Raw genomic sequence first — 57,671 nt, 5'->3', positions numbered from 1 at the left:
GACACCCATCCCCTGCGTCTCCGGCAGCAGGTCGATGTGCAGGTGGGCCGGGTACTGCGCCAGGAGGTCCGGGGCCAGTCCGCCGCGGTCGGTCGCGGATCGGACGATGCCGCGTTCGTCCTCCGAGGCCGCACCGGAGGCCGCAGCCGCCGCGTACTTGCCCTCGACAGTCGGCCACCAGCGCTCGATGAACCAGCGGTCGAAGGCGGTCGTGTCCGCGGTGCCCAGGATGTACCCGATCGGACCCGAGCCGGCGTCGACGAGCAGCGCCAACTCGGGCTCGTGCTCGACATAAGGCAAGGCGTAGATGTCGGGCAGGAGGTCGTCCGTGCTGAACTGTCCGGTCGCGTCCGCCCCCGAGTCGCCCGTTCGGATGCAGATCGCCGCCACGGCGGCGCGGTCGGACGGTCGGTACGCGCGGATGTCGGTCACCGCGCCAGCCTAACCGGCGTACCCCGATCCCTGAGCCCCATCCTCGCCGGTCCCTGAAGCCCACCCTCCCGGTCCCTGAGCCCCGCCCTCCCCGGTCCCTGAGCCTGTCGAAGGGCGGCGTTCCTTCGTCTGCCCTTCCACCACCCTCCGGTCCCTGAGCCTGTCGAAGGGCGGTGTCCACCCGTGTGCCCTTCGACAAGCTCAGGGACCGATCGAGGTGCGGCCCAGGGTCCGATCGAGGGGCGACCAAGGGACCGACCGAGGGGGTGACCAAGGGGCCGACCAAGGGGGTGACCAAGGGGCCGACCAAGGGGCGACCAAGGGTTCGACCGAGGGGCGACCCATGAGCCGGAGTATGGGTCGGCGCTCGGTTCGAACAGGGTGCCTAGGCTGAGTCCCGTGACATGGCGACCAGGGAGCATCGACGCGGCCGTCGAGCAGTGGCGGCTCGTGCCCGACGGCGAGCTCATCGTGACGCCGTCGAGCCGGCTACTTCCCGTGACGCACCACGGACGACCGGCGATGCTCAAGGTGCCGCTCGTCCACGAGGAGGCGCTCGGCGGTCAGCTGCTCGCGGCGTGGGACGGCGGCGGGTGTGCAGCGGTGTTCGCGGGCGATGACCACGCGATCGTCCTGGAACGCGCGACGAGCGGCCGTGATCTCTCCTCGCTGACCCGAGCAGGTGACGACCTCGGAGCCGTCGCGCTCCTGTGCTCCGTGCTCGACACCCTGCACACGGCCATCCCCGCCCCGGCGCCGACCGATGCCGACGGTGTCATCGCCGAACTCCCCACGCTCCGCCGGTGGTTCCACGAGCTGCTCGCCGCCGACGCCTCAGCCCTCGGCACCCTCCTCGGCGATGCGGCGAGCGCCGCGTTCCTCGAGCGTGGGCGGGAGCTCGCCGATCGACTGCTCGACACCACGACGCCTGCGGACGTCGTCGTGCTCCACGGCGACCTCCACCACATGAACGTGCTCGAGTTCGCACCCGGCGACTGGCGGGCGATCGACCCCAAGGGCATCGTCGGCCACCGCGCCTTCGACGCCACCGCGATGTTCAGCAACCCCGATCCCGCGACGGCGCGGAACCCGCGGCTGTTCGCCGAGCGCGTCGAGCTGGTGCGTCGATCGCTCGGCCTGCCGCGAACCGTCCTCCTCGAGTGGGTGGTCGCGCGCTCCGCGCTGTCCGCCGTGTGGTCACTGCAGGACGGGCTGCTCGACGACGCCCGCGCCACCGTCGAGCTCGGCCGCCTCGCCGAGGACGGCCTCCGGTAGGTTCGCGCCCTTCGACAAGCTCAGGGACCGGGAAACCGCTCAAGGGACCGGGAGCCGCTCAGGGACCGGGAAACCGCTCCGGGAACGGGGAACCGCTCAGGGGAACGGGACACCGCTCAGGGAACGGGAAACCGCTCAGGGAACGGGAAACCGCTCAGGGGACGGGACACCGCTTGAAGACCGGAGCAGCAGCTCAGCGGCGGCGACGCGTCCCGAAGATGCCCTCGACGACGCCGGTGAGGATCGACCGCGTCGCCTTCGACCCGAGGATCTCTTCGAGCGGACTCTTCGACGACGTCGACGATGACCTCGTCGACGTCCGGCGGGTCGTGCCGGCGGTCTTCCGGAGCAACCGTTCGTACTCGGCGTCGGCCTTCTTCTGCGCCGCGGCCTGCGCCTTGTCGGCCGCGGCCTGCTGCTTCGCGAGTTCCGCCGCGATGCGCTGCCGTTCGAGTTCGGCCTCGGCGGCGAGCGCGGCCTGGTTGGCCTCCTCGAGCTTCGCCGTCAGGATCTCCCTCGCCGACTCGCGGTCGACGGGCGTCCCGTACCGCGCGAGCAACGGTGAGGCCGCGATCGCCGCGTCGATCGCGGTGTCGGCACTGGGCGACATGAGTCCCTGCGGCGCCCGCAGTCTCGTCCACGCGACCGGCGACGGTGCCCCTTTCTCGTTCATCACGGTGACGACCGCCTCACCGGTGCCGAGCGAGGTGAGGACCTCGCCGAGCTCGTAGCCGGAGGTCGGGTAGGTCGACACGGTCGCTTTGAGTGCCTTCGCGTCGTCTGGGGTGAAGGCGCGGAGGGCGTGCTGTACGCGCGACCCGAGCTGCGCGAGCACCTCGCCCGGGACGTCCTTCGGTGTCTGCGTGACGAAGAAGATGCCGACACCCTTCGACCGGATGAGCCGGACCGTCTGCGTGATCTGCGCGAGGAAGTCCTTCGACGCGTCGCGGAACAGCAGGTGCGCCTCGTCGAAGAAGAACACGAGCTTCGGCTTCTCGGGGTCGCCCACCTCGGGGAGGGTGTTGAAGAGGTCGGCGAGCAACCACATGAGGAACGTCGAGTAGAGGGCCGGCTGGTTCTGGACGCCCGGCACCTCGAGCAGGCTGACGATGCCCTTGCCGCTCGGGTCGAGGCGGATGAAGTCGGCGGTGTCGATCTCGGGTTCGCCGAAGAAGACGTCGGCGCCCTGGTCGGCGAAGGTGATGAGCTCGCGCAGGATCACCCCGACGGTGGCGCCCGACAGCCCGCCGAGCTCCTGCAGCTCGCCCTTGCCGTCGTCGCTCGCGAGGTAGGTGAGGACCGCGCGCAGGTCGCTGAGGTCGAGGAGCGGCAGGCCCGCCTGGTCGGCGTAGTGGAAGACGAGACCGAGGCTGGACTCCTGCGTGGCGTTGAGGCCGAGGACCTTGCTCAGCAGCAATGGGCCGAAGGCGGCGATGGTGGCGCGGATCGGGACGCCCTTGCCGACGCCGCCGAGCGCGAAGTACTCCGTCGGGGTGGCGGCCGGCGTCCAGTCCTGGCCGATGCCGCGGGCGCGATCGAGGAGCTTCTCGTTCGACTCCCCCGGGGTCGCGATGCCCGAGAGGTCACCCTTGATGTCCGCGGCGAACACGGGGACGCCGGCGGCCGAGAGCTGCTCGACGAGGCCCTGGAGGGTGCGGGTCTTCCCGGTTCCGGTGGCGCCGGCGACGAGCCCGTGCCGGTTCATGACACTGAGCGGGATGCGGACCTGCACCCCGGGCAACGGTTCCCCGTTGACCAGTGCGCCCATCTCGAGCGCCGGGCCGTGCACGACGTAGCCGTCGCGGATCTTCAGCACGTCGTCGAGGCCGAGCGGGCCCGGGCCGATGGTGTCGGCACTGAGGTCATCGGTGCTGGTGGCGCCGTCGCCGCTGCTGCTGCTGGGGGCGATGCTGCTGCTGTCCGCACCGACCGCGTCGTCGGTCGGGACATCGGCCGGCACATCAGCTGGGGCCTCGGCGGCCGGCGCGTCACTCGCGGAACCGGACGCCGCCGACTCGACCGGTGACGCCGACGCCGTGGCACCGCCCGACGCCGTGATCCCGGCCCCGGCGAGCGCCGCTGCCGCTTCGGCCGCCTTCACCTTCGCTGCGGCGAGCGCCGCCTGCGCCTGGGCGGCTTCGAGCTCGGCCTGGGCTTGGGCGGCGGCAGCCTGGAGTGCGGCGATCTGCGGGTCGGATGCTGCATCACTGGGCGTCATGTGCCGAGCCTAGCGACGCGTTCCTTACCGGTCGAGGGGTCGCGCGAGGGCTGGACGGCTGCTCCGATCACCACTGTTCGCGGGTGCGCTCCTGGTCGACGACGGCGCGCAGGTCGGACAGTCGGCGCATCCCGGCCAGCGGTTGCGCCATACGGGTGTTGTGCCGGATGCGCGGTTCCACGCGGTCGAGGAAGGCCCAGTACCCGGCGGTGAAGGGGCAGGCGTCCTCGCCCAACCGCACCTTGGGATTGAAGACGCACCCACCGCAGTAGTCGGACATCTTGTCGATGTACGCGCCACCCGAGGCGTAGGGCTTCGTCGCGACGATGCCGCCGTCCGCGTGCTGCGACATGCCGATGACGTTCGCGGGCATCACCCAGGGGGTGCCGTCGACGAACATGTCGATGAACCAGTCGTTGAGCGCGACGGGGTCGTACCCGTGCTGCAGGGCCCAGTTGCCGAGCACCATGAGCCGTTGGATGTGATGTGCCCAACCGTGGCGACGCATCCCGTCGATCGTCTCGCGGAGGCAGTTGGACTGGATGGCGGCGGAATCGAGTTCGCGGAACTGTCGAGGGAGCGGCTCGTGTGCTCCGAGGGCGTTGTGACTCGTCCGGTAGGGCTCGCCGAGGTGCCAGTAGAGATGCCAGACGTAGTCGCGCCAGCCGATGATCTGACGGGTGAAGCCCTCGACGCTCGACAGCGGTGCGCGCCCGGCGTGGAACTCGGCGACCACGGTCTCGACGGCGTCGCGCGGGTCGAGCAGGCCGAGGTTGAGCGGCGCGCTCAGCAGGGAGTGCGCCATCGTCCAGTCGCCGCCGAGCATGGCGTCCTCGAACGGGCCGAAGTCGCCGAGCCTGGTCTCGATGAAGTCCGCCAGCGCCGCCTCCGCCTCGGCCGCGGTCGCCGCGAAGCGCCGGGGCCCGTCGTCGCCGACCAGCTGGACCAGTCCGTCGCGCTGCCAGCGGTCGAGGTCCTCCCGGACCTCCGCGTCGATGTCGTCCTCCTCGGGCCACAGCGGCTCGGGCAGACCGAGCCGGGCGGCTCCCTTCGGCGGCGGGTTCCGGTTGTCGTGGTCGTAGTTCCACCGGCCGCCCTCCGGCTGGTCGCCGCGCATGAGGATCCCGGTCCGCTCCCGCACCGTGCGGTAGAAGTCCTCCAGGAGAAGCCGCTTGCCGTCCCGCGTCGACGCCCAGGCCGCGAAGTCCGGCTCCGAGGTCACGAAGCCGCGACTCGGGAGCACCCGGAGGCCACGTGCGCGGACGAAGCGCCGGGCCGTCCACGAGGGTGGGTCGATCACCTCGAGGTCGGCGCCGGCCTCGACGACCTCCTCGTAACGGTCGACCTGGTGGAACTCCGCCCGGTCGCCGAGTTCCGCCGCACGATGTCGGATGGCCGAGAGGAAGAGGTGCGCCTTCGCCCGGTGCATCGGTCGCTTCGTGAAGGTGGACTTCGATTCGATGAGCAGGATCGGTCCGCCGTCGTCGAACGCCGGGCCGAGCTGGCCGGTGAGGATCCATCGCCGGCGAGGGGCCGCGTCATCGGGGTGCTCGGCGGCGCTCCGGCCGGTGGTGTCCATCGCCTCAGCGTACGTGGGGCGACGGACACCACCGGGGGCTTGCTCAGCCTGCTCCGATGCTGCTCGGTTCTGTACTGCGGTGCCCCGCTCGGCTCACAACGCTCAGAGTGTCGCGGCGAACGGGTCCCAGTCCTCCGCGACGAGCGGCACCGGCGTGACCCGGCTCGCCACATCGACGGTCTGGCCGGACACCACGGACTCGTCGATCGAGACGAGCGTGTCGAGCACGTGGTAGCCGAGCGCGCCCGAAGCGAGCGGCGTGCCGCCGGAACGGATCGCCCGGGCGAGGTCGAGGACCCCGGTGCCGCGGCCGGCGAGGACGCCCTCGGTCGGCACGATCTCCCACTCCGGGTCCTGCTGCATCCGCTCGATGGGCGCCGCGCGAGTGATCCGCACCTCGCCCGTGAACATGTTCGGGTCGGGGATCACGAGCGTCCCCTCGGTGCCGGTGATCTCGACGACGCCCATCTTCGCGAGCGGTGACTCGAAGCTGAAGACGCTCTGGCTCACGCCGCCGTCCACGAAGCGGGCGATGGCGCTGACGTGCGTCGGCACCTCGACGGCGAACTCGGTGCCGACGCGGTCGCCCTGCTGGATCGTCCGCGTCGCACGCCCACGGGAGCCCGCAGCCGACACCGAGGCGACCGAACCGAACACCTGCACGAGCGTCGTCAGGTAGTACGGCCCCATGTCGAACAGCGGCCCGCCACCCTTCGCGAACAGGAACTCCGGGTTCGGGTGGAAGATGTCCGGCCCCGCGTACTGCATGACGGTCTGGGCGGTGAGCGGCTGACCGATGTCACCGCGGGCGATGGCGCGACGCGCGGACTGGACGCCCGGGCCGAGCACCGTGTCCGGCGCGATGCCGACGAGGAGTCCCGCGGCGTCGGCCTGCTCGAGGAGCGCGAGCCCGCTCGCACGGTCGACGCTGATCGGCTTCTCCGTCCACACGTGCTTGCCGGCGGCGAGCACCTGCGAGGCGACCTGCGCGTGGACGGCGGGGATCGTGAGGTTCACGACGAGCTCGACGTCCGGGTGTGCGAGGACGTCGTCGGCGGTCCCCCACTCGCCGACGCCCCACTTCTCGGCCTGGGCCTTCGCGCGGTCGACGTCGAGGTCGCCGAGGATCACGACGTGGACGTCGGGGAACGAGGTGAGGTGCTCGAGGTAGGTGTCGCTGATCATGCCGGTGCCGATGAACCCGACGCCGACCGGGCCGCTGCCCTGCGGAGCGCGTGCCGTCGTGCCCTGCGCTGCCGCGGGCGTCGTGCCGTGCACTGCCGCGGCCATCAGCGGACCGCCGCTTCGGTCGAGACGAGCTGTTCGGCGACGAGCGCGTCGACGCTCGCCTGGATGCCGTCGAAGATGTCGCCGGCGCCGTAGTGGTCGAACTCGATGATCGCGAACCGCGCCGAGGGCGCTGCGGCGAGGGACTCACGCAGCGGGACCTCGCCCTGCCCGAACGGTCGCTGGTCGAGACTCGTCGGCACGAAGGGGGCGGCGCCCGGTGCGAACGGGTCGGCGGGCAGCAGGCCGTCCTTGACGTGGAGCGCCTGGACGCGGTCGCCGAGGCGGCCGAGCAGCGCGGGGACGTCCTGGCCGGCGGTCGCCGCCCAGAACAGGTCGATCTCGAGGGCGACGTCGTCACGCAGCTGGTCGGCGAAGACCTCGAACGCGCTGCGTCCGCCGAACGATGCGACGAACTCCTGGGAGTGGTTGTGGTAGCCGACGCGGAGACCGTGGTCGGCGGCGCGCTCCGCTGCGGCGTTCAGGCGGGACGCCGTGTCGGCGACGGCGGCTTCGTCGAGCCAGCGGTCGGGGCTCACGAACGCGTCGATGACGATCTCGAGGCCGAGCGTCTTCGCTGCCGCGAACACCTCCTCCGGTGGGGCGACCGGCATGACCTGGTCGCCGAAGCGGATCTCGTCGGAGAGGAGGGTCGCGTGCCCGGTGCGGGCGGCGAGACCGTGGCGGTCGAAGGCCTCGCGGAGCTCGGGCGCGCGGGAGACGAAGTCGAAGGCTTCGACCTCGCGCAGGCCCATGCCGGCGAGCCAGGCGAGGGCGTCGTCGAGTCCCTGGTCGAGGTGCTCCTTGATGCTGTAGAGCTGCACGGAGAGCGCTGGTGCGGTCATGGTGTTGCCGTCCGTTCTGACGCCGTCCTTGGCGTCGCTGGGTGATGGAGTGGAGCTGGTGATCGGGGTGCGGGAGGCGTGACCAGGGTCACCCACGGGTCGCGATCGATCCGGTGATGGTCCCGTCGGCGTTCCGGGTCATGCGGTGTCGGACCGGCAGGATCGTCAGCGCGCCGAGCACGGCGATCACTCCGGCGCCCCAGAACAGGGCTGTGTAGTTGTTGCCGACCGCGCCGAGTCCGAGGAGGAACGCGCCCACCGCACCGGCGAGCGACTGCGGCAGGGCGTTCGCGATATTGAGGACACCGAGGTCCTTCGCCGCGTCGTCGGGGTTCGGCAGGACGTCCACGACGAGGGCGGTGTCGACCGCGACGTACACGCCGTACGCCGCCCCCATGATGGCCTCGACCACGTAGAACATGGGCACCGTCGTGGTGTGGGCGAGCAGGATGAGCCCGACCGCGAACACCACCGTGGAGCCGATGACGAACACCTTGCGGTTGAGCATCCGGTCCGACAGCCAACCGCCGAGCTTCGCGGTGATGACGAGCGCGATCGTGTAGATCAGCACACCCATGGTCAGGGTGTCGACCGCGCCCTGCTGCGACAGCCCGACCTCCTCCTGCAGGAAGAACAGGCGGAACGCGACGAAGAGGAACGACGCGAGCGTCAGGAGGAACCGTGAGAGCCAGACCCAGCCGAAGTCCGGGTGCTTGAGCGGGTTCACCCAGAAGGTGAAGAGCAGACCCTTCCATCCGCCGACGTCCGGACGGGTGGTGATCGCGCGGTCGGGCAGGACGAAGCAGTACAGCCACACGGTGATCAGCGCGAAGACGGCCGGAGCGACGAAGAGGAGCAGCATGTCGGTGACGAACCAACTGGCCACGAAGGCCGCCGCGAGGATGCCGACGTTCTGCATGACCCCGACGTTCGCGGAGACACTCCCGCGCTGTTCCGGCGGGACCTGGTCGGCGATCGTCGCGAGCAGCGGGCCGAGGATGGCGTTGCCGGTCAGCTGCGCGAGGCACCACCCGGCGATGAGGACCGGGACGTTCGGAGCGAGGGCGACGATCGTGAGCGAGGCGACGAAGCCGATGGCGCCGAGGAACATCCACGGCCGACGGCGACCGAACCGCGAGAGGGTGAGGTCGGACAGGCGGCCGATCACCGGGTTCGCGACGAGGGCGAACAGGGCGGCGATGGAGAGGACGTTGCCGTTGACGACCGCCGCCTGGTCACCCGGGACGAGCTGCTGCGTCTTGAGGGCCAGGCTCACGGTGACCGGGGCGAGCAGGGCCACGAACAGGCCGAACTGGGCGAGCGCCATGGTGGTGACGACCCGCTTCGACGCCCGTTCCGTCGGCCCCGACGGGCCGGTGACGAGGCTGACGTAGGGGCCGCTCGAGGCACGCTGGCCGGTGGGTTTGGGGCGGCGGGGCGGGTTGGACATCCGAGTTCCTCTCAACGCTGAGCTGCGGACCGGCTCTGGCCCGCGGGTGGTGCTGTCCTGGCAGGATCGGGAAACCGATCACTGCACGGCTTTGAGTATATGCGCGAAACCCGAGTGGTCAATAGGTTTTCACGAAACCCGTCGGTGTGGGCTGCTGCCAGCGCGGTGCGCTGACGCGAGCGCGGCCCAGCCGCGTGAGCGCGGGTCTCCAGAGGGTCGCGCTCACGCGCCCGGGGCGCGCCCACGCCGATTCCGCGGCGCTCGCGTCACCGCACCGCGCCGGGCCCCACAGACCCGCGCTCGGGTCAGCGCACCGCGCCGGCGTCGCCGACGAGGAGAGCCCAGGCGCGCTCGAGGTCACCGGCCATGTCGACGGAGGGGTCGAGCGTCCACTGCACCTGCAGACCGTCGGCGAGGGCGACCATGACACGCGCCACGTGATCGGGGTCGAGGCCCGCGGCGACCCGCCCGGAGGCCTGACGATCCCGGACGACGTCGGCGATGCTCCGGCGCACCGCTGTGACGTGATCGACGAAGAACCCGCGCACCGGGTGCTCCGCATCACCGGCGGCGGCCGCCATCGTCAGGTACAGCTCGACGAGCCCCGGGACGTCGCTGTTGTGGCGCATGACCGCGACCAGACCCTCGATCGCGTCCTGCGACCCGGCCGCGGCGAACTCCTCGTAGTCGACGGCGTCGCGCTCCCGCAGGATCGCCGCGAACAGGTGTTCCTTGGATTCGAAGTAGTGCATGAGCCCCGGCAGGCTGACGCCGACCTCACGCGCGACCTCACGGAGCGACGTGCCGCGGTACCCCTCGCGTGCGAACACCGCGAGCGCGACGCGCAGGATCTCTTCCCGGCGCGCAACGCCTTTCGCGTAGGAGCCCCGTGCCGTCATGTGCCGATTGTAGGGCCGCACGACGTCGGCGGTGGGTGGGATTCCCCCACCCACCGCCGACGCCGATACGTGCATCACTCAGGACGGGTCCGGCGCGCCGTCCCGCGATCGCCGCGAGCGCGGCAGACCCGCCGCGATCGTCCTGAATGATGAACGTCGAGATCCCTGACCCGCAGCCCGCTCCCGCAGCCCGACTCAGGCGCCGAGTGCGACCGCCGTCCACGACACGGGCGGGAGCGTGATCGTGAGGGTGCCGTCGGCGAGCGACGCACTGTCGTTCACGGTGAGACCGACGCGCTCGCGGTCGTCGATCGTGTTCTTCGCGTAGACGTCCTCGTCGTGGATGCCGTTCGCCTCGACGACCGAACCGACGCCGAGCGCCGAGACGTCGACGGTCACCGTGATCGCCTCGTCCTGGTGACGGTTCACGAGGAACACGGACGCGGTCCCGGCCTCGGCGTCGTACGTCGCGACCGAGTCGACGAGCGGTGCGTCGCCGTGGACCTTCGTGGTGTAGCTGCCGACCTCGATGCGCGGCGCGATCACGACACCCGATGCGAGCCGACTGGTGACCGAGAACGGGAAGAACGTCGTCTGCCGCCAGGCGCCACCGCCCGGCTCGGTCATGATCGGGGCGATGACGTTCACGAGCTGCGCGAGGCTCGCGGAACCGACGCGGTCGCTGTGCTTGAGGAGCGTCATCAGCAGGTTGCCGAACACGACCGCGTCGGCGACCGAGTAGACGTCCTCGATGAGGCGGGGCGCGTAGGCCCACTCCTCGATGGTGCCCTCGATCGCATTCCACTCGTCGAGGTACCAGACGTTCCACTCGTCGAACGAGAGCTGGATCTGCTTGTCGGAGTGACGCTTGTGCTGGACGTGGTCGGCGGCCGCGACGACCGTCCGGATGAAGTACTCCATATTGAGGGACGACGCGAGGAACGACCCGAGGTCGCCGTCGCGCTCCTGGTAGTACGCGTGGCAGGAGATGTAGTCCACCGAGTCGAAGCTGTGCTCGAGGACGGTGCGCTCCCAGTCCCCGAAGGTCGGCATCGAGGAACTCGACGAACCACAGACGACGAGTTCGAGCTTCGGGTCGACCATCTTCATCGCCGACGCGGTCCGGGCGGCCAGCTTGCCGTAGTCGTCGGCCGACATGGCGCCGACCTGCCACGGCCCGTCCATCTCGTTGCCGAGACACCACATGCTGATGCCGTAGGGCTCGGGAGCGCCGTTCGCGATCCGCTGGTCGGACAGCGCCGTTCCGCTCGGGTGGTTCGTGTACTCGAGGAGGTCGAGCGCTTCGAGCACCCCGCGCGTGCCGAGGTTGACCGCCATCATCATCTCGCTGCCGGTGAGCTTGCACCACTTCGCGAACTCATCGACGCCGACCTGGTTGGTCTCGAGCGAGTGCCAGGCCAGGTCGCGGCGCACGGGGCGGTTCTCGCGCGGCCCGACGCCGTCCTCCCAGCGGTAGCCGGAGACGAAGTTGCCGCCCGGGTAGCGGATGGTGCTCGTGCCGAGCTCCGTGACGAGGTCGACGACGTCGCCGCGGAAGCCGTCGGCGTCGGCGGTGGGGTGGCCGGGCTCGTAGATGCCGTCGTAGACGCAGCGGCCCAGGTGCTCCACGAACGAGCCGAAGATCCGGCGGTTGACGGGTGCGACCGTGACGTTCGGGTCGATGGCGATGCGTGCGGTGGTCATGACGGGAGGTGTCCTTCGTTCGGGCCGGAGTCGGCCGTGGCGTGCAGTGCTGGTCGTGCGTGCGTTGCGTGGGCGGTCGTGGTGTCGATGATGTCGTGGAGCTCCCGGTCGGGGCGACGCAACGGCGGCGCGTCTGTGGAGCGGCTCACTTCACGCTGCCGAGGGAGAGCCCGCCCTGCCAGTACCGCTGCAGGGAAAGGAAGGCGATGATGAGCGGCACGATCGAGATGAACGCCCCGGTGACGATGAGGTTCCACACCTGCTCGCCGCCGGCACCCGCGTTCGACAGTGCCGTCCAGTTGTTCAGTCCGACCGTCACGGGAAGCAGGTTCGGGTCGCTGAGCACCGCCAGCGGCAGGAAGAAGTTGTTCCACGTGCCGACGATCGAGAGCAGCAGCACCGTGACGATCGCCGGTCGCAGCAGCGGGAGAGCGACCTGGAAGAAGGTCCGCAGCTCCCCTGCGCCGTCGACCCGCGCGGCGTCGAGGATCTCGTCCGGGATGGCGTCCTGGGTGTAGATGCGCATGAGGTACACGCCGAACGGGCTGAGCAGCGACGGGAGGATCACGGCCCAGATCGTGTTGACGAGGCCGACCTGGCTGAGCAGGACGAAGGTCGGGATGACCAGGGCCGTGAGCGGGACCATGACCGCACCGAGCAGCAGGTTGAAGAACAGCGAGCGACCACGGAACCGGTACTTGGCGAAGCCGTATCCGGCGAGCACCGCGAGGACCGTGGCACCGATCCCACCCGAGAACGCGTACAGGAAGGAGTTCCCGAGCCAGCGCCAGTAGATGCCGCCCTGATGGGTGGAGAGCTCGGCGACGTTGTCGAAGAAGTTGAACTCACCGTCGAACCAGAGCGGCCCGCCGGAGCCGGTGAAGAGCCCGGAGGTGTCTTTCGTGGCCGCGACGATCAACCACCACAGCGGGAGGATGAAGTAGATGACGAGGGCGAGGAGGAAGAGGTGCGAGCCGACGCGTCGGCCGCCGGTGCGGGCCTCAGGGCCCTGACGTCGTCGTCCGGCCTTCGGGTTGACGGCCGGGATGGCGGTGGTGGCGCTCATCATTTGAGTCCGCTCTGCTTGCGCGTGAGGAAGAGGAAGACGTACGAGCCGATGAACACGATGATCCCGAGCGCGAAGGAGATCGCGGAGGCGTAGTTGAACTGGCTGTACGAGAAGGCGAGGGAGTACGCGTACATGTTCGGTGTGTACGAGATGGGGATGGCGCCCTGGGCGACCCCGCGCAACACCTGCGGTTCGGTGAAGAACTGCAGCGTGCCGATCATGGCGAAGATGAGCACCATGACCATCGACGAGGAGATCATCGGCACCTTGATGCGCAGCGCGGTCTGGAACGCGTTCGCGCCGTCGATGCGGGCGGCCTCGTAGATCGACGGGTCGATCCCGCGGAGCGCCGCGTAGATGATGATCATGTAGTAGCCCGACCACTGCCAGGTCACGATGTTGACGAGGCTGCCGAAGATGCTGCTCTGGTCGAGGAAGGACGGCGCCGTGGCCCCGAAGAGCGCGAAGACGTCGGTCGCCGGACCGAAGCGAGGACTGTAGAGGAAGCCCCACATGAGCGCGCCGATGACCACCGGGATGGCGTACGGGACGAAGATCATGAGCCGCGAGAACTTCGACAGGACGGTCGCCAGGTTGTCGAGCACGAGGGCTGCCACGAGCGCGACGAGCATCTGCGCGGGGATCATGACGAGCGCGAACATCGCCACCCGCCCGAGCCCGCTGAGGAAGATCGGGTCGGTGAAGGCCTTCGCGTAGTTCGCGAGGCCGGTGAACTCGGTACCGGTCGCGAGGGTGGAGGTCTGGAGGCTCATCCAGAACGCGTAGCAGAGCGGGAAGATGAGGAAGGCCGCGAAGACCACGGCGAAGGGGGCGACGAAGAGCCAGCCCCAGCGTTGCCGTCGCCGGTCGATCGCGCCGATGCCGCCTCGTCGCGGACGGACGATCCTGGCGGCCGACGCGGCGGTGGAGGCCGATCCGGTGGTGAGTGCCATGATGCTGCTTTCGAGTCGTGTGGACCACCGGGGCGGCGACTGCGCCGCCCCGGTGGTGGAGGACGTGCGGGGCGACGTCGAGGCCGCCCCGGCGGGCTACTTCGAGGTGAAGCCCTGCTCGGTGGCGTACTTCTCGAGGCTCGCCTGGAGGTCGTCGAGCGCCTCGTCGGCGGTCTTCTCCCCCTGGACCATCGCGTACTGCTGCTCGGTCAACTGGTCGAACGCGTAGTTCTGGAACGGACTGAACGTGAAGCCGCTGTAGCCGGCCGCCGCGGCGAGGAAGACGTCCTTGTTGATCTGCTGACCACCGAAGAACGGGTACTCGAGGTTCGTGAAGTAGTCGGACTCCAGGATCGGCTTGTACGTCGGGAACAGCGCGCCCTGCTCGATGCCGATCTTCCACGCCTCATCGGTGCCGAAGATGTCCTTCGCGACCTCCGCGGCGAGTTTCTTGTCCTTCGCCTGCTCGGTCACGGCGAAGGTGGATCCGCCCCAGTTCACCTGGACGGGGTTCGCCGCGTCCCACTGCGGGAGCGGGGCGGCGCGCCACACGGCGGTGTCGTCGGCGTCGGAGAGGCCCTGCAGGTAGCCCGGGCCCCACGCGGCCGCGAGGTAGACGGCGTAGGTGCCGTCGACGAGGCTCGTGTTGTAGTCGGCGGTGAAGGCGTCGTCGGTGGTGACGAGTCCCTCCTTCACGAGGCCGTCCCAGTAGTTGAGGACCTGCTTGGACGCGTCGTCGTTCACGTCGATCGACACCTCGGTGGGCTTCGTCTTGTCGTACTCGAACGGCTTGGAGCCGGCCTGCGCGAACAACGCCTGGTTGAAGGCCCGGCCGTTCGTCGGGAAGTTGGCGAGGACACCCGTGCCGGCGTCCTTCAGCTGCTTCGCAGCGGCGGCGAACTCGTCCCAGGTGGTCGGTACGGCGATGCCGGCCTTGTCGAAGAGGTCCTGGCGGTAGAGCATGCCCATCGGGCCGCTGTCGACCGGGATCGCGTACACCGAATCACCGCTCGTGACGTCGTTCCAGGCGCCCTCGGTGTACTTGTCCTTGACCTCGTTCGCGCCGAACTCGCCGATGTCGACGAGCGCCTTGCGGATCGTGAAGCTGGAGATGACCTCGGACTCGAGCATGATGACGTCGGGCGCGCCGGACTTCGCCTCGATGGCGGTGGAGAACTTCGTGTACTCGTCGTTGCCCTGGCCAGCGTTCGTCCAGCAGACCTGGACGTCGTCGTGCGTCTCGTTGAAGAGGTCGACGACCTGCTCGAAGGCGGGGAACCAAGCCCAGACGGTGACCTGCGGCACGTCCTTCTTGGTGATGGTGTTGGTGCAGGAGGCTTCGCCGCCTCCGCTTGCGCCACCGGTGGAGCATCCGGTGAGGGCCATCGCTGCGACGGCGACCGTGCCGACTGCTGCGAGAACTCGTGACTTCATGTGGGTGCTGTCCTCTCGGAGATGGAACTTCGTTGTCATCGTGCCGGGTTTTACAACGTTGAAGGTAAACGTTGTAAAAGCATGATGCCGGGTGGTTCCAGCGATGTCAAGGACGAATCGGGGCGGCGGATCAGGCGGCTGGGAACGCGGTGGACTCCCGCTGGACGAGCTCGAAGTCGGCGAGCACGAGGCGCGGCGGGAAGGACTCGTCGCGCCGCTCGATGCGCTCCAGCAGCAGATCCACGGCCGTCTCGGCGATCTGGTCGCGCCCCGGCGCGATCGTCGACAGCGACGGCAGGGAGTACCGTCCTTCGTCGATGTCGTCGAAGCCGATGATCGCCACCTGCTCCGGCATCCGGATGCCCCGCTCGCTCAGCACGCGCATCGCGCCGAGGGCGAGGGCGTCATTGAATGCGACGATGCCGTCGAGTTGCACTCCCTCGTCGAGCATCGTGCGCATCGCGACCGCGCCGTCCAGGCGATGCCAGATCTCGACTTCGCGCACGAGGGCCTCGTCGTACGGCAGACCCGCGGCGTCGAGCGCTTCGCGGTAGCCGACGAGGCGCAGCCCGGCCGAACCGATCTCCTCCCCCGGGTGTGCGCCGAACGCCACGATCCGTCGGCGCCCCGAAGCGATCAGGTGCTCCGTCGCCGCCCGCACGCCCTCGGTGTTCTGCATGGTGACGTGGTCGTTCGGAGCGTTGAAGATCCGCTCGCCGAGGAGGACCATCGGCGTGCGCACCTCGGCGAGGATGTCGACGTCCTCCTCCCCCAGCTCGAGCGCGGAGTACAGGATGCCGTCGACGAGTTGTGTCCGCGGACCACGGACGAGCGCCGCCTCGCGCTCGCGGTCGCCACCGGTCTGCTCGATGAGCACGTACAGACCACGCTGCGCGGCGGCGTGCATGACGGCGTCGGCGAGTTCGGCGAAGTAGGAGTTCCGGAGGTCGGGGATGATCAGGCTGATGACGCCGGACCGGCCGGAGCGGAGCCCACGCGCGGAGAGGTTCGGGCGGTAGCCGAGCTCGGCGATCGCCGCGAGCACCCGCTCCTTGGTCGCCTGCTTGATGTGCGGGTAGTCGTTGACGACGTTCGAGACGGTCTTGGCGGACACCCCGGCGAGCTTCGCCACGTCGTGCAGGGTGGTCGCCATGATCCTCCTCGGCGGCGGCCTGCCCGGCCGCCCTGTACGCACTCTACAACGTTGAAGGAGCGGCCCTGGATCCGGGCGTGTGGGCGATCACGGAGCCGGTGGACTCCCTCGGGACGACGCGGAAGCCGCTGACGATCGCGCGCGGTGCCTCCGGCTGCCCGGGTGCGGCGATCCGCTCGATCAGGAGCTCGACGGCGCGCTCGGCGATCTCCTCCCGGCCGATGTCGACCGTAGACAGGGTCGGGAGGGCGTAGCGCGTCTCGTCCAGGTCGTCGAAGCCGATGATCGCGACGTCGTCGGGGATGCGGAGCCCGGCGTCCTGGAGGACGCGCATGGCACCGAGGGCCATCGCATCGTTGAAGGCGACGACGCCGTCGAACGGCAGGCCCGCGGCGATGACCTCGCGCATCGCGTTCGCCCCGTCGCTGCGGTGCCAGCTGACGACGGTGCTGACGTAGGCGGGATCGGCCGGGATGCCGGCGGCTTCGAGCGCCTCCCGATACCCCTGGAGACGGAGGGCGGCCGGTCCCAGGGTGTCGTGCGGGTCGGTGCCGAGCGCGACAATGTGGCGCCTGCCCTGCGCGAGCAGGTGTTCGGTCGCCGCGCGGGCGCCGTCGACGTTGGCCATCGTCACGTGGTCGCGGTCGCCGTCGAACAATTGCTCACCGAGGATCACCATGGGCCCGTCCGGGAGGAGCGCGCTGTCGTCGCGGTCGAGGCTGAGCGGACTGTAGAGGATGCCGTCGACGAGCTGCATGCGCGGCCCACGGAGGATCTCGAGCTCGACGTCGCGACCGCCGGCCACCTGCTCGATGAGCACCGAGAGCCCGCGCGCACGAGCCTGACGCATGACCGCGTCCGCGAGCTCCGCGAAGTAGGCGTTGCGGAGGTCGGGGATGATGAGGCTGATCACGCCGGACCGGCCGGAGCGGAGGCTCCGGGCCGAGAGGTTGGGGCGGTAGCCGAGCTCGGCGATCGCCCGCTCGACCTTGGAGCGGGTCGCGTCGCTCACGTGCGGGTAGTCGTTGACGACGTTCGAGACGGTCTTGATCGAGACGCCCGCGCGTGCGGCGACGTCGTGCATCGTGATCGACACGCGTCTCCTCCCCCGGCCGGCTCCCGGCTGTCAGCAGACTACCGCTCCGCCGGCACGGGGTGTCGTGGCCGCCAGCGCGGTGCGCTGACGCGAGCGCGGGTCAGTGGCGTGAGCGCGGGCCTCCGGAGGGGCGCGCCCACGCGGTGGACCCGCGCTCACGCCCATCCGGGCGGTCTGGGGTCAGCGCACCGCGCTGGCGTCAGGACGGAACACGAACGACGAGCGCTGGACGACCGGCGTCAAGCGCGGGGTGTCCACTCGGTCAGCCGTCGGTCAGCGGGACCCGTTTCTTCGGTTCGGTCGACATCCGGTGCAGCAACGGCACCGCGATGATGAGCGCGACACCGGCACCGAGCAGCAGCCCACCGATCGTGTCGCTCACCCAGTGGGCGCCGAGATAGGTCCGCGACAGCATCATCAGCAGCGTGTAGGCGACACCGATCAACCACACCCAGACCCGCGGGAAGATGATCCCGAACGCGACGGCGATGGTCGCCGCGTTCGCACTGTGCCCCGAGGGGAAGGAACCGAAGTCCGCGTGGACCAGGATGTCCTCGGGCCGCGATCGACCGACGATGTTCTTGATGATCTGCACCGCTCCGGCACTCAGGGCCGAGACGAGCGCGAAGTAGAGGGCGGCCCACGGTCGGCGCAACAGCAGGAGGACGGCGATCCCGAGCAGCGGTACGACGAAGATCGCGACGACCCCGCCGCCGAGCCAGTTCATCACGAGCGCAGCCTGGACGAGCCACGGTGAACGCTCCTCGAGGACCTCCTGCATCCACTCCTCGTCGAACCCGAACGGGGCGTTCGGGCCGCGCTGGAAGAGCAGCACGCCGAGCAGGAGGACGAGGACCACGGCGATCGCCCCGCTGATCAACGGCCACCGTCGGGAGACCTTCGCGGCGAGCTTCGGATCGGGCCGGATCGACGCCGGGTCCGGATCCATCGCGAGTGCACCCGACTCGTCGAGGGCTGGCGAGACCGCCTCGTGCACCTCGGGAGCCGGTGCAGCTGCTGGGTCGTCGTGGTCGTCGGGTGCCGTCATCGTCTCATCATGCCGTGTCGGGTATGTCTCGCGCGTGGGCTTGCGCCGGGAGGATGACGCGCTGATCGCCGCGCCGATGCGTCTCCGGACGCGCCCGGACGGGCACTGGCGACGGGGACGGCCGACGAGCACGAGCCGCGAGTCTGACGGGCGATACTGGAGCGGTGACGACCGACTCCCGAACCGCCCCGCTCGCCGACGACGCGCGGTGCCCCTGTCTGTCCGGTGAGACGTACGGCGCCTGCTGCGGGCGACTACACCGAGGCGAGTCGGGGGCGGCGACCGCGGAGGCGCTCATGCGGTCGCGGTTCTCGGCCTTCGCGGTCGGCGACGCCGAGTACCTGCTGCGCACGTGGCATCCGTCGACCAAGCCGGCGTCGCTCGAGCTGGACCACTCGCTCCGCTGGTACCGGCTCGACATCGTCGCGACCTCCCGCGGTGGGCTGCTCGACACCGAGGGGATGGTCGAGTTCGTCGCGCACCACAAGGTTCCCGGCGTGCGGGGCTCCGCCGGGAGCCAGCATGAACGGAGTCGGTTCTCGAAGGACACCGGCGCCTGGACCTACGTCGACGGCTTGGACCCCTCCGCCTGACCGGGACCCGCTCGCCCGGCCCGGCCCCGAGCCGGTGTCAGCGCGGTGCGCTGGCCCGAACCGCCCCGAACCGGCGTCAGCGCGGTGCGGCCACCCGAGTGAGCCCGAACCGGCGTGACCGCGGATCGCAGCGCCGAGCGCGCCGCTCCGGAGACCCGCGCTCACGCCACAGACCCGCGCTCACGTCAGCGCACCGCGCTGGCGCACCGCGCTGGCGCGAGCCCACCAGGTCAGCCGGCGAGGGCCGGGACCCTCTTCGGCTGCACGATGAACCAGAGCGCACACACCGACACGACCGAGGTCGCGGCCATCACGGCGCCCATGGGGATCGCGGTACCGATCCCGAGCACCCCGACGATCGGCGAGATGAGTCCGGCGAGACCGAAGTTGAGCGCGCCGAGGAGCGACGCCGCCGTCCCGGCCTCGTGCCCGTGGTTCGCGAGGGCGAGCACCTGCACCGCCGGGAAGCCGAATCCGCACGACAGGATGAAGAAGAACAGCGGCACCAGCACACCGAACAGCCCGACGTCGGCCATCGTCAGCGCGACGATCGTCACCGCCGAGATGAGCTGCACGATGGTCGTGCACGCGAGGATCCACTGCGGCCCGTACCAGCGCATGAGGCGGGACGAGATCTGCACGCCGGCGACGATGCCGAGCGAGTTCACCGCGAACAGGAGGCCGTACTCCTGCGCGTCGAAGTCGTAGACCTCCTGGAAGAGGAACGACGAGCTCGAGAGGTAGGCGAACAGGCCCGAGAAGCTCATCCCACCGATGAGGGCGACACCGACGAACACGCGGTCGCTGAACACCGAGCGGTAGCGGTCGCGGACGGTGCTGTGTCCGGCGTCGCGACGCCGCGCCGGCGGGAGGGTCTCGACGATCCAGAGCGACACCGCGATGACGACGAACAGTCCGTAGGCGGCGAGGAACACGAAGAGTCCGCGCCAGTCGAGGACGAGGAGGAGCTGCGACCCGATGACGGGGGCGGCGATCGGCGCGAGCCCGTTCACGAGCGCGAGTCGCGACAGCATCCGCACGAGCGGCTTCCCACCGAAGAGGTCGCGGACCATCGCCATCGCGACGACACCACCGGCCGCCGCACCGGCGCCCTGCAGCACGCGGAACACCATGAGCCACCCGATGTCGGGCGCGAACGCGGCGCCGACCGAAGCCAGGATGTGGATGCTCGTCGCGAGGATGAGCGGGAGGCGCCGGCCGACCTTGTCGCTCCAGGGCCCCATGAAGAGCTGGCCCACCGCGAAACCGATCGTGGTCCCGGTGAGGGTGAGCTGGATGAGACTGACCGGGACGTCGAGGTCCTGTTCGAGGATCGGGAACGCCGGCAGGTAGAGGTCGATGGTGAACGGCCCGAGCGCGGTGAGCGCGCCGAGCACGAGGATGTAGACGAGGCGCTGCCTGCCCGAGAGCGAGTCCCCGGGGTGGACGACGGTGATTCCTGCGGTGTGCACTGGTGAACGGATTCCTAGCGGGGTGCGGGGTGGGAGGAGTGGTCCGAATCGATGTCGAATCGATTCGAGAAGCGGCGTCAAGGCTAGCAGCCAGGGACGCGTTTTCGCGACACCTCCGGACGACCGATCGGCGTCGACCTCGCTCCACAGCCCCTGGGGAGCAGGGTCGTCTCGACGACTCCCAGGTGACCGCCCAGCATCCGTTTCACGACGTTCGCTAGGCTGATCCGGCTGCAGGCGAACCGGTCGCGGGCCGCCTGTCCGGAGCCCGATCCACCCTGCGTACACCCCCGATGCAGGCCCCGTAGCCGCCGACGGAAGAGAGCCATGCCAGACCACTCCCGAGCCCCGCTGCCGTTCCAGGTCGACCTCCGCGGAGTCGTCGACCTCCTCAGCCGCCACATCTACTCGGGACCGCGCGTCTACCTCCGCGAGCTCCTGCAGAACGGACGCGACGCCGTCGCAGCCCGTCGCGCCGAAGACCCGACGGCTCCTCCCGGCAAGCTCCTCATCACCCCGCACGTGCCACCGTCCGGCTCGGAGGCGGGTTCGCCGTTCCGATTCCGCGACGACGGTGTCGGGCTCACCCGAGACGAAGCCGCCGAGCTGCTGGCGACGGTCGGCCGCAGCTCCAAGCGCGGCGACCTCGACGAACTCCAGCGCGGCGACTACCTCGGCCGGTTCGGCATCGGGCTGCTGAGCTGCTTCATGGTCGCCGACACCATCACCGTCCGCAGCCGATCCGCTCGTGGCGGTCCGGCCATCGAGTGGATCGGCGACGCCGACGGCACGTTCACGATCCGAGAACTCGACGACGCCACGACCGCCGCCATGCCGATCGGCTCGGAGGTCGTACTCGACCCGCGCATCGACGGCCCACTGCACGACGGCAGTCTGCTCGGGCACGGCACGGTGCTCGGCCTCGCCACCACCTTCGGACGGTTCCTCGACCTCGACGTCGAGGTGGTCGATCCCTCCGCACCCGACCACCCGGTGCGCATCAACGTCGACCCGGTGTTCCGGACGGCTGAGGCGACCACTCGCGAGGCACTCCTGGCGTTCGGGGAGGACCTCCTCGGGACGCGCCCGTTCGACGCCGTCGAGATCGTGGTGCCAGGCACCGGCACCCGCGGCACCGCCTTCGTCCTCCCCTCGCCGCCTCCGCCGGGCGCCCGGCAGGCGAGCCGGGTCTACCTCGGCGGCATGCTGCTGAGCGAACAGATCGACGACCTGCTGCCCGAGTGGGCGTTCTTCGTCCGCTGCATCGTCGACACGACGGGGCTCCGTCCGACGGCGTCGCGCGAGCAGCTCGTGCAGGACGACGCATTGGAGTTCACCCGCGAGGCCATCGGAGCAACCCTGCGACGGTGGATCCTCGACCTCGCCCGCCAGCGGCCGCACCGACTCCAGGAGTTCATCGGCGTCCACCAGCTCGGCATCAAGGCGATCGCCGCTCACGACGACGACCTCGCGAGCGCCGTCGTCCGGTGGCTCCCGATCGAGACCTCCGCCGGCACGATGACCATCGACGAACATCTGTCGCAGACCGGCATCATCCGGTACACGGCATCCCGCGACGAGTTCCGTCAGATCGCCGCGGTCGTCGATCCGGCCTCACCGATCGTCAACGGCGGGTACGTGTACGACCAGGAGATCCTGGAGCGACTGCCCCAGTTGATCGACGGCGTTCGGGTCGAACGGGTGACGGTCGCCGACGAGCTCGACAACCTCGAGCCGCCGCACCTGGACGACCTCGCCGCGACGACGGCGCTCGAGGACCGCGCCAGCCGCGTGCTCGCCGAGGTCGAGTGCCGGGTCTCGGTGCGCCGGTACCGGCCGGACGACCTCGCCGCGCTGTACGTCGCCGACCCGTCCGTGCTCCGACGGCTCGAGCGGCACCGGGCCGCCTCGGTCGCGCCGGGTATCTGGTCGCAGGTCGTCGGGGCCGTCGACTCCTTCCTCGCCGACGCCGGCCCGGGAGGCATTGAGGCCGACACCGCAGCCCGGCTCTGCCTCAACTGGAACGCGGCGCTCGTCCGCCGCTTGGCGACCCTCGACGACGACCTCGTGTTCGAGCGCAGCATCCAACTGCTCTACGTCCAGGCGCTCCTCGCCGGGCACCGCCCCCTCGAAGCACGCGACCGCCGCATGCTCGACGCAGCCATGACCGACCTGATCGGCCTCAGTGTCGGTCTCGACGACAAGGAACTCCGATGACCGACACCACCGCCACCCCTGTGAACGACATCGACCCCGACGCGAGCGTCCAGGACCTCCTCGAGGAGGCCGACACCCTGCCGTGTGGTCCCGCCGAGCGCGCCCTGCTCGACGAGGCACTCCGGCGAGCTGAGGCCGCCGGCGACGAGGAGGCCGCGTACGCGACCCGCATGCGGTTGACCCAGTCGGCGCACATGACGGGCGACACCGACGCCATGTTCAGCTCCTTCGGCTGGTGCGTCGGCAAGCACGACGCAGACCCGGAGCGCTTCCCGATCACGGTCGACGGCTGCGACCTGCTGTTCCAGTACAAGTGGATGGCCGGCCGGTTGTCGACGAACCCGACCTTCTCGCTCGCGCAGATCGAGGCCATGCACGAGGACATGCGCGCGAGGTACGCGGCAGCGGGCGCCACGATGAGCGGCGTGGTGCAGTCGCAGTTCCACATCGCGACGGTGACCGGTCGCCTCGACGAGGCCGCCGCGTTCCTGGAACACCGCTCGACCATCGAGGACGACCGCTACAGCCACTGCGAAGCGTGCGTGCGCAATGAGGACGCCTGGTTCCACCAGCTCCGCGGGCACGACGACGACGCGATCCGGATCTACGACGAGATGTTCGAGAACCGCATGAGCTGTGGCGAGGAGCCGGAGACGAGCGAGGCACAGGCGCTCCTCCCCTACCTCCGCACCGGCCGGTTCGACGATGCCAAGGCGGCGCACCAGCGCAGCTACCGGGTCGCCCGTTCCAACGCCGACGGATTCAGTATCATCGCCGACCACCTCGTGTTCTGCGCCGTCACGGGCAACGAGGCGCGCGGCCTGGCGATGCTCGAGCGCCACCTGCCGACCCTCGTCAACGACCCCATCAACCTGTCCGGGCACGCCGACGGGCTCATCGCGGTCGGCGTCCTGCTGGATGCCGTCGCCCGAGCCGGTCACGGCGATCTGCCCGTCCGCGGTGCCGACGCCCCGGACCTCGCCCGGTACCTCGGCACCGAGTCGACCGACGCCGCCGACTGGACCGTCACCGCGGTCGCGGCGCGCGCCTGGGCAGCCGCCGAGCACCTGACCCGTGCCTTCGACGAACGCAACGGCAACGGCTTCCGCACTGAGCGACTCGAGGCCGCGCGGGCACTCGCGACGGAGCACTGGGACCTCCCACTGTCGGTCGAGGGGTTCGCAGCCCCGGTCGCCGAGCCGGAACCGGCGACCACGGCCGCCGAGTGGCGTGAACGGACCTCCGCACTCCTGCAGAGCGCCGACCCACGCGGTGCGATCGTCGCCGCCGAGCAGGGCCTCGCGCTCCTCGCGGACGACGCGGATCCCGACGAGAACCTCCGCGCCGGGCTCCTCGGCGCGATCGCGCAGGCAGCGGTCATCGAGGGTGACGACGACCGTGCGGGGGTGGCCTGGGCCGACCGCGACACGGCGCTCCGTGCAGCAGGACGCATCGCGGTCGCCGACGTCGAGGCCCGCTTCGGCGTGGCCCTGCTCGGCACGGCGACCGAGGACCGGCTCACCCTCCTGCTCGCCGAGCTCGACGACGCCCGTCTCGTCCCCGTCGACGCGGACCGGCTCATCCACACGCTCGTCGTCACCGCACGCCATGCGTTCGAGCTGGCGGGAGCGCAGACCGAGCAGGAGTCCGCGGAACGGTTCATGGGGATCGCCGACCGGCTCGCCGGTGAGGCCGTGCTCGCCGCCGCGATCGACGACCCGGGCGAGGCAGGCCCGCCGGCCCGTCTCCTGCACGCGCACCTCTTCGCCGTGACCGGCCGGATCGAGGAGGCGGCAGAGCTTCTCGACCCGCTCCTCGAGCCCGGGCAGCGGGCGTCGGTCCGACTCCCGGCACTGACGCTCCGCACCCGCATGCTCGGCGGGGCCGGGGCCTTCGCCGAGGGGGTCGCGCTCGCCGACGAACTCGTCGCCCTCCAGACCGTCCTCGGCAACCGACTCGGCATCATCCAGGCGTGCTCCCTCTCGGCAGCCCTCCTGAGCGACGCCGACCGTGATCGCGAGGCCGCGGCCCGCATGCAGCTCGCGATCACCCACGCGAAGCGGGCGGAGTACGCCGACCTCGACTCGCTCACGCTCCAACTCGCGCGGTACCTCCAGTTCGCGGGCGATGCCGCCACGGCGCTCGAGCACTACGACGAGGTCTACCAGGCGAAGCGCGAGCACGCCGCGCCGGGCGAGCTCGCGGACCTGCTCGCCAACATGGGCGAGGCCGCGCGCATGATCGGCGAACACGGCATGGCGTACGGCGTGTGGCGCGCTGCGCTCGACGACGCCGCATCGGTCGGGAACGACCAGGTGGTCATCCGCACCGGCTTCGGGTTGAGCACGCTCCTCGTCCAGTTCGAGGACGACGACGCGATCGAGGTCATCGACCAGGCACTCGCCGCCGCTCGTCGTCTGGGCGACCCGCAGCTCCTCGTCCAGGCACTCCAGCGTGCGGCGAGCGCACGGGCGGCCTTCGGCGACGACACCGGGCTGCCGCTCTACTCGGAGGCTCGCGACATCGCCTCGGCGCACGAGGCGGCGTGGCTCGTGGCCGACATCACCGATTCGGAGGCCCGCTCGCTCGGTGCACTCGGACGCGCCGACGACGCGACGGCGACCGCTCGGCTCGCCGCCGCGGGGTTCGTGGCCGCCGGCGACGAGAACGGCGCGGCGGTGGCCGAGGTGTTCGCGGCGAGGTCCCGGGTCGCCGTCGACGACCACGCCGGTTCCGTCGACCTGTTCCGTTCGGCTCGCGGACGCCTCCCTGCCGGCTCGCCCGACTGGACGACGGTCACGGCCGAGCTCGCGGACGCGCACGAGCGCTTGGAGCAGCACACCGATGCGGCACTGCTCCGGGCCGAGATCGAGGAGTGATCGGGACCGTCCTCAGCGCGCCCACGGCACCGCGAGGACGGTCTTCGGACCGCGCCTAGGGCAGTCGCGCGAAGGCACGGACGGGGAAGGTCGCGAAGTCCTCGACGAGTGGCGGCGCCGCGGTGAAGGCGGCGCCGCTCGCGGGGAGCTGCTCGAGGCCGGTGAGGTGCTCGACCACCTGGATCCCGGCTTCGAGGAGCAGCGAGTGGGCCGGACGCGCGCCACCGGATCCCGGCTCGGTGTCGTCGATGTTGATGGAGTCGATGCCGACCAGCACCACGCCCTGCTCGACGAGGTACCGCACCCCGTCCTCGGCGAGGTAGGGAGCGTCCTTCGTGTAGGCCTCGGTCGCGAAGTGGCGGTCCCAACCGGTGTGCAGGAGGACGGCGGTCCCGCGCAGCTCGCGCTCGAGGAAGACGTTCGCGCCGATGCCGCGTTCGGTGGAGTCCTGGAGGTGGAACACCTCGGCCGGGAGGTCGACGAGCTGCTCGAGCGTCAGGCTCGCGAGGTCGCCGCCGCCGGCGTAGCGGTGGTACGGGCTGTCGAGGTAGGTGCCGGTGTTGCCCACCATCTCGATGATGTCCATCGCGAACTCGGTGCCCTCGGCGTACTTCGGGCGCGAGTCCTCACGCGTGAGGAACGGACGGATCACCGGCTCCGGCAGCCCCGGGTAGGTACGGAGGCCGGCACGGATCGGGTGGCTGAGTTCGACGAGCGCGCCCTCCGGACGGGGGCGCACGGCGTCCGCCTGCGCTGCGGTGTCCGGGATCTCGAGCCCGGCTGCCGCTGCCGCCGCCAGGATCCCGCGGGAGCCCTTGTGCTGCTCGCGCACGATCTCGAGCTTGGTGATGCGGATCTCGCCGACCATCGCGAGACCGAGGTGCGTGACGAGCAGCCGACCGACCTCCTGCTGCTGCGCCTTCCCCTTCGCCTGCGCGATGGCGGGCGGCAGGTCGAGACGGAAGTCCTCGACGGCGAGACCGCCGCCGTTCAGGAAGCTGACGGTGGCATCGAGGACGGCGCGTTGTTCGGTCATACCCTCATTCTGACGGGTGCCGCGAACCCTGCCGAGGGATTCCCGGCCATGGGCCACCGATATCCGGCCATGACCGTGGGGTTCCGTCGATTGGACGGCTGAGCGCACTCCACAAGCAGCCCTCATGAGGCTTTTGTACACAGGGCTTGCATATCACATACCTCATGCCTATCCTCGATATGCAAGGACGGCTGACGAACCCGTCCGCGGACGAGGAGAGCCCCCATGAAGCACCAACGAACCCTGTCGATCGCCGCTGCAGCCGCCACGCTGGCCGTGCTCTCCGCGTGCACGGGCGACGCCGGGGGCGAGCGCGTCGGTCGCTGCGCGATCGCAGACGAGTTCGCCGCTGGCACGCCGGTCGACGCGACGCCGTCCGGTGAGATCACCTTCCAGACCACCGCGCTGAAGGCCTCGTTCTCCGAGTACTTCACCGAACTCATCGAGGAGTTCGAGGCCACCTACCCCGGCACGACCGTCACCTGGGAGGACGACCCTGGCGACGGCAGCTTCGCCACCCGGCTCGTCGCGGACGCGCAGGCGTGCTCGCTGGCAGACGTCGTGAACATGCCGCTCGCCACCGCCGGCGGGCTCCGCGAACAGGGCTTCCTCGCCGACCTCGACGCCGCGTCACCGGGCATCGGCGACGACTTCATCCCGAGCCTGTGGGACAGCCTGGTCCTCCCGGGCGACGACCACCACTACGTGCTCCCCTGGTACTGGGGCCTCATCGGCCTCCAGACGTACAACACCGAGCTCATGCAGCGCGCCGGACTCGACCCGGAGCAGCCGCCGACCACCTTCGAGGAACTCTTCGACGCGGCCGATCAGGTCGCCGAACGGTCGAACGGCGAGTTCAGTGCCTTCTCCGCGAGTCTCGGTCTGCGACTCCCGCTCGAGTGGCAGCTGCAGGAGGCCGAGGTCATCGCCGACGACGGTTCGGCGTTCGTCTTCGCCGACGATCCGGCCGTGCAGGAGTGGACCGAGCGCATGACGCGACTCGCGCTGGCCGGCGGCATCCCGAAGGACTCGATCGCGTCCGACGACGAGCCCACCGCCCTGTTCACCCAGGGCGCGACCGTCTGGGGCTCACCGAACGCCTCCTCGCTCCGGTACGTGCAGGAGGGCAACCCGGGCGTCTACGAGCACGTGGGCGTCTCGTCCCTCCTCGACCGCCGCGGCACGGCGATCGCCGAAGTGCAGACCATCGGTGTCCCGAGCACGAGCACCAACCCGGCCACCGCCATCGCCTTCGCGCGATTCCTCCTCGACGCCGAGCAGCAGAACCGCTTCATCAGCGACCCACGCATCCAGAACTTCCCGAGCACCACCGAGTCGCTCGGCATCCCGAAGCTCACGGACATCACCGGTACCGCCCCCATCGACGAGGCGAACCGTCTCGCCGTCGACCTCGCCGACGAAGCGGAGATCGTCACCATCGTGCAGTGGAGCGACGCAGTGGCGAACGCGGTCAACGCCGAGCTCCAGCTGGCGCTCACCGGGAAGAAGGCGCCGCGTGAGGCACTCCAGGCCGCGCAGGACGCGGCCAACCGGGTCATCGGAGCAGACGCTCGATGACGACCGCGATCCACCTCAACGGGGCGGCGCGTTATCGACCGCCCTGGGTGCCGTTGCTGTGGTGCGCACCCGCGCTGCTCATGATCACGATCTGGAGCGTCGGGCCCTTCGTCGGGACCATCGCGCTGTCGTTCACCGACACGTCCCCGCTCGGCATGGGTGGAGCGTTCGTCGGCCTCGACAACTACCGCTCGATCCTGCAGGACCCCGCGTTCTGGTCCGCGACCGGCAACAGCGTCCTGTACGCGATCATCGCCGTCCCGTTGCTGGTCGTCCTCCCGCTACTGCTCGCGCAGCTCGTCCACACCCGGCTCCCCGGGATGGGGTTCTTCCGCTCCGCCTACGCGGCTCCGATCGTGGCGTCCGTCGTCGCGGTCGGACTGGTCTGGCAGAACCTCCTCGGTGAACAGGGGCCCGTGAACACGGTGCTCCAGCGGGTCGGTCTCATCCAGCAGGCGGTGCCGTTCCTCTCCGAGGGGTCACTCATCCTGCTCAGCGCCATCGCCCTCACGGTGTGGCGTGGGCTCGGGTGGTACCTGATCTTCTACCTGGCGGCGCTCTCGAACATCCCCCGTGAGCTGTACGAGGCGGCCGAGCTCGACGGCGCCGGCCCGACGCGACGGTTCCTCACCATCACGGTGCCGGGCACCCGCCTCACGATGCTCCTCGTCGGGCTCCTCGCCGGCATCGGGTCGCTCCGCGTGTTCAGCGAGGTCTACCTGCTCGGCGGCGCCACCGGTGGTCCGGGAGGCGAGGCACGGACACTCCCGTTCTTCATCCGCGACGCAGCGCTCGACCCGATCACCGGCAACGCGGGCTACGGTGCAGCCGCGAGCGTGGCGCTCTTCGCGCTCACCGCCGTGTTCGCCGTGCTGGCTCAGCGCTTCGGCGGGGAGCGGGACGCATGAGCGCGCACATCGAGCAGCCGCCCGCGCGGCCGCTCCTGCGGCGTCGGCGTCGGCGCTGGCGCTGGTCGAGGACGACACCGGTGCGGTACGCGCTCCTGCTCGTCGTGCTCCTCATCTCCGTCGGCCCGTTGCTGTGGCAGTTCCTGTCGTCGCTCAAGGGCTCCGGTGAGGCACTCTTCGGGCGCGATGCCACCCTGTTCCCCCAGTCGCCGACGCTCGACGCCTACGTCACGATCTTCCGGCAGATCCCCATGGACGCCTACCTGACGAACAGCGCGATCGTCTGCGCACTCACCATCGCCTCCCAGGTGGTATTGCCGACCGCCGCCGGGTACATGCTCTCCCGACGCGGCTGGCGCGGGCGGCGGGTCACCTTCACCGTGCTGATCGTGTCGATGGTCGTGCCCTTCGAGTCGATCATGGTGTCGCTCTTCCTCATGACCCAGGAGCTCGGCCTGCTCGACACCCTCGTCGGCGCATGGCTCCCCGGTGCCGTCTCCGCGATGAACGTCCTCATCATGCGGGCCGCGTTCACGGCGGTGCCCGACGAGATCGAGGACGCCGCGTTCCTCGACGGAGCCTCGGAGTGGCAGCGGTTCACCGCCCTGTTCCTGCCGTCGTCCATCGGCGCGATGCTCGTCGTCGTCGTCAACTCGTTCATCACCGCGTGGGACGACTTCCTCTGGCCGCTCCTCGTCCTGCGGAGCGAGTCGTCGTTCACCGTCTCGCTCGGACTCGCACGACTCTCGGCGTCGTCGTTCGGGTTCGACCCCAGGGTCGTGATGGCCGGATCCATCATCGCCGTCGTCCCGGTCCTCGTGGTGTTCATCGTGCTGCAACGATGGTTCCACCGAGGCGTCGCAGCAGGAGGAGTCAAGTGAGTCAGCAGCCGCACCACCACGAGCACCGTCCCGTCCCGACCGAGGGCCAGTTGCGTTGGCAACAGCACGGGTTCGGCGTGTTCTTCCACTTCGGGGTCAACACCTTCGCCGGCAAGGAATGGAGCGACGGCACGCTGCCCGCCTCGAGCTTCGATCCGAGCGACCTCGATGTGCGGCAGTGGGTGCGCGTGGCGGCCTCGATCGGCGCCGGATACGTCATCCTCACCGCGAAGCATCACGACGGGTTCTGTCTCTGGCCGACCTCGACGACCGACTACAGCGTCGCATCCTCACCGTGGCAGGACGGCCACGGCGACGTCGTGGCCGAGCTCGCTGCAGCCTGTCGCGAGGCGGGCCTCGGACTGGGGCTGTACCTCTCGCCGTGGGATCGCCACGCTCCCGAGTACGCCGACGAGGCGCGCTACGCCGAGGTGTACGCCCGGCAGCTCACCGAACTGTGCACGAACTACGGCGAGCTCGTCGAGCTGTGGTTCGACGGCGCCGGGTCCGAGGGGTACACCTACGACTGGCCCGGCATCACCGCCATCATCGAACGACTCCAGCCGCAGGCGATGGTGTTCAACATGGGCGCCCCGACGATCCGCTGGGTGGGTAACGAGAACGGTCTCGCCGAAGACCCGGTGCGGTACGTCGTCGACCACACCGACTTCAGCAACTACACCGTCGTCACCAGCCGGTTCGAGGAGGCCCTGTACCTGCCGCCGGAGTGCGACGTCTCGATCCGCCGCGGCTGGTTCTGGCACCCGGACGACGAGCCGAAGTCGATGGAGCATCTGCTCGCGATCTTCTACCGGTCCGTCGGACTCGGCGCGAACCTGCTCCTCAACCTCCCACCCGACACCCGTGGGCTCCTCCCCGACGCCGATGTGGAACGCGTGACCGCCTGGGCCGCGGAGCGCGACCGACGCTTCGCACAGCCGATCCCGGGAACGCTGACCACCGACGGGTCGACGGCCACCGTCACGTTCGCGGAGCCGGTCACCTTCGATCATCTCCGGCTGCACGAAAACCTCACCGCCGGACAGCTCATCGACCGCCACGAGGTCCGCACACCGGACGGCCGCACGCTCGTCGAAGCCGGTTCCGTCGGCGTCTCGAGGGTGCACGTGTTCGAACCGGTCACGACCGACCGGCTGACGATCGCGCTCGTCCCCGACGTCACCGACGACGCGGGTCGCTCTGCGGAAGCACCGGTGCCGACGCTCCTCGCGGTCACCGCGTTCCACACTGGCTCGAGCACCGTCCCCGAGCTGCCGGTCGGATACGAGGCCCCGACGGACGCCCCCGACTGAGCGGGCCGCGCCTCGACACGGAACTAGGCTGGAGGGCGTGCAGGCGCTTCCCGAACCACTCGACACGAGTGCGCTCACCCGGCCGCTTCCCCGTCACGAGGTTCGAGAGCAGTGGCGAGCCTTCGTCGGGGAGGACCCCGGCGCCCGCGATCGCATCGGGCGAATCCGACGGCTCACCACCACCCTCGGCGCGCTCGGTGGACTGTTCGGCATCTTCTTCTTCGGCCTGGTCGGCCTACTCGCCTACGCTCAAGGCAGCAGGAACGCGGGAGGGATCGCCTTCGGCATGGGCACGCTCGTGGTGGTCATGATCCTCCTCGCCGTGATCCTCGTCCGCATGACGATCAGGGTCTGGTCGCGGAGGACCATGCGACGCACACACCTCCGCCTCGCCACCTTCGCCGAGGCCAACGGGTTCGACTACCGCGTCGGTCCCATCGCCCTCCAGCGCGACATGCCCTGGCGGAGCCGCGGGTCGGTGAACCTCCATCGAGTCCTCCGGAGCCGGGAGCCGCGTGGCATCGAGATCGCCGACTACGAGGTCATGGGCAACCGCAAGAACCTCGCGGCCCCCTTCGGCGGCTACTGCGCGCTCCGGATGCCCGTCGCCCTCCCCCACATCCTGCTCCGCGCCCAGGACGGCCGCCGCCGAGGGATGACTGGCGCCGGCGCCCCGGCCGATACGCAGCAGCTCAGCCTCGAGGGCGGCTTCGACCGACACTTCCACCTCTACTGCCCGGTCGGCTACGAGGCCGATGCCCTCTACCTGTTCACGCCCGACGTGATGGCGCGACTGCTCGACCACGTGCGCGGCTTCGACGTGGAGATCGTCGACGACTGGCTCCTGCTCGTGACCAGCGACGACCTCGTCACGACGAAGGTCGACGATTGGCAGGACATCGCCGCCGCTGTCGACGCCGTGGACGACCGCGTCGAACGCTGGGCCCGGTGGCGGGAGACCCGAGGTGACCGGCGAAGCGCCAAAGCGGACGAGTCGGCCTCGACCGCTGCGGCCGGCCGCGTCAGCACCCGTGGTCGGCGACTCAGGGTCCGGATGAGCGTCGACGACATCCTCATGTGGAGCGCGCTCGGGCTGTTCGTCGTCGGCACGATCATCGGGCTCCGGTAGCGCGCCCGAACGCGCCCGAACCGACCCGGGTCAGTCGCCGTACTCGTCGAGGAAGGTGTCCGACTCGGCATCGAGCGCACATCCCTCGGCGGCGGCCTCGGCCGGGGTGCGGTCGCCGGCGTCGATGATGGTGCTCGCCCGCTCCGCGATGCACCGTTCCATCGCCCGCTCGGCGGCTGCTGGGTCGGCGGCGGTGAACCCGCCGGTCGCTGCGACGATCGCGAGGACCGCTCCGACACCGGCGACGAGGACGGTCCCACCGATCGCGAGCTTCCACCCGAGCCTCGTCGGCTCGGCCGTCCCCTCATCGCCCGGCTCCTGCTGCTCCGTCTGCGTGAACACGTCCGTCATCGGTCGACCCCCGTCGTTCAGCGCGCCACCCCCGGCGCGTCGCCCCAGGCTAGCAAGCGCCGACGTCGCACAGCACGATCGACGACACCACGACGCAAGACGGCCTCCCGCTGGTGGGCAGGAGGCCGTCTCGGTCGGATCGTCCCGGGGCTAGAACCCCTGGGCGAGGCGGTAGTACGCGTTGTTCCAGCGCACCTCGCGCTGGAAGTCGCGCGTGGTGGTCGACTCGTCGATCACGAGGAGCTCGGTCTTGGCGATCTCCGCGAAGTCGGCGAACACCTCGACCCCGACGGCGGTCGACATGACGGTGTGGTGCGCGGCACCGGCGGTCAGCCAGGCAGCGGCCGAGGTCGCGAAGTCCGGAGCCGGCTTCCATACGGCGCGCCCGACGGGCAGCTTCGGCAGGGCCTCGATGGGCTGGACGACCTCGACGACGTTCGCCGTCAGCCGGAAGCGGTCGCGCATGTCGCTCATCGCGACGACGACGGCGGGGCCGGAGTCGGCCGTGAAGACGAGGCGCACCGGGTCCTCCTTGCCGCCGATGCCGAGCGGGTGCACCTCGAGGGTGGCACGAGCCGAGGAGAGCGTCGGGCTGACCTCGAGCATGTGCGCACCGAGGATGAGCTCGTTGCCGGGCTCCATGTGGTACGTGTAGTCCTCCATGAGCGAGGCGCCGCCGGGGAGGCCGGCACCCATGACGGACGCGGCGCGCACGAGGACGGCGGTCTTCCAGTCGCCCTCCGCACCGAAGCCGTAGCCGTCGGCCATGAGGCGCTGGACGGCGAGGCCCGGCAGCTGACGCAGCTCGCCGAGGTCCTCGAAGCTCGTCGTGAACGCGGCGAAGTCACCGGCCTCGAGGAAGGAGCGCAGGCCCAGCTCGATCGCGGCGCCGTAGCGGAGCGACTCGTGCCGCTCGCCACCCTTCCGCAGCTCGGGGACGACGTCGTACAGCTCCTCGTACTCGGCGACGAGGGCGTCGATGTCAGCGTCCGTCGACGCGTGCACGGCCTCGGCCAGCTCGTTGACGCTCCACGTGTTGACCTGCACACCGAAGCGCAGCTCGGCCTCGGTCTTGTCGCCCTCGGTGACGGCGACATAACGCATGTTGTCGCCGAAGCGCGCGAGCTTGAGCTCGTGCGTGGCCGCCCAACCGGCGGCGGCGCGCTGCCAGGTGCCGACCTCACGCTGGACGCGCGGGTCGGAGACGTGGCCGACGACCGTCTTGCGGGCGACGCCCAGACGCGTCTGGATGTACCCGAACTCGCGGTCGCCGTGCGCGGCCTGGTTGAGGTTCATGAAGTCGAAGTCGATCTCCGACCACGGCAGCTCGACGTTCGCCTGCGTGTGGAGGTGAAGCAGCGGCTTCTGCAGCGCGTCGAGGCCGGCGATCCACATCTTGGCCGGGCTGAAGGTGTGCATCCAGGTGACGAGACCGATGACGCTGTCGTCGGCGTTCGCGTCGAGCATGGCGCGACGGATCGACTCGGAGTCCTTGAGGACGGGCTTCCACTCGATCCGCACGGGGACGTCGGCGGCGGCGCCGAGCTCGGCGGCGATGGCCTGGGACTGCTCGGCGACCTGACGGAGGGTCTCCTCGCCGTAGAGGTTCTGGCTGCCGGTGAGGAACCAGACGGTGTAGTGGTCGAGCGTGGTGGTGGGCTTCGGCATTGGTGGGTTCTTTCTTGAGGTCGTTTCGATCCCTGAGCCTGTCGAAGGGCGGGACCGTGGTGGGGTGGCCCTTCGACAAGCTCAGGGACCGGGAGGGTGTCAGGGACCGGGATCGGACCGGAGGTCGTTCTGGCTAGAGCGCGCCCTGCGGCGCCTGGCCGTAGACGTTCTGGTAGCGGTCGAACAGGGCGTCGATCGCCTCGGTCGGCATGGGCTTCGGCTCGCCGAGCTGACGCGAGATGTGCACGGTGCGGGCGACGTCCTCGACCATGACCGCGGCCTTCACGGCGTCGCGGGCGTCCTTCCCGATCGTGAACGGACCGTGGTTCTGCATGAGCACCGCGCGCGACCGGTGACCGGTGAGCGTCTCGACGATGCCGCGTCCGATCGAGTCGTCGCCGATGATCGAGAACGGACCGATCGGGACCTCCCCGCCGAACTCGTCGGCCATCGCCGTGATGACGCACGGGATGGGCTCGGCGCGTGCCGCCCAGGCCACCGCGTAGGTGGAGTGGGTGTGCACGACGCCGCCGACCTCGGGCATATGCCGGTAGACGTATGCGTGTGCCGCGGTGTCGCTCGACGGCGACCGCTCAGCACCGGGCGTGCCCGGGATGACGTTGCCGTCGAGGTCGCAGAGGATCATGTTCTCGGGCGCGAGGTCGTCGTAGTCGACGCCGGAGGGCTTGATGACGAAGAGGTCGGCTCCCGGCACCCGCCCGGAGACGTTGCCGCCGGTCCAGATGACGAGCCCGTACCGGACGAGCTCCCCGTGCAGCTTGGCGACGTCGGACCGGACGCGCGCGATCGCGACCTCGATCTCGGGTGAGTAGGTGTTCACGCGGTTGCTCCTTCGAGGGCGGTGGTCTCCGTGTCGGTCGGCAGGCTGTCGACGCCGCCACCGAGGGCGGCTCGGCGGATGCGCTTCAGGCGCTTCATGACGTCGTTGGCACCACGACCGAAGTAGTCGTGCAGCGTCGCGTACTCCGAGTAGAGCAGGTCGTACGCGTCGGCCGCGGCCTCGTTCGGCGTGTAGACGGCGCGGTTCACCTTGCCCATGGCGGCGCTGGCGGCCGGGACGTCCGGGTAGGCCCCGGCGGCGACGGCCGCGTGGATGGCCGAGCCGAGCGCGGGCCCCTGGTCGCTCGCCGTGATGGAGATCGGCAGGCGGAGGATGTCGGAGTACGTCTGCATGAGGAAGGGGTTCCGCTGCAGACCGCCGGCGACGATGAACTCGGTGACGGGGACGCCCGAGGCGTTGAACGTCTCGACGATCTTCCGGGTGCCGAACGCGGTCGCCTCGAACAATGCGCGGTAGACCTCCTCGGTGCGGGTCGTGAGCGTCAGGCCGAGGACGGTGCCGGAGAGCTCGTGGTCGACGAGGACCGAGCGGTTGCCCGAGTGCCAGTCGAGGGCGACGAGCCCGTGCGCGCCGACGGGCTGGTCCTGGATGAGCGAGGTGAGGTACTCGTGGATGCTGACACCACGCGCCGCAGCCTCCTCGGTGTACCGGGCGGGGACCTGGTTCGCGACGTACCAGGCGAAGATGTCGCCGACGCCGGACTGCCCGGCCTCGTAGCCGTAGAGGCCGGCGATGATGCCGCCGTCGACGACGCCGCACATGCCCGGGACCTCGCGGAGGACGTCGCCGTTCATGACGTGGCAGGTGGAGGTGCCCATGATCGCGACCATCTGGCCGGGCGAGACGGCCTGCGCCGCGGGTGCCGCGACGTGCGCGTCGACATTCCCGACGGCGACCGCGATGCCCTCGCGGAGACCGGTCCACGCAGCGGCTTCGGCCGACAGGGTGCCGGCGGCGGCGCCCAGCTCGCCGATCTCGTGCGCGACCTTGTCGTCGGCGAACCGCTCGAACGCGGGGTTGAGCGCGGCGAGGAACTCGTGGCTCGGGTAGGCGCCGTCCTGGTAGATGCCCTTGTAGCCGGCGGTGCAGGCGTTGCGGACGTAGGTGCCGGTCAGCTGCCAGATGATCCAGTCTGCCGCCTCGACCCAGTGGTCCATGCGCTCGTACAGTTCGGGGTCCTCCTCGAGGAGCTGGAGGCCCTTGGCGAACTCCCACTCGCTCGAGATGAGGCCGCCGTAGCGCGGCAGCCAGGACTCGCCCCGCTCGGCGGCGAGCTCGTTGATGCGGTCTGCCTGCGGCTGCGCGGAGTGGTGCTTCCACAGCTTCACGTAGGCGTGCGGGCGGTCGGCGTACTCGGGCAGCTCGTTGAGCGGTGTCCCGTCGGCGATGACGGGGACCATCGTGCAGGCGGTGAAGTCGGTGCCGATGCCGATGACGGCGGCGGGGTCGATCCCGGCGGCCTCGACGGCGCGCGGCACAGCGGACTGCATGACGGCGACGTAGTCGGCCGGCACCTGCAGCGCCCAGTCGGGCGGCAGCGCGGCGCCGGTCGAGGCGAGCTCACGGTCCATGACGGCGTGCGGGTAGTCGAGCACCGCCGACCCGAGTTCGGCACCGTCGGACACTCGCACGACGACGGCTCGGCCGGACAGCGTGCCGAAGTCGACGCCGATCGTATAGGTCTCGGCGTGCGTGGCTGTCGCCTGCTCGGGGGCGCTGGCGGCCGGGTTCTGCTCGGTGTTCACCGGTGGGACTCCTTCGTCGATCTGGTGCTCGGTTGATTCGCGATGCTGTGGTGCAAGCGGGTGGGGGCGGCTGCTCGGCCGGGTGGATCAGGGCTGGGCCGCGCTCCAGTGTACAACGTTGTATATTGCCGTGGCCATGGACAGGACGATGCGATCGCGACTCATGCGAGACCGCCCATCGCCTCGATGACGGCGCGTGCGTCGAGCGGCTCGGAATCCGGCGCGTCAGCAGCGCCGACGGTCCCCACGATCCGGCCCGCGCGGACGGCGACGACCCGGTCGCAGACGGCCGCGAGCGCCGCCGGGTCCTCGCTCGAGACGACGACCGCCCGGCCGGACGCCGCGAGCGAACGGATCAGTGCGCACCGCTCAGCCCGCCGACGTCCGTCCTCGGAGCCGGGGGCGCCCGCCCGACCGAACGGTTCGGCGAGCAGCACGGCGCGCGCCCCCGTGTCCGCGATGATCCGGAGCGACTCGGTGAACTGGTCGGCGTCCGGCCCGCGGTGCACGCCGGGGAGTGCGGCGACCAGGCCGCTCGGCACGGTGGTCGCCCGGTAGTCGCGGCGCGGGTCGGCCACACCGAGCCTGACCATCCTCGTGAGGGCGTCCGGGGAGACGCTCGACGGCACCCCGCCGAGGAAGGAGAGGTCGCAGCGGATCGGGTGCTCCGTCGTGTACAGCACCCCCGCGGCGCGCGCCAGGTCCGTCGTCGAGACGTCGACCACCGCACCGTCGAGCGCTACCGAACCACGGGTCCGTGCGCCGTACGACCGACCGAAGACGCTCAGCAGCACCTCCCCCGCACCGGAGTCCGGCGGACCGAACAGCCCGAGCACCTCCCCCGGCGCACAGGCGAAGGACAGGTCGTCGACGACGATCCGTTCAGGGTCCGCCGGGTGGCTCGCGGTCCAGTGTTCGACGGTGAGGCCGGCAGCCGTCACCGATGACGCGACCACCGCGGCACCGTCCGACGTCGATGATCCGCCGGCAACCGGATGGAACGCGTCGACGCCGCCCAGCCCGGCGGCCAAGGCTTCGAGCACCTCGCGTTCACCGTCCACGGCCGACAGGTCGATCGAGGGCGACGGGACACCCCCGACGGCGAGCACGGTCGCCGTCGATGCGACCCGCGCGAGCCCGGTGACGGCCCCGGTCGCGAGCAGGATGCCGGGTGCAGGGGCAGCGGTTCGAGGAGCTCGGGCCACCTCGACCATCGCCTGCCGCCAGCGCTCGACCTCGTCCGCTCGAAGGGCGGGGCCGCTGTCGTCGATCACGATGAGCGACGCCTCAGCGGCGACCGCCCGGGCCAGCTCCACGAGCCGACGCTCCACGACCGACAGGGCACCGGCGGAGTCCGCGGGTGACCGGTCGAGCCCGACGATACTCAGGGCACGGTGGATCCGCGCGGCATCGCTCTGCCCCACGGACGACCGGTCGCCGGAGGGTCCTCGGAGGAGCCGCATGACCGTCTCCCGCAGGCCCGCCGCACGCTCGGACCCGAGCAGGACGTTCTCACCGATGGTCTGCGACCAGCTGATGGCCTGCCCGGCCGTGACGACGGCCACCCCGGAGGCGCTCGACGCGGCCCGGGACGACAGCCGCGCCGGCCTGCCGTCGACGAGCACCGTCTCGGAGCCGGACGCCCTGGCCGCGCCGCGCGGTCCGGTGGACGTCCCGGACAACCGCGCGATCAGGTGCCGGAGCGTGGAGACCGGGCCGAGCACGGCGTGCACCGTGCCGACGGGCACCTCGAGCAGCGGCGTGCCGTCCCGCAGGATCGCGAGCGCCGGCGGGACCGACGAGGACTCGCGCTCAGCGGTCGCCTCGCCACCACGCACGGAGGCGAGGGCACCGGCCAGGTCGCCGGTGCTCTCGCCTCCGTGGTGGATGTCCATGCGTCGGATCGATCCGGGTTCCGCTGTCGCGGACCTCGGGATCAGCGTCCGCCGCTGCGGCGCTTGTTGTAGACGTCGAACGCGACGGCCAGCAGCAGCACGAGGCCCTTGACGGCCTGCTGCCACTCGATGCCGAGGCCGATGATCGACATACCGTTGTTCAGCACACCGATGATGAGACCACCGATGATCGCGCCGCCGATGGTACCGACGCCACCCTGCACCGCGGCTCCACCGATGAAGGCCGCGGAGATCGCCTCGAGCTCGAAGCCGTCACCGGCCTTCGGACCGGCGAGGTTCAGGCGGGCCGTGAAGATGAGGCCCGCGAGCGCCGCGAGGAAGCCCATGTTGACGAACAGGAAGAAGTCGACCTTGCGGGTCTTGATGCCGGACAGCTCCGCGGCGTGACGGTTGCCACCGATCGCGTAGATGTGGCGGCCGAAGACCGAGCGGTTCATGACGATGCCGTAGACGAGCACGAGGACGGCCAGCACGATGAGCGTGACCGGGATGCCCTTGTACGCGGCGAGGGCGTACACGAAGAAGCCGATGCCCGCGGTGATGAGGACGAGCTTGGCGACGAACCACGGGAACGGCTCGGTGTCCTGGCCGTACTTCTGACGGCCGAGGCGCGTGCGGACCTGCTGCACGACGAGGCCGACGACGGCGATGACGCCGATCCCGAGCGTGAGCGGGTCGATCGGGAAGTCACCGAACACGTCGTTCAGGAAGCCGTTGCCGAGCGCGCGGTACTCCGCCGGGAAGGAACCGATGTTGGCGTTGCCGAGCACCACGAGCGCGAGGCCGCGGAAGATGAGCATGCCGGCCAGCGTCACGATGAACGCCGGGATCCCGACGTAGGCGATCCAGAAGCCCTGCCAGACACCGACGAGCGCGCCGATAGCGAGCGACAGGATGATCGCGATCCACCACGGCATCTGCATCTGCACGGCGAACACACCGGACACCGCACCGACGAAGGCCGCGACGGAACCGACCGACAGGTCGATGTGGCCGGCGATGATGACCATCACCATGCCGATCGCGAGGACGAGGATGTACCCGTTCTGCACGATCAGGTTGGAGATGTTCTGCGGCCGCAGCAGGATGCCGTCGGTGATGACGGCGAAGAACACGACGACGAGCAGGAGGGCGATGAAGATGCCGTTCTTGCCGAGGTCGCTGAGGATGTGGGTCAGCCAGCTCGTGAAGCGGTTGGTGGCCGGGTTGACGAGGCCGCCGGCGGCGGTGCCGTCGCCTGCCGGGACGGTGGGTTTGGTGTCCAGATCGGACATTGCGGTTCTCCTTCGATCCGTCCGCGCCCGCGTCAGCGGGGCTTCTCCATGGTCATGAGTTTGAGGAGCGCTTCGGGGTTCGCTTCCTCGATCGGCAGTTCGCCGGTGATGCGGCCCTCGCTGAGGGCGTAGATGCGGTCGCAGATGCCGATGAGCTCGGGGAGCTCGGAGGAGATGACGATGACGCCCTTCCCCTCGGCGGCGAGGCGGTTGATGATCGTGTAGATCTCGTACTTCGCACCGACGTCGATGCCACGGGTGGGCTCATCGAGGATGAGGACGTCGGGATCGGAGTAGATCCACTTCGAGAGGACGACCTTCTGCTGGTTGCCGCCCGAGAGCTTCCCGGTCTTCGCGAGCACGTTCGGAGCCTTGATGTTCATGCTCTTCCGGTACTCCTCGGCGACCTTGTACTCCTCGTTGTCGTTGACGAGTCCGCCGCGTTCGAGCTTCTTCAGCGAGGCCATCGAGATGTTCCGCTTGATGTCCTCGATGAGGTTGAGGCCGTAGTACTTGCGGTCCTCGGTGGCGTACGCGAGGCCGTTGTCGATCGCCTCCGACACCGTGCGGGTGCGGATCTCGCTGCCGTTCTTGAAGACCTTGCCGCTGATGCGGCTGCCGTACGACTGTCCGAACAGGCTCATCGCGAACTCGGTGCGCCCGGCGCCCATGAGGCCGGCGATGCCGACGATCTCACCGGCGCGGACGTTGAGGTTGACGGCGTCCACCATCACGCGGGTCGGGTCCTGCGGGTGGTGGGCGGTCCAGTCCTCGACGCGCAGGATCTCCTCGCCGATGTTCGGCGTGTGGTCCGGGTAGCGGTGCTCGAGGTCGCGGCCGACCATGTCCTTGATGATGCGCTCTTCGGTGACGTCGTTCTTCACGATCGTCTCGATGGTCTTGCCGTCGCGGATGACCGTGACGGTGTCGGCGACCTTCTTGATCTCGTTGAGCTTGTGGCTGATGATGATCGACGTGATCCCCTGCTCCTTGAGGTGCAGGATCAGGTCGAGCAGGTGGTCGGAGTCCTCGTCGTTCAGCGCGGCCGTCGGCTCGTCGAGGATGAGGAGCTTCACGCGCTTCGAGAGGGCCTTCGCGATCTCGACGAGCTGCTGCTTGCCGACGCCGATCTCGAGGATCTTGGTCGTCGGGTTCTCCCGAAGACCGACCCGGGCGAGCAGTGCTGCCGCCTCCTGGTTGGTGCGGTTCCAGTCGATGAGGCCGAGCGGCCCCTTCAGCTCGTTGTTGAGGAAGATGTTCTCCGCGATGGAGAGGTAGGGGCTGAGGGCCAGCTCCTGGTGGATGATGACGATGCCCTTGGACTCCGAGTCGCGGATGTCCTTGAACTCCATCGTCTCGCCCTCGAAGACGATGTCGCCCTCGTAGGTGCCGAACGGGTAGACGCCGGACAACACCTTCATGAGCGTCGACTTGCCGGCGCCGTTCTCACCGCAGATGGCGTGCACGGTACCGCGCTGCACATCGAGCGTGACGTTCGAGAGGGCCTTGACGCCGGGGAAGGTCTTGATGATGTTGCGCATCTCGAGGATGCTCGTGGTCTCGCCTGACACCGTGTCTCCTTACAGGTGATCGTCGTTGAACCGGGCCCTCCGACAGGCTCAGGGATCGGAAGTGATTCCGTTCCCTGAGCCTGTCGAAAGGGGTGTTGCAGGACTGACTAGCCCTTGATCTCGTCTTCGGTCCAGTAACCGGAGTCCACGAGGACCTCCTGGATGTTGTCCTTGACGACGATCTGCGACTCGAGGAGGAAGGACGGGACGACCTTCTTGCCGTTGTCGTAGTCCTCGGTGTTGTTGACCTCGGGCTTCTCACCGTTCAGCACGGCGACGGCCATCTTGACGGCTTCGCTCGCCAGCTGGCGGGTGTCCTTGAAGATGGTCGCGTACTGCTCGCCGGACTCGATGGCCTTGACCGAGTCGAGCTCGGCGTCCTGGCCGGAGATGACGGGCCAGCCGTCGCCCACCGAGTAGCCGGCGTCGGTCAGCGCCGAGATGATGCCTCGCGAGATGCCGTCGTAGGGCGACAGGACCGCGTTGACCTTGCTGCCGTCGGAGTAGGTCGACGTGAGGATGTTCTCCATACGCTTCTGCGCGGTCTCACCGTCCCAACGGAGCGTTGCAGCCTGCTCGAAGGAGGTCTGGCCGCTGGCGACCTTGAGGGTGCCCGCGTCGATGAACGGCTTCAGGGTGTCCTGAGCGCCGTCCCAGAAGAACGTTGCGTTGTTGTCGTCGGGCGAGCCGGCGAACATCTCGATGTTGAACGGACCGGCGGGTGCGCCCTCGGTGGGCTTGCCCTCGAGGTCGACGAGGCCGAGGCCGTTGAGGACCGAGTTGGCCTGCTGCACGCCGACCTTGTAGTTGTCGAACGACGCGTAGTAGTCGACGTTCTCGCTGTCGCGGATCAGGCGGTCGTAGGCGATGACGGGGATGTCGCCGTCCTTGGCCTCCTGCAGCACGCTCGTGAGCGTGGTGCCGTCGATCGAGGCGATGATCAGGACGGAAGCGCCCTTGGTGATCATGTTCTCGATCTGCGAGACCTGGGTCGGGATGTCGTCCTCGGCGTACTGCAGGTCGACCTTGAAGCCCTCCTTCTCCAGCTGCTCCTTGACGGCGTTGCCGTCCTGGATCCAGCGCTCGGAGCTCTTGGTGGGCATCGCGACTCCGACGAGCTTGCCGTCGCCTTCGCCGCCGCTCGATCCGCCGCTTGCGCCGCCGGAGCAACCGGCGAGCGACACGACCATCGTGCCTGCGGCCAGCGTGGCGAGGAGCATTCTCTTCTTCACTGTGTGGTTCCTTCCCTAGGGAGTTGCTTGGACGTCATTGTCATGCGCAGGTCTGTCGGCATCGATGTGTCCAGCTCATCGAGGCCGCTCGTCGGCTACGTGGCGTTCGCGGGTGCGGGTGCGGACGCCTCGTCGTGTTGCCGGCGAGGGTGCAGGGAGAGGTGGCCGGCGGAGAGCCGGGCCGAGAGGGAGCTGTGGTCGGATCGATCGGTGCCGTGGATCGGGAGGCGGCTCATCGCCGACCTGCTCGCTCCATTGCGCTTCGTTCCCACGTCGACTTCCTCGTCACTCCGAATGTGACCGTTCACATTGTGTGTCACACGATAGCCCCAGACCTCCACCTGATGTCAAGTCGGGATGGGTCTCATTTTCATAACCGGCGACTGTCGGGGCATGGTCGCGCTCTCAGTGGGCCCGTGCGGGCAGGCCCCAGGGGCGCAGCTACGCCTCGATCGGCGTGCCCGGAACCCGGGGAGGTGCCCGGCCGATCCCAGTGGACGCCTAGAGTTCGGCGTCGATCGCGCGGATGACGTCCCACGCACCGTCCTCGGAGTTCGACAGCACAACGACGTCGATGGCGTCCGCGGCCGTCGGGCCGAAGTAGGTGCGCACGATGCCGCTCGCGCCGGGGTTGACACCGTCGAGGTACATCGATCGCACCTGGCCGTCCTCGTCGACGTCGAACTCGAAGCCGAAGCCGTAGGAGATCTCCTCGTCGACCTCGATCTGCGGGGAGGTGAACTCCTCGGTCAGCTCGGCGGTGAGGATCTTCGCGTCGCGGGCGGCGCGCAGGAAGGTGATGAGGTCGGCCGCGGTGGACTGTGCACCGGCGTCCGGGCCGCCGAGCGGCGGGAAGGCGTCGGCGTTCGAGTGCCAGACGCCGTCGTCGTCGACGTCGCCGCCCTCGGCCAGGCCGGGCTCGCCCGTCCGGCGGTCGACGAAGCCCGAGTGGTCCATGCCGAGGAGCGCGAAGACCTGCTGCTCGATGAGCTGGCGGTAGGGCAACCCCGTCACGCCCTCGAGCGCGAGCCCGAGCAGCACGTAGCCCGCATTGACGTAGTTCGCCTCTTCGCCCGGGGCCGCGAGCGGCTCCTTGTCGGCGAAGAGCGGCAGGAGGTCCGCGGTCTCGCGGATCGACGAGGCCGGGCGCTCGGCCCAGAGGTCGTCGTAGCTCTCGCCGGCCGTCTCGTCGGCGTCGTCGGCGATGCCGGAGGTGTGGGTGAGCAGGTGGAGCAGCTGGACGTCGCGGCGGATGGTGGTGCCGTCGAGGTCGACGTACTCGTGGATCGACTCGTCGAGGTCGATGTGTCCGGCGTCGACCTGCTGGAGCACGGCGGCGGCGGTGAAGAGCTTCGTGATGGACGCCGTGTCGAAGCGGGTGTCGAGCGTGATGGGCTCGTCGCGCTCCCGCGAGGCGAGGCCTCGGGCGGCCTCGAAGAGCGTCTCGTCACCGCGCTTGACGAGCACGACGCCCGAGAAGTCGGTGGCTTCGATGACGCGGGCGACGCTTTCGGTATCCATCCCCCAACGGTACCGTCGCGGACCCCTCCGTGGCTCCACGCACCCTGGGGGACGCGATCCGTCGGGGGCCTGAGGCGTGTGCATAATGGGTGCAGCACGAAATGTGACCGTGCACATCGAGGTCCGAGGAATCCGTGAGCGACGACGCCGAACGGGGGCGAGCCCCCAATATCCGTGATGTCGCGCGCCTGGCCGGGGTCTCCCACCAGACGGTCTCACGAGTGCTCAACAACCACCCGAGCATCCGCGACTCCACCCGCGACCGGGTCCTCGCCGTCATGGACGAGGTCAACTACCGTCCGAACCGGGCGGCCAGGGCGCTCGTGACGAGTCGGTCACGGACCATCGGCGTGCTCGCGAGCCAGCGGTCGCAGTACGGTCCGGCGAGCATGATCCAGGCCATCGAGAACGCGAGCAAGGACGCGGGCTACCTCGTCAGCACGGCGAACCTGCCCGATGTCTCCGACGCGTCGATCGTCGCCGCCGTCGAGCATCTGCTCGCGCAGTCGGTCGACGGCATCGTGGTCATCGCGCCGCAGGTCCGGGTGTTCCGGGCGATCGAGGAGCTGCAGGTGCGGGTGCCGTTCATCGCGGTGCAGTCCGGCGGCGACCTCGACGACCACTCGATCGGCGTCGACCAGGTCGCCGGTGGACGCTTGGCGACGCGGCACCTCATCGAGCTCGGGCATCGGAACATCTACCATCTCGCCGGACCGCAGGACTGGATCGAGGCGGAGGCGCGCATGCACGGGTTCCTCGCCGAGATGAGCGCGCAGGACGTGCCGACGACCGCCCCGATCCTCGGTGACTGGACCGCCGACTTCGGGTATCGCGCCGGGATCGAACTCATGCGGGTGCGCGACTTCACGGCGATCTTCTCGTCGAACGACCAGATGGCGCTCGGCCTCATCCACGCGATCCGCGACGAGGGGTACGACGTGCCCCGGGACGTGTCGATCGTGGGGTTCGACGACATCCCGGAGGCACCGCACTTCTGGCCACCGCTCACGACCGTGCGGCAGGACTTCGACGAGCTGGGGCGTCGCTGTGTCGCGCGGTTGCTCGGCAACCTCGAAGTCGACGCCGTCGGGTACCGCGGCACGATCGAGCCGGAGCTCATCGTACGGAAGTCGACGGGTCGCCCGGCCTTCTGACCCCTGGTGGTCTTGTGTGGTGTGTGGTGGTGGTGCCAGCGCGGTGCGCTGACACGAGCGCGGGTCACACGCGTGAGCGCGCCCCTCCGGAGACCCGCGCCCGAGTCCACGCCCCGCGCCCACGCCGATTCGGGCGAGCTCGCGTCAGCGCACCGCGCCGACCACCAGGCCGACAGCACCCAGGGCGACGATCACCAGGCGGCGGGGTCCGCGATGAGTCGATCGAACGCGAGTTCCGCGGCACCGATGAGCAGGAGGTCCTGGCCGAGCTCCGCACGCACGATCGTGACGTCCTCGAACGGCGGGACGAGCGCACGCTCACGGACCGCGTCGTGCAACTCCTCCGATGCCAGTTCGAGCACGATCCCGAGATGCCCACCGAGGACGACGAGTTCGGGGTCGAGGATGTTCACCGTTCCGGCGAGCGCCCGCCCGAGCGTCCTGGCCTGCCGGACGACCTCCTCCCGCATCGCCCCAACCGGATCGGCCGCGATGCCCTCGGCGAGCGCCGCTTCGAGGATCGCGTCGTCCCCGGCGGTGAGGCCGGCGACGTGCAGCAGCTCACTGCGCCGGACGGCGTCTTCAAGCGCGTTGCCGGTGGCCGTCGCCGAGGTGTGACCGAACTCCCCCGCGTACCCGCGCGCACCACCGACGGGTCGGCCACCGGCGATGATGCCACCGCCGATACCGCTCGCGCCACCGTTCAGGTAGACGAGGTCGTCGATGCCGCGGCCCGCCCCGAAGGTCCGCTCCGCCCGAGCGCCGAGACTCGCGTCGTTGGCCGCGAACACCGCTCGACCGGTCGCGGCACGCAGCCGTTCGACCAAGGGCTCGTCGACCCACCCGAGGTGCGGCGCGAGCCGGACGACGCCGTCGGCGTCCCGGACGAGACCGGGGATCGCGAGCCCGATCCCGCCGCCACCGCGCGCTTCGTCGGGCAGTCGATCGGCGAGTTCCTCGACCAACTCCGCGATGATCGCCGTCGCCTCGGCCGCCGTCGGTGTCGTGTCGACCTCGCGACGCACGCGCTCGAGGACCTCGCCGCCGAGTCGCACGGCCGCCACCGTGATCGCGTCGAGTTCCGGGTTCGCCGCGAAGGCGACGGCTCGCGGGCCGGCTGAAACGAGTGGCGACGGCCGGCCGACACCCTGTCCGCCGACCGGGACCGACTCCGTGACGATGCCGATCGAGGCGAGTTCCGTGACGAGCGCGGCGACCGTGGACCGGTTGAGGCCGGTCGTCCTCGTGAGCGCCGACCGCGACTGCACCCCGCCCTGGTGCACGAGCTCGACGATCCGCCCGAGGTTGCGACGGCGCACCGAGTCGAGTCCGCTCCCCATGCCGGATCCGCCCGCCGGACCCGCCCCGACCGCTGTCGACTCGCTCACACGCACACCCTCTGCTCGATCCCTCCAGTGTTCCCTATCCGGGCACGCGCAGGTTCACCCGCCGTCAGCCGTGGATGGTTGACTGGACGGATGCCCGCCGCCTGGACACTCCGCCCCGCCACCATCGACGACTCGACCTGGATGGCCGAGTTGCGCGCCGTCGTCATGCGGCCCGACCTCGAGCGCCTCGATCGCTACGACGAGACCCGCGTGCGCCAGCGCTTCCTCGACGGATATCGCCCGGAGCACACCTCGGTGATCGAGGTCGACGGCGTCACGGCCGGGCTGGTCGCCCTCCGTCCGGAAGCCGGCGAGCGGTGGGTGGAGCACTTCTATCTGGCGCCCGAGCACCAGGGCGCTGGCCTCGGCACCGCGGTGCTCTCGCGGCTCCTGTCCGATGACGGCGATCCGCGCCCGTTCCGTCTCAACGTCCTGCAGGGCAGCCCGGCCCGCCGCCTCTACGAGCGCCACGGCTTCACGCTCGAACGCGAAGACGAGGTCGACGTCTGGATGGTCCGCCGAGCCTGAACACCCAGCGGCACGGCAGCAGGAGATCGGCTCGGCAGCAGGACGTCCGGCTGAGAAACGTCCTGCCACCGCGCGGATCTCCTGCCGCGACGCCGACACGGGCTACATGGTGAGCTGCGCGACCCCGGAGCAGCTCACGCGGGCTGGCGGACCGTGGTGACGATGTCGACGAGGTGCGGGTCGGCCGGCGCGGAGCCGAAGCCGAAGCGCACGGGCGGGTCGAGTCTGGCGAGGGTGCCGAGGTCCGCACCGGACCAGCTCGCGGTGGCGGCGGTGATGCGGCGAGCGCCGGTCACGCCGTAGTACTCGCGTCGACCGTTGCCGGCGGAGCCCGCCGTCCGGGCGCCGGGTTGGAGCACGCGGGCGAGGGGGTCGATGGTCTGCAGCCAGACAGGGTTCACGGCCACCGGCTTGGGGACGACCCGCAGCGCCCGGCCGAGCGGAGAGCTCCCACCGATCCGGAGGGTCGTGTCGAGCGGACCGCCCACGAAGCGGAGCCCCGTCGGCAGACGCGTCCAGCCGACGGTGCCGATCTCGACGTCGTCGAAGGTGTACGTGGAGGAGATGAAGTCGGCGATCTCCTGCGTCGGCGCGAGCAACAGGCGTTTGCCGCGGGAGTCCTCGATCATCGCGTCGGCGAACGAGCCGAACGGAGACGTGGACCAGAGCCCGAGGACGATGCGGACGCCGCCCGTGGTGCCGTAGCCGGCGATCCTCCCGGAGAAACGAAGGTCGGTTGCGGGCATGGGATCACCCTAGCCGCCCCTCCTGCGGGAGTGTCCGTGAACGGCGGTCCGCGGCCCGGTCGCCGAGCAGGTCGACGGGCGCGGGAGCACCACCCGGTTGACGAGGTCGGCGCGATCCGCTTCCGTGGGAACATGCCGACCTCGCTGCTCCTCCTCGCCGACACCCACCTGCCGAAGCGGGCGAAGGTTCTGCCGGACGCGGTCTGGGCTGCCGTCGACGCAGCGGACGTCGTCGTCCACGCGGGTGACTGGGTCGACGAGGCGACCCTCGACGCCCTCGAGGCCCGGGCCGCCCGCCTGGTCGGTGTCTTCGGCAACAACGACGGCCCCGGACTCCGCGCGCGTCTCCCCGAGGTCGCGCGTTTCGAGGTCGACGGGCTGCGGTTCGCCGTCGTCCATGAGACGGGGGCGGCGACCGGTCGCGAGCGACGGGCCGACGAGGCCTTCCCCGACACCGACGTCCTCGTCTTCGGACACAGCCACATCCCGTGGGACTCGGTCTCGCCAGCTGGTCTGCGCCTGCTCAACCCTGGCTCGCCGACGGACCGCCGTCGTCAACCGGAGTGCACGATGATGACCGCGCGGGTCACCGACAGCACCCTCACCGACGTCCTCCTCATCCCGGTCGCCCGCTAACCCTCCCCCTGCCCGCGAACTGTCACTCGGCGCTCGTCCGAGCGGCTGGAACTGTGCCGGAGTGACAGTTCGCGGGCCACGGGTGCCGGACGGTCGACGGTGCTCGTCAGTTCCACGACGCGGTGCTCACGACCGGCGACGATGATCGCCTCCATGATCTCCAACACGTGGAACGCGAGGTCGCCCGAGGCCCGATGCGGTCGGTTCTGCTCGATCGCCTCGGCCAGGTCCGACAGGCCCACCCCGCGCCCGGCGTCGACGAAGCCTGCGCTGTCGGGGACGGCACGCCAGGTGCGGTCGTCGGCCGTCGCGATCTCCACCGGGTCCGAGAACCGGTTCGGGTCGGGCACGGCGACCGTCCCGCCCGTACCGTAGACCTCAAAGAGCGGCACGCGGCTCGCCCACACCTCGAACGAGACCGTCACGGTCGAGACCACCCCGTTCGCATGCTCGAGGATCGCGGTGACGTGCGTGTCGACCTCCTCGTGCACCGGGATCGGCGTCCCGGCCAGCGCACCCGTCGCCACCGAGCGCTCACGATCCGATCGCGCGACCGCGCCCGACACCCGCACGACGGGACCGAAGAACGACACGAGGCTCGTCAGGTAGTACGGCCCCATGTCGAGGAGCGGCCCGCCACCCGGCTGGTAGTAGAACGCGGGAGCCGGGTGCCACAGCTCGTGTCCCGGGGCGCTCCAGGCGACCGCCGCGGCGATCGGCCGACCGATGGCACCGCTGTCGAGCACGGCGAGCGCCGTCTGGACGCCCGACCCGAGGACGGTGTCCGGCGCGCTGCCGACGCGGAGGCCCTTCGCCGCGGCGAGCTCGAGCACCGGTCGTGCCTCGGCGGTCGACAGGGCGAGGGGCTTCTCCCCGTAGACGTGTTTGCCGGCCTCGAGGGCCCGGAGCGCGACGTCGGCGTGCGCGGCCGGGATGGTCAGGTTCAGGACGACGTCGACCTCGGGGTCGGCGAGCAGTTCGTCGACGCTCGACGACCGGACACCCTGCTCGGCGGCGACCTCAGCGGCGCGGGCGAGGTCGAGGTCCGCGACGACGACGAGCTCGAGGTTCGGCAGCTTCGGGAACTCGGCGAAGTACTGCTTCGAGATGTTGCCGACGCCGATGACGCCGACCCGGAGGACGGATCCCCCGGCGGTCTCCGATGCCCCGTTCAGCGTGCTGCCCACAGCAGGCCCCTTTCGATGATGGTGCGGACGTTCGAGTCTTCGACGATCTCGATGCGGTGGCCGGGAGCGGACACGAAGATCCTGCCCTTCCCCCACTGCCGCGTCCAGATGGCGGGCGCCGTGACGGGACGGTTCCACGCGTCCCAGGGCCGCACCTCCTGCGTCGTCGTCGCGAGGACGTCGTTGTACTCGTCGCTCAGCACCCAGTACTGCTCGGTGACGAGGTCGAAGTCCTCGATCCCCTCCGTGATAGGGTGGGTCCGGCCGTACTCGGTGATGTGGACGGTGTAGGGGATGTAGTTGTCGGACTGCTCCCCCGTCCGCTCGGCCGGGTCCTTGCCGGCGTGGTGCGCGAACTGGCCGCCGATCATGTGGAGGTAGTCGGCGTTGTTGCGGTACGAGTCCGCGATCCCGCCGTGCCAACCGGCCATGCCCGTCCCGTTCAGGACAGCGCGTTGCAGGCCGGCGAACTCCTCCGGCTCGATGGTGTTCATCGTGTTGATCTGCACGATGAGGTCGACCGTGTCGAGGTAGTCGGTGTCCGTGTAGACGGTGGTCCCGTCCTCGACGCGGACGGTGAACCCGTTCGCCTCCAGGAAGGGGATGAAGGCCGCGGTCGTCTCGACGGGCATGTGCCCGTCCCAGCCGCCTCGCACCACGAGCGCCTGCTTGTCAGTCATGTGTTCCTCTCAGGGGATGGTTCGGTCGTTGGTCGGCTCGCGACCGGCACTACTTGCTGAAGCCGGCGGTCATGCCACTGATCAACTGGCGTCGGCCGAACAGGTACAGGATGAAGATCGGCAGGGTCGACAACACCACGGCGGCGAGCACCGCCGGCACGTTCACGCTGAACGAGCCCTGGAACGTCCACAGCGACAACGGCAGCACCCGGTTGCTCGGCGACTGCGTGAGCACGAGTGGGAACAGGAATCCGTTCCACACGTTGAGCGCGTTGTAGAGCGCGACGGTGACGATCGCCGGCCGGGCGAGCGGGAGGACGAGCGAGACGAGGGTCCGCCAGCTCGACGCCCCGTCGACGGTCATCGACTCGAACAGCTCCTTGGGGATGTCACGGATGAAGTTCGACAGGATGAGCACGGTGACGGGCACCGCGAAGCCGATCGACGGCAGGATCAGCGCCAGGAGGGTGTCGTAGAGTCCCGCCTTGCTGAGCATGTAGAACAGCGGGATGATCGTCGCCTGCAGCGGGATCGCGAGGCCGAGCAGGAAGAACGAGAACGCTCCCCGCGTGAACCGGGAGTTGGTGCGCACGATCGCGTACGACGCCATGAGGCAGACGAACACGGTGACGGCGACGCTCGCGACGGTGATGATGACGCTGTTGCCGAGGTAGAGGAAGAAGTCGCTCTGCAGGACGAGGGCGTAGCCGTCGAGGGTCGGGTCGGTGGGCGGGATGAGCTGGTTGCTCGAGAAGAACCCGGCCTGCGGGCGCACGCTCGTGATGACGATGTAGTAGATCGGCAGCACGATGATGAGCAGCCAGATCCAGGCGCCGATACCGCCGATGATGTTCGGCTTACGGCGGGCACCGCGGGGGCGCCTGCCTCGCGTCTCGTGCTCGCCCGGGCGTCCACGCTTGGACCCGGCGGTCGAGACGCTGACCGTGTCGAGGCTCCCGGTCGGCAGCGTGCCGGGCTTCGTGAGTGGGTTCGTCGCTGACATCAGAGGCCCTCCTGCTGGCTGTCCATCTTGGCGAAGCCGCTCAGCTTGGTGAGCAGCAGGGCGATGGCGAGACCGATGACGGCCAGGATGATCGCCATGACGCTCGCCTGCCCGAACTGGCTCGCGGAGAAGCCCGTCACGTACATGAGGATCGGGAGGATGCGGGTGCCGGCGCTCGGAACACCGCCGGTGAGCACGAAGATCACGTCGAAGTAGGTGAGCGAACCGATGATCATGAGCGTGGACGACGTCACGAGCGTGTACCGCAGCTGCGGGAGCGTGATGTGGAAGAACTGCTTGACCGTCCCAGCCCCGTCGATCTCGGCCGCCTCGTAGAGGGACGCCGGGATCTGCCGCACGCCACCCTGGAACAGGAGCGTGTGGAAGGGCACGAACTGCCACGCGATGATGAAGATCACGACGAAGAGCACGAGCTGCTGGTTGCCGAGCCAGTCCTGCTTGAGGAACGGGATGCCGAGCGACGCCGACAGGCCGAAGTTCGGGTCGAGGATCGCCTTGAACGCGATGGCGGTCGCCGCCGACGACAGCAGGAGCGGCAGGAAGAAGATCGCGCCGAGGACGGCCCGGTTGCGCTGCTTGCCGGCGGTCCAGGTCCCGAGCAGCAGGCTGATCGGGGTCTGGACGATCCAGGAGATCACGATGACCTTGAGGGTCAGGACGAGGGCGTCGATCGCGACCGGGTCGACGAGGACGGAAGCCCAGTTGTCGAGGCCGACCCACGCGGGGTCGGTGATCGCGTCCCAGCGGGTGAAGCTCAGGTACAGGGCGACGATGAGCGGGATGATCGCGAAGACGAGGAAGAAGCCCAGCGCCGGCGCGACCATCCAGCCGCTGGGACCGGTGCGGCGGCGCATCGCTGCCGCACCGGCCCCTCGGGCCCCGTTCAATGGACGGGTGACGGTCATCGGGAGATCACTGTCCGATCGTCTTGTTCATGTTGTCGGAGAACTCCTGCGGGGTGATCTGCAGGTTGAACAGCTGGTCGAGGTTCGTCAGCAGCGCGGTCGCCTGTGCGGGCGGGAGCGCCTGGTCCCACGACATCTGGAAGTTCTTGGCGTTCTTTGTGAGGTCGTAGACGGTCGTGCCGAAGTCGCCGCCGGCGTCCGCGATCTGGTCGTCGATACCCGTGATCGGCGGCACCTGACCGGCCTCGACCATGCGGTCGATGTAGCCCTTGTCGAACACGCCCTCGGTGAGGTACTTCAGCGCGCTGGCCTTTTGCTCCTTCGTCGCCGAGGCGGAGATGGAGAAGTACCCGGACGGGTTGCCGACGATGTTCGACGGGTCGCCCTTGCCACCGGTGACGGCGGGGAAGGTCGTGTAACCGAGACCCTTCTCGGCGAACTCGGCCGCCTGCTGCTTGAAGGTCGTCATGACCCAGGCGCCCTGGAGCATCATCGCGGCCTTGCCCGTGTAGAGCAGGGCGACGTCGGCGTTACTGTCGGCGGTGACCGAGGCGTAGCCGTCGACGAAGGCACCGGCCTTCACGAGCTCCTGGATCTTCTCGTTCGCCTCGATGATGCCGGGGTCGCTCCACGCGTCGGCCTCACCGGCCATGATCTTGTTGAAGGCCTCGGGTCCGGCGACGCGGTCGACGAGGTACTCCTCCCACATGAGCGACGGCCACTTGGAGGCACCGGCGAGCGAGAACGGGGCCACGCCTGCGGCTTTGAGCTTGGGGATGGCGTCGACGATCTCGTCGAAGTTCGTCGGGACCTCGACGCCGGCGGCCTTCAGGACGTCCTTGTTGTAATAGAACATGATCGGCGTGGTGGCGTTCATCGGCACCGCGTACACCTTGTCGTCGATGACGCCCTGGTTCCAGACGGACTCGAGGAACTTGCCCTTGGCGTCCGCGGTCTCCGAGGTGATGTCGGCGACCTTGCCGGCGTCCACGTAGGAGTTCAGGGTGCCGCCCGCCCAGCTGTAGATGATGGTCGGAGCGCTGCCTGCGCCGACTGCGGTGCGGATCTTGGTCTTGTAAGCGTCGTTCTGGAAGTAGGTCGCGGCGACCTGGCCATCGGCGTTGGCGCCGTTCCACTCCTTGAGCGACGGGCCGAGGACGGTGTCCTCGTCGGTGCCCGTGAGGCCCCAGAGGGTGGCGCTGCCACTCGGGGCGCCGCCGCCGCTGGAGCAGGCGGTCGCGCCGAGCATGAGGGCCGAGACGCCGAGGGCGACTGCGGCCAGTCGGGTCCGACGGCGGGATGAAGTACGAAGCGTCATTGCGTTCTCTCCTTGGTGGGTGCTGCTGCTGATGGTGCGATGGGGTCGGGTCAGTCGGTGGGCGTCCAGGCGCTGCCGTTCGCGGCGCTCGACTCGACGGCGCGCAGGACCCGCTGGACCTGCAGCCCGTCGGCGAAGGACGGCTCGGGATCGGTGCCGCCGGTGATGGCCTGGACGAGGTCCCGCACCTGGTGCGAGAACGGGTGCTCGTAGCCGATACCGTGGCCGGTCGGCCACCAGGCGGCCATGTACGGGTGCTCCGGCTCGGTGACGACGATGCGCGTGAAGCCCTGCTTGCCGGCGGGAGCGGTGGCGTCGTAGACCTCGAGCTCGTTCATCCGCTCGAGGTCGAAGGCGATGGCTCCGCGCGAGCCGCTCAGCTCGATGCGGAGCGCGTTCTTCCGGCCGGTCGCGTAGCGGGTGGCCTCGAAGGCACCGATCGCGCCGTCCGCGAGTCCGCCCGTGAGCTTCGCGGTGAACCAGGCGGCGTCGTCGACGGTGACCGCGCCGCGTTCCTCCGAGGCGGTCCCGCTCAGGCCGACGGTCTCGCCGAGGAGTGGTCGCTCGGTGACGAAGGTGGCGAGCGTCCCGCTGACGGCGTCGAGTCGGGCACCGGTCAGGTGCTGCACGAGGTCGATGGCGTGCGCGCCGATGTCGCCGAGCGAGCCGGAGCCGGCCTGGTCCTTATCGAGGCGCCAGGTCATCGGCCCCTCGGCATCACTCAGCCAGTCCTGGAGGTAGAGGGCGCGGATCTGACGGACGTCGCCGAGCGCGCCCTCCGCGATGAGCTGGCGGGCGTACCCGATGGCGGGCACGCGACGGTAGCTGAAGCCGACCATGGAGCGGACGCCGCGAGCCCTCGCCGCCTCAGCCGCGGCGACCATCAGCTCCGCCTCCTCGACGCTGTTGGCGAGCGGCTTCTCGCAGAGGACGTGCTTGCCGGCTTCGAGGGCGGCGATCGCGATCTCGACGTGCGATGAGCCGGGCGTGCAGACGTCGACGATGTCGATGGACGGGTCGGCGATGACGCTCCGCCAGTCGGTCGAGGCCGACTCCCAGCCGAACTTCACGCGGGCCGCTTCGAGTGCCTCGGGATTGCGGCCGACGATCGTGGCCATGACCGGTTCCGCGTCGAGGTCGAAGAAGCGCGGTGCGGTGCGCCAGGCCTGCGAGTGCGCGGCTCCCATGAAGCCGTATCCGATCATCGCGACCCGGAGTTCCGGCCGTCCGCTTCCCGCCATGTGCAACGCTCCCGAGCTGCTCGCGCAGCTGCGGCACCGGGGTTCCGGATCGCTTCGCTGCGGTGCCCTGAAGCTAGCCCCGCCGCCTGTCTGCCCGCAACTTCCCTCTCCCGCATTGGAAACTTTTCGCGTCCACCGCCCGTCCCCATCCCCAACCCTGCCCGCGAACTGTCACTCCGACACAGTCCCGTCCGCCGGGACGACGGCGAGTGACCGTTCGCGGGCTACGGGGTGGGCGGGGCTGCGGTCGAACCCCGGACGACGAGGGAGGTGGCGAGGTCGAGGCGGATGTTGTCGACCGTCTCGGACCGGAGTTTCAGCACCAGGCGGGTGGCCTCCTCAGCCATCTCGATGAGCGGCTGCCGGATGGTCGTGAGGGCCGGACCGACCCACTTAGCCGGCGGGACGTCGTCGTACCCGACGACCGACAGCTGCTCCGGGATCGATATCCCGAGCGAGCGCGCCGCCTCGTAGACGCCGAACGCCTGCATGTCGTTGCCGGCGAAGATCGCGGTCGGCCGATCCTCGAGTTGCAGCAGTTCGAGCGCCAGGACGCGTCCGGCCTCCGGGATGAACTCCCCGCGGCGCAGGATCGTCTCGTCGAGCGGGATCCCGGCCTCCTCGAGCGCGGACCGGTAGCCCGAGACCCGTGCCCGCGAGCACATGAGGTCCTGCGGGCCCGAGATCAGGCCGATCCTGCGGTGTCCGAGCTCGATGAGGTGGCGCGTCGCGGCCATCCCACCGGACCAGTTCGTGGAGCCGATGGCGGCCACCTCCGGGCCAGGGTCCCCCGCCGGGTCGACCACGACGACCGGGATGTTGCGCGTGTGGAGCTGGCGCCGGTACGCCGGGTCGATGTCCGAGAACACGAGGATGACCCCGACCGGCTTCCGCGAGATGATGCTCTCGACCCAGCCCTCGCCGGTCGAACGCCGGGCGCCCGTCTCGGTGAGGGTGACGCTCATGCCGTGCTGGCGCGCGACCTTCTCGACACCGCGGATGATCTCGAGCGACCAGGAGCTGTCGATGTATTCGAAGACGAGCTCGATGAGCGAGCCCTGCGCGAGCTCGGCACCGCGGCGACTGTAGCCGTGGCGGTCCAGCAGTCGCTCGACGATCTCCCGGGTGTCCGGCGACACCCCCGGTCGCCCGTTGAGCACCTTCGAGGCGGTCGAGACCGACACGGAGGCCTCTCTGGCGATGCGCGACAGGGTGGCCCGCCCGCCGACGCCGCCGGATCCGGCGGCCTGCACCGCGAGGTCGTCGCTCATCCGAGTCCTCCGATCCCTCTCCGTCGGGCCGGACGGCCGTCTCTGCAGCGAGAAGTTCTGCCCATGCTAACGAAATATTTCGCGACACCCGACCGGTGACGCGAGGCCGACGATCTGCTAGTCTCGACTATAAGTTGTTGTTAACAACAAATCATCCGCTCACCAACGACGTTGAAGGACTTGCACGCATGAGCCTCACCCCCACCAAAGCCGACCGGTTCTCCTTCGGCCTCTGGACGATCGGCTACAACGGGACCGACCCGTTCGGTGGCCCCACCCGCCCCGACCTCGACGTGGTCGAGGCCGTCACCCGCCTGAACGACCTCGGCGCCTACGGCCTCACCTTCCACGACGACGACCTCTTCGCCTTCGGCTCGACCGACGCCGAACGCCAGAAGCAGATCGACCGCCTCAAGCAGGCGCTCGCCGACACCGGCGTCATCGTGCCGATGGTGACCACCAACCTGTTCAGCGCGCCCGTCTTCAAGGACGGCGGCTTCACCTCGAACGACCGCGCCGTCCGACGCTTCGCCCTCCGCAAGGTGCTCCGCAACCTCGACCTCGCCGCCGAGCTCGGCGCCAAGACCTTCGTCATGTGGGGCGGCCGCGAGGGCGCCGAGTACGACTCCGCGAAGGACGTGCAGGCGGCGCTCGAGCGCTACCGCGAGGCCGTCAACTTCCTCGGCGACTACGTCACCGACAAGGGCTACGACATCCGCTTCGCGATCGAGCCGAAGCCCAACGAGCCCCGCGGCGACATCCTGCTCCCGACGCTCGGCCACGCGATGGCGTTCATCGAGACCCTCGAGCGCCCGGAGCTCGTCGGCATCAACCCCGAGGTCGGCCACGAGCAGATGGCGGGCCTCAACTTCACCGCCGGTATCGCCCAGGCGCTCTACCAGGGCAAGCTCTACCACATCGACCTCAACGGCCAGCGGGGCATCAAGTACGACCAGGACCTCGTCTTCGGTCACGGCGACCTGCAGAACGCGTTCTCGCTCGTCG

At 69.6% G+C, this 57,671-nt stretch carries 48 protein-coding genes (2 of these 48 only partly in view); 13 read left to right on the top strand and 35 right to left on the bottom strand.

What is annotated here, in order from left to right; all coding sequences use genetic code 11:
• Positions 1-432, bottom strand: the 5' portion of a protein-coding gene (locus ACZZZB_RS14675) for a GNAT family N-acetyltransferase (protein WP_463530051.1). Its footprint begins 171 nt before the window's first position; the window shows 432 of its 603 coding nt (coding positions 1-432); its start codon is at positions 430-432; the stop codon falls past the left edge of the window.
• Positions 433-831: 399 nt separating this feature from the next.
• Here ACZZZB_RS14675 and ACZZZB_RS14670 point away from each other — a divergent pair, with 399 nt between their 5' ends.
• Positions 832-1,707 (top strand): aminoglycoside phosphotransferase family protein, encoded by an 876-nt coding sequence (locus ACZZZB_RS14670; protein WP_463530050.1) that lies wholly within the window; start codon positions 832-834, stop codon positions 1,705-1,707.
• A gap of 193 nt (positions 1,708-1,900) precedes the next feature.
• Here ACZZZB_RS14670 and ACZZZB_RS14665 read toward each other — a convergent pair whose 3' ends face one another.
• The 13 genes from ACZZZB_RS14665 to ACZZZB_RS14605 all read right to left on the bottom strand — a co-directional run bounded on the left by ACZZZB_RS14665 (position 1,901) and on the right by ACZZZB_RS14605 (position 18,442).
• Positions 1,901-3,925, bottom strand: coding sequence for a helicase HerA-like domain-containing protein (locus ACZZZB_RS14665; RefSeq protein ID WP_463530049.1), 2,025 nt, complete (start codon positions 3,923-3,925; stop codon positions 1,901-1,903).
• Between the two features lie 67 nt (positions 3,926-3,992).
• A complete protein-coding gene (locus ACZZZB_RS14660; protein WP_463530048.1) occupies positions 3,993-5,504 on the bottom strand; it encodes a cryptochrome/photolyase family protein in 1,512 nt (503 codons plus the stop codon).
• A 102-nt stretch (positions 5,505-5,606) separates the two neighbouring features.
• The gene (locus ACZZZB_RS14655) at positions 5,607-6,794 is read right to left on the bottom strand and encodes a Gfo/Idh/MocA family protein (protein ID WP_463530047.1); all 1,188 of its coding nucleotides are present in this window, start codon (positions 6,792-6,794) and stop codon (positions 5,607-5,609) included.
• Complete coding sequence (locus ACZZZB_RS14650) at positions 6,794-7,636, bottom strand: sugar phosphate isomerase/epimerase family protein (protein WP_192005746.1); 843 nt, start codon at positions 7,634-7,636, stop codon at positions 6,794-6,796. Before ACZZZB_RS14650 ends, ACZZZB_RS14655 begins: the two co-directional genes overlap by 1 nt.
• A gap of 88 nt (positions 7,637-7,724) precedes the next feature.
• Positions 7,725-9,086, bottom strand: a complete 1,362-nt coding sequence (locus ACZZZB_RS14645) for an MFS transporter (protein WP_285026210.1) — start codon at positions 9,084-9,086, stop codon at positions 7,725-7,727.
• A gap of 305 nt (positions 9,087-9,391) precedes the next feature.
• Positions 9,392-9,985 (bottom strand): TetR/AcrR family transcriptional regulator, encoded by a 594-nt coding sequence (locus ACZZZB_RS14640; RefSeq protein ID WP_121293817.1) that lies wholly within the window; start codon positions 9,983-9,985, stop codon positions 9,392-9,394.
• Positions 9,986-10,180: 195 nt separating this feature from the next.
• Complete coding sequence (gene arfA / locus ACZZZB_RS14635) at positions 10,181-11,689, bottom strand: arabinosylfuranosidase ArfA (RefSeq protein ID WP_463530046.1); 1,509 nt, start codon at positions 11,687-11,689, stop codon at positions 10,181-10,183.
• Positions 11,690-11,834: 145 nt separating this feature from the next.
• Positions 11,835-12,755 (bottom strand): carbohydrate ABC transporter permease, encoded by a 921-nt coding sequence (locus ACZZZB_RS14630; RefSeq protein ID WP_138945098.1) that lies wholly within the window; start codon positions 12,753-12,755, stop codon positions 11,835-11,837.
• Positions 12,755-13,711, bottom strand: coding sequence for a carbohydrate ABC transporter permease (locus ACZZZB_RS14625; RefSeq protein WP_191941712.1), 957 nt, complete (start codon positions 13,709-13,711; stop codon positions 12,755-12,757). Before ACZZZB_RS14625 ends, ACZZZB_RS14630 begins: the two co-directional genes overlap by 1 nt.
• Positions 13,712-13,807: 96 nt before the next feature.
• Entirely contained in the window at positions 13,808-15,145 is a 1,338-nt protein-coding gene (locus tag ACZZZB_RS14620; RefSeq protein WP_191941713.1) for an extracellular solute-binding protein, read from the bottom strand.
• 130 nt (positions 15,146-15,275) lie between these two features.
• Positions 15,276-16,298 (bottom strand): LacI family DNA-binding transcriptional regulator, encoded by a 1,023-nt coding sequence (locus ACZZZB_RS14615; protein ID WP_463530045.1) that lies wholly within the window; start codon positions 16,296-16,298, stop codon positions 15,276-15,278.
• A gap of 43 nt (positions 16,299-16,341) precedes the next feature.
• Entirely contained in the window at positions 16,342-17,394 is a 1,053-nt protein-coding gene (locus ACZZZB_RS14610) for a LacI family DNA-binding transcriptional regulator (protein ID WP_463530044.1), read from the bottom strand.
• Between the two features lie 262 nt (positions 17,395-17,656).
• Entirely contained in the window at positions 17,657-18,442 is a 786-nt protein-coding gene (locus ACZZZB_RS14605) for a phosphatase PAP2 family protein (RefSeq protein ID WP_228498527.1), read from the bottom strand.
• Positions 18,443-18,606: 164 nt separating this feature from the next.
• Between ACZZZB_RS14605 and ACZZZB_RS14600 the strand changes: the two genes are divergently transcribed.
• Positions 18,607-19,035, top strand: coding sequence for a YchJ family protein (locus ACZZZB_RS14600; protein ID WP_086474988.1), 429 nt, complete (start codon positions 18,607-18,609; stop codon positions 19,033-19,035).
• A gap of 230 nt (positions 19,036-19,265) precedes the next feature.
• Here the strand turns inward: ACZZZB_RS14600 and ACZZZB_RS14595 are convergent, their stop codons facing one another.
• Positions 19,266-20,507, bottom strand: coding sequence for a multidrug effflux MFS transporter (locus ACZZZB_RS14595; protein ID WP_463530043.1), 1,242 nt, complete (start codon positions 20,505-20,507; stop codon positions 19,266-19,268).
• 327 nt (positions 20,508-20,834) lie between these two features.
• On the opposite strand from ACZZZB_RS14595, the gene ACZZZB_RS14590 reads away from it, so the two are divergent.
• Positions 20,835-22,724 carry an HSP90 family protein gene (locus ACZZZB_RS14590; RefSeq protein ID WP_463530042.1) on the top strand — a complete coding sequence of 630 codons (1,890 nt, stop codon included), beginning with the start codon at positions 20,835-20,837 and terminating at the stop codon, positions 22,722-22,724.
• Positions 22,721-25,603, top strand: a complete 2,883-nt coding sequence (locus ACZZZB_RS14585) for a hypothetical protein (protein ID WP_194645187.1) — start codon at positions 22,721-22,723, stop codon at positions 25,601-25,603. The genes ACZZZB_RS14590 and ACZZZB_RS14585 overlap by 4 nt, the downstream gene beginning before the upstream one ends.
• A 55-nt stretch (positions 25,604-25,658) precedes the next feature.
• Here the strand turns inward: ACZZZB_RS14585 and ACZZZB_RS14580 are convergent, their stop codons facing one another.
• Positions 25,659-26,639, bottom strand: coding sequence for a cyclase family protein (locus ACZZZB_RS14580; protein WP_194645186.1), 981 nt, complete (start codon positions 26,637-26,639; stop codon positions 25,659-25,661).
• Positions 26,640-26,864: 225 nt separating this feature from the next.
• Here ACZZZB_RS14580 and ACZZZB_RS14575 point away from each other — a divergent pair, with 225 nt between their 5' ends.
• The 5 genes from ACZZZB_RS14575 to ACZZZB_RS14555 are packed head-to-tail and all read left to right on the top strand — an operon-like array spanning position 26,865 to position 32,448.
• Complete coding sequence (locus tag ACZZZB_RS14575) at positions 26,865-28,217, top strand: extracellular solute-binding protein (protein ID WP_194645185.1); 1,353 nt, start codon at positions 26,865-26,867, stop codon at positions 28,215-28,217.
• Positions 28,214-29,125 (top strand): carbohydrate ABC transporter permease, encoded by a 912-nt coding sequence (locus tag ACZZZB_RS14570; RefSeq protein ID WP_124769977.1) that lies wholly within the window; start codon positions 28,214-28,216, stop codon positions 29,123-29,125. The genes ACZZZB_RS14575 and ACZZZB_RS14570 overlap by 4 nt, the downstream gene beginning before the upstream one ends.
• Positions 29,122-30,006: a carbohydrate ABC transporter permease gene (locus tag ACZZZB_RS14565; protein WP_191941720.1), complete on the top strand. Its 885-nt coding sequence runs from the start codon at positions 29,122-29,124 to the stop codon at positions 30,004-30,006. The genes ACZZZB_RS14570 and ACZZZB_RS14565 overlap by 4 nt, the downstream gene beginning before the upstream one ends.
• Complete coding sequence (locus ACZZZB_RS14560; RefSeq protein ID WP_370582680.1) at positions 30,003-31,319, top strand: alpha-L-fucosidase; 1,317 nt, start codon at positions 30,003-30,005, stop codon at positions 31,317-31,319. The genes ACZZZB_RS14565 and ACZZZB_RS14560 overlap by 4 nt, the downstream gene beginning before the upstream one ends.
• Positions 31,320-31,356: 37 nt before the next feature.
• The gene (locus ACZZZB_RS14555; RefSeq protein WP_194645183.1) at positions 31,357-32,448 is read left to right on the top strand and encodes a hypothetical protein; all 1,092 of its coding nucleotides are present in this window, start codon (positions 31,357-31,359) and stop codon (positions 32,446-32,448) included.
• A 30-nt stretch (positions 32,449-32,478) separates the two neighbouring features.
• Here the strand turns inward: ACZZZB_RS14555 and ACZZZB_RS14550 are convergent, their stop codons facing one another.
• The 10 genes from ACZZZB_RS14550 to ACZZZB_RS14505 all read right to left on the bottom strand — a co-directional run bounded on the left by ACZZZB_RS14550 (position 32,479) and on the right by ACZZZB_RS14505 (position 44,588).
• Positions 32,479-32,799 (bottom strand): hypothetical protein, encoded by a 321-nt coding sequence (locus ACZZZB_RS14550; protein ID WP_191941723.1) that lies wholly within the window; start codon positions 32,797-32,799, stop codon positions 32,479-32,481.
• A 150-nt stretch (positions 32,800-32,949) separates the two neighbouring features.
• A complete protein-coding gene (gene araA / locus ACZZZB_RS14545) occupies positions 32,950-34,467 on the bottom strand; it encodes an L-arabinose isomerase (RefSeq protein WP_056014267.1) in 1,518 nt (505 codons plus the stop codon).
• A 133-nt stretch (positions 34,468-34,600) separates the two neighbouring features.
• Entirely contained in the window at positions 34,601-35,308 is a 708-nt protein-coding gene (locus tag ACZZZB_RS14540) for an L-ribulose-5-phosphate 4-epimerase (protein WP_071258853.1), read from the bottom strand.
• Entirely contained in the window at positions 35,305-37,002 is a 1,698-nt protein-coding gene (gene araB, locus ACZZZB_RS14535) for a ribulokinase (RefSeq protein WP_463530569.1), read from the bottom strand. Before araB ends, ACZZZB_RS14540 begins: the two co-directional genes overlap by 4 nt.
• Positions 37,003-37,235: 233 nt before the next feature.
• Complete coding sequence (locus ACZZZB_RS14530; protein WP_463530041.1) at positions 37,236-38,969, bottom strand: hypothetical protein; 1,734 nt, start codon at positions 38,967-38,969, stop codon at positions 37,236-37,238.
• Between the two features lie 41 nt (positions 38,970-39,010).
• A complete protein-coding gene (mmsB, locus tag ACZZZB_RS14525; RefSeq protein WP_079706776.1) occupies positions 39,011-40,264 on the bottom strand; it encodes a multiple monosaccharide ABC transporter permease in 1,254 nt (417 codons plus the stop codon).
• 32 nt (positions 40,265-40,296) lie between these two features.
• Positions 40,297-41,805 carry a multiple monosaccharide ABC transporter ATP-binding protein gene (gene mmsA, locus ACZZZB_RS14520; protein ID WP_463530568.1) on the bottom strand — a complete coding sequence of 503 codons (1,509 nt, stop codon included), beginning with the start codon at positions 41,803-41,805 and terminating at the stop codon, positions 40,297-40,299.
• Between the two features lie 137 nt (positions 41,806-41,942).
• Positions 41,943-43,055 (bottom strand): multiple monosaccharide ABC transporter substrate-binding protein, encoded by a 1,113-nt coding sequence (gene chvE / locus ACZZZB_RS14515; RefSeq protein ID WP_086474976.1) that lies wholly within the window; start codon positions 43,053-43,055, stop codon positions 41,943-41,945.
• A gap of 107 nt (positions 43,056-43,162) precedes the next feature.
• A complete protein-coding gene (locus tag ACZZZB_RS14510; RefSeq protein ID WP_463530040.1) occupies positions 43,163-43,303 on the bottom strand; it encodes a hypothetical protein in 141 nt (46 codons plus the stop codon).
• 265 nt (positions 43,304-43,568) lie between these two features.
• Positions 43,569-44,588 carry a serine hydrolase domain-containing protein gene (locus ACZZZB_RS14505; RefSeq protein ID WP_085512643.1) on the bottom strand — a complete coding sequence of 340 codons (1,020 nt, stop codon included), beginning with the start codon at positions 44,586-44,588 and terminating at the stop codon, positions 43,569-43,571.
• A 134-nt stretch (positions 44,589-44,722) separates the two neighbouring features.
• Here ACZZZB_RS14505 and ACZZZB_RS14500 point away from each other — a divergent pair, with 134 nt between their 5' ends.
• Positions 44,723-45,742, top strand: coding sequence for a LacI family DNA-binding transcriptional regulator (locus tag ACZZZB_RS14500; RefSeq protein ID WP_064294998.1), 1,020 nt, complete (start codon positions 44,723-44,725; stop codon positions 45,740-45,742).
• 191 nt (positions 45,743-45,933) lie between these two features.
• Here the strand turns inward: ACZZZB_RS14500 and ACZZZB_RS14495 are convergent, their stop codons facing one another.
• Positions 45,934-47,130 (bottom strand): ROK family protein, encoded by a 1,197-nt coding sequence (locus ACZZZB_RS14495; protein WP_463530039.1) that lies wholly within the window; start codon positions 47,128-47,130, stop codon positions 45,934-45,936.
• 90 nt (positions 47,131-47,220) lie between these two features.
• On the opposite strand from ACZZZB_RS14495, the gene ACZZZB_RS14490 reads away from it, so the two are divergent.
• Positions 47,221-47,658: a GNAT family N-acetyltransferase gene (locus ACZZZB_RS14490; RefSeq protein WP_463530038.1), complete on the top strand. Its 438-nt coding sequence runs from the start codon at positions 47,221-47,223 to the stop codon at positions 47,656-47,658.
• 134 nt (positions 47,659-47,792) lie between these two features.
• Here the strand turns inward: ACZZZB_RS14490 and ACZZZB_RS14485 are convergent, their stop codons facing one another.
• Positions 47,793-48,404 (bottom strand): hypothetical protein, encoded by a 612-nt coding sequence (locus ACZZZB_RS14485; protein WP_064295001.1) that lies wholly within the window; start codon positions 48,402-48,404, stop codon positions 47,793-47,795.
• Between the two features lie 132 nt (positions 48,405-48,536).
• Between ACZZZB_RS14485 and ACZZZB_RS14480 the strand changes: the two genes are divergently transcribed.
• Positions 48,537-49,040, top strand: coding sequence for a metallophosphoesterase family protein (locus tag ACZZZB_RS14480; protein ID WP_463530037.1), 504 nt, complete (start codon positions 48,537-48,539; stop codon positions 49,038-49,040).
• On the opposite strand, the gene ACZZZB_RS14475 is transcribed toward ACZZZB_RS14480, so the two are convergent.
• From ACZZZB_RS14475 to ACZZZB_RS14445, 7 genes are all read right to left on the bottom strand, one after another.
• Positions 49,037-50,227, bottom strand: coding sequence for a Gfo/Idh/MocA family protein (locus ACZZZB_RS14475; RefSeq protein WP_463530036.1), 1,191 nt, complete (start codon positions 50,225-50,227; stop codon positions 49,037-49,039). The genes ACZZZB_RS14480 and ACZZZB_RS14475 overlap by 4 nt on opposite strands.
• Entirely contained in the window at positions 50,212-50,907 is a 696-nt protein-coding gene (locus ACZZZB_RS14470) for a ThuA domain-containing protein (RefSeq protein ID WP_463530035.1), read from the bottom strand. Before ACZZZB_RS14470 ends, ACZZZB_RS14475 begins: the two co-directional genes overlap by 16 nt.
• Positions 50,908-50,956: 49 nt before the next feature.
• Positions 50,957-51,910, bottom strand: a complete 954-nt coding sequence (locus tag ACZZZB_RS14465) for a carbohydrate ABC transporter permease (RefSeq protein WP_137243853.1) — start codon at positions 51,908-51,910, stop codon at positions 50,957-50,959.
• Positions 51,910-52,836 (bottom strand): carbohydrate ABC transporter permease, encoded by a 927-nt coding sequence (locus ACZZZB_RS14460; protein WP_071258845.1) that lies wholly within the window; start codon positions 52,834-52,836, stop codon positions 51,910-51,912. The genes ACZZZB_RS14465 and ACZZZB_RS14460 overlap by 1 nt, the downstream gene beginning before the upstream one ends.
• A 7-nt stretch (positions 52,837-52,843) precedes the next feature.
• Entirely contained in the window at positions 52,844-54,154 is a 1,311-nt protein-coding gene (locus tag ACZZZB_RS14455) for an extracellular solute-binding protein (RefSeq protein WP_079706766.1), read from the bottom strand.
• A gap of 50 nt (positions 54,155-54,204) precedes the next feature.
• Positions 54,205-55,395, bottom strand: coding sequence for a Gfo/Idh/MocA family protein (locus ACZZZB_RS14450; protein ID WP_124769990.1), 1,191 nt, complete (start codon positions 55,393-55,395; stop codon positions 54,205-54,207).
• A 224-nt stretch (positions 55,396-55,619) separates the two neighbouring features.
• Positions 55,620-56,666: a LacI family DNA-binding transcriptional regulator gene (locus tag ACZZZB_RS14445; RefSeq protein ID WP_124769991.1), complete on the bottom strand. Its 1,047-nt coding sequence runs from the start codon at positions 56,664-56,666 to the stop codon at positions 55,620-55,622.
• Between the two features lie 188 nt (positions 56,667-56,854).
• On the opposite strand from ACZZZB_RS14445, the gene xylA reads away from it, so the two are divergent.
• A protein-coding gene (gene xylA / locus ACZZZB_RS14440) for a xylose isomerase (RefSeq protein WP_064295008.1) crosses the window boundary here: on the top strand, positions 56,855-57,671 show its 5' portion. It continues 374 nt past the right edge of the window; only the first 817 of its 1,191 coding nucleotides appear in the window; the start codon lies at positions 56,855-56,857; its stop codon lies beyond the right edge, outside the window.

It is taken from the genome of Plantibacter sp. AC185 (assembly GCF_979258065.1).
The sequence above is the reverse complement of the archived record's forward strand: the minus strand, read 5'-3'. Positions and strand labels throughout refer to the sequence as shown.

What these genes read in the sequence shown, in the direction of transcription:
- ACZZZB_RS14530 (WP_463530041.1), bottom strand. Translation starts at nt 38,969, where the DNA reads ATGGACATCCACCACGGAGGCGAGAGCACCGGCGACCTGGCCGGTGCC.
- ACZZZB_RS14625 (WP_191941712.1), bottom strand. Translation starts at nt 13,711, where the DNA reads ATGGCACTCACCACCGGATCGGCCTCCACCGCCGCGTCGGCCGCCAGG.
- chvE (WP_086474976.1), bottom strand. Translation starts at nt 43,055, where the DNA reads ATGCTCCTCGCCACGCTGGCCGCAGGCACGATGGTCGTGTCGCTCGCC.
- ACZZZB_RS14605 (WP_228498527.1), bottom strand. Translation starts at nt 18,442, where the DNA reads ATGACGGCACCCGACGACCACGACGACCCAGCAGCTGCACCGGCTCCC.
- ACZZZB_RS14450 (WP_124769990.1), bottom strand. Translation starts at nt 55,395, where the DNA reads ATGGCGGGAAGCGGACGGCCGGAACTCCGGGTCGCGATGATCGGATAC.
- ACZZZB_RS14575 (WP_194645185.1), top strand. Translation starts at nt 26,865, where the DNA reads ATGAAGCACCAACGAACCCTGTCGATCGCCGCTGCAGCCGCCACGCTG.
- mmsB (WP_079706776.1), bottom strand. Translation starts at nt 40,264, where the DNA reads ATGTCCGATCTGGACACCAAACCCACCGTCCCGGCAGGCGACGGCACC.
- araA (WP_056014267.1), bottom strand. Translation starts at nt 34,467, where the DNA reads ATGCCGAAGCCCACCACCACGCTCGACCACTACACCGTCTGGTTCCTC.
- ACZZZB_RS14470 (WP_463530035.1), bottom strand. Translation starts at nt 50,907, where the DNA reads ATGACTGACAAGCAGGCGCTCGTGGTGCGAGGCGGCTGGGACGGGCAC.
- ACZZZB_RS14570 (WP_124769977.1), top strand. Translation starts at nt 28,214, where the DNA reads ATGACGACCGCGATCCACCTCAACGGGGCGGCGCGTTATCGACCGCCC.
- ACZZZB_RS14620 (WP_191941713.1), bottom strand. Translation starts at nt 15,145, where the DNA reads ATGAAGTCACGAGTTCTCGCAGCAGTCGGCACGGTCGCCGTCGCAGCG.
- ACZZZB_RS14490 (WP_463530038.1), top strand. Translation starts at nt 47,221, where the DNA reads ATGCCCGCCGCCTGGACACTCCGCCCCGCCACCATCGACGACTCGACC.
- ACZZZB_RS14640 (WP_121293817.1), bottom strand. Translation starts at nt 9,985, where the DNA reads ATGACGGCACGGGGCTCCTACGCGAAAGGCGTTGCGCGCCGGGAAGAG.
- ACZZZB_RS14460 (WP_071258845.1), bottom strand. Translation starts at nt 52,836, where the DNA reads ATGACCGTCACCCGTCCATTGAACGGGGCCCGAGGGGCCGGTGCGGCA.
- ACZZZB_RS14655 (WP_463530047.1), bottom strand. Translation starts at nt 6,794, where the DNA reads ATGGCCGCGGCAGTGCACGGCACGACGCCCGCGGCAGCGCAGGGCACG.
- ACZZZB_RS14480 (WP_463530037.1), top strand. Translation starts at nt 48,537, where the DNA reads ATGCCGACCTCGCTGCTCCTCCTCGCCGACACCCACCTGCCGAAGCGG.
- ACZZZB_RS14445 (WP_124769991.1), bottom strand. Translation starts at nt 56,666, where the DNA reads ATGAGCGACGACCTCGCGGTGCAGGCCGCCGGATCCGGCGGCGTCGGC.
- ACZZZB_RS14645 (WP_285026210.1), bottom strand. Translation starts at nt 9,086, where the DNA reads ATGTCCAACCCGCCCCGCCGCCCCAAACCCACCGGCCAGCGTGCCTCG.
- ACZZZB_RS14465 (WP_137243853.1), bottom strand. Translation starts at nt 51,910, where the DNA reads ATGTCAGCGACGAACCCACTCACGAAGCCCGGCACGCTGCCGACCGGG.
- ACZZZB_RS14455 (WP_079706766.1), bottom strand. Translation starts at nt 54,154, where the DNA reads ATGACGCTTCGTACTTCATCCCGCCGTCGGACCCGACTGGCCGCAGTC.
- ACZZZB_RS14580 (WP_194645186.1), bottom strand. Translation starts at nt 26,639, where the DNA reads ATGACCGAACAACGCGCCGTCCTCGATGCCACCGTCAGCTTCCTGAAC.
- ACZZZB_RS14665 (WP_463530049.1), bottom strand. Translation starts at nt 3,925, where the DNA reads ATGACGCCCAGTGATGCAGCATCCGACCCGCAGATCGCCGCACTCCAG.
- arfA (WP_463530046.1), bottom strand. Translation starts at nt 11,689, where the DNA reads ATGACCACCGCACGCATCGCCATCGACCCGAACGTCACGGTCGCACCC.
- ACZZZB_RS14565 (WP_191941720.1), top strand. Translation starts at nt 29,122, where the DNA reads ATGAGCGCGCACATCGAGCAGCCGCCCGCGCGGCCGCTCCTGCGGCGT.
- ACZZZB_RS14650 (WP_192005746.1), bottom strand. Translation starts at nt 7,636, where the DNA reads ATGACCGCACCAGCGCTCTCCGTGCAGCTCTACAGCATCAAGGAGCAC.
- ACZZZB_RS14590 (WP_463530042.1), top strand. Translation starts at nt 20,835, where the DNA reads ATGCCAGACCACTCCCGAGCCCCGCTGCCGTTCCAGGTCGACCTCCGC.
- mmsA (WP_463530568.1), bottom strand. Translation starts at nt 41,805, where the DNA reads ATGCGCAACATCATCAAGACCTTCCCCGGCGTCAAGGCCCTCTCGAAC.
- ACZZZB_RS14550 (WP_191941723.1), bottom strand. Translation starts at nt 32,799, where the DNA reads ATGACGGACGTGTTCACGCAGACGGAGCAGCAGGAGCCGGGCGATGAG.
- ACZZZB_RS14585 (WP_194645187.1), top strand. Translation starts at nt 22,721, where the DNA reads ATGACCGACACCACCGCCACCCCTGTGAACGACATCGACCCCGACGCG.
- ACZZZB_RS14510 (WP_463530040.1), bottom strand. Translation starts at nt 43,303, where the DNA reads ATGAGCCGCCTCCCGATCCACGGCACCGATCGATCCGACCACAGCTCC.
- ACZZZB_RS14630 (WP_138945098.1), bottom strand. Translation starts at nt 12,755, where the DNA reads ATGAGCGCCACCACCGCCATCCCGGCCGTCAACCCGAAGGCCGGACGA.
- ACZZZB_RS14660 (WP_463530048.1), bottom strand. Translation starts at nt 5,504, where the DNA reads ATGGACACCACCGGCCGGAGCGCCGCCGAGCACCCCGATGACGCGGCC.
- ACZZZB_RS14505 (WP_085512643.1), bottom strand. Translation starts at nt 44,588, where the DNA reads ATGGATACCGAAAGCGTCGCCCGCGTCATCGAAGCCACCGACTTCTCG.
- ACZZZB_RS14615 (WP_463530045.1), bottom strand. Translation starts at nt 16,298, where the DNA reads ATGGCGACCACCCTGCACGACGTGGCGAAGCTCGCCGGGGTGTCCGCC.
- ACZZZB_RS14485 (WP_064295001.1), bottom strand. Translation starts at nt 48,404, where the DNA reads ATGCCCGCAACCGACCTTCGTTTCTCCGGGAGGATCGCCGGCTACGGC.